Annotated in this window: 44 protein-coding genes, 2 CRISPR repeat arrays and 1 riboswitch (1 of these 47 running past the window's edge); of the genes, 8 read left to right on the forward strand and 36 right to left on the reverse strand. The window is 54.2% G+C overall.

The window, feature by feature from the left end:
- Positions 1 to 25 precede the first annotated feature (25 nt).
- Positions 26 to 1,477, reverse strand: coding sequence for a beta-Ala-His dipeptidase (pepD, locus tag E0L13_RS04550; RefSeq protein ID WP_168060646.1), 1,452 nt, complete (start codon positions 1,475 to 1,477; stop codon positions 26 to 28).
- A 265-nt stretch (positions 1,478 to 1,742) separates the two neighbouring features.
- Between pepD and E0L13_RS04555 the strand changes: the two genes are divergently transcribed.
- A complete protein-coding gene (locus tag E0L13_RS04555; protein ID WP_168060648.1) occupies positions 1,743 to 3,830 on the forward strand; it encodes an oligopeptide transporter, OPT family in 2,088 nt (695 codons plus the stop codon).
- 146 nt (positions 3,831 to 3,976) lie between these two features.
- Here E0L13_RS04555 and E0L13_RS04560 read toward each other — a convergent pair whose 3' ends face one another.
- A complete protein-coding gene (locus E0L13_RS04560) occupies positions 3,977 to 4,567 on the reverse strand; it encodes a phosphatase PAP2 family protein (RefSeq protein ID WP_168060650.1) in 591 nt (196 codons plus the stop codon).
- A 162-nt stretch (positions 4,568 to 4,729) separates the two neighbouring features.
- Between E0L13_RS04560 and E0L13_RS04565 the strand changes: the two genes are divergently transcribed.
- Together E0L13_RS04565 and E0L13_RS04570 are read left to right on the forward strand one after the other, a co-directional pair.
- On the forward strand, positions 4,730 to 6,019 hold the full coding sequence (locus E0L13_RS04565) for a Na+/H+ antiporter NhaC family protein (RefSeq protein ID WP_168060652.1): 1,290 nt from the start codon (positions 4,730 to 4,732) through the stop codon (positions 6,017 to 6,019).
- Between the two features lie 101 nt (positions 6,020 to 6,120).
- Positions 6,121 to 6,519: a YbaN family protein gene (locus E0L13_RS04570; RefSeq protein ID WP_168060654.1), complete on the forward strand. Its 399-nt coding sequence runs from the start codon at positions 6,121 to 6,123 to the stop codon at positions 6,517 to 6,519.
- A gap of 2 nt (positions 6,520 to 6,521) precedes the next feature.
- On the opposite strand, the gene E0L13_RS04575 is transcribed toward E0L13_RS04570, so the two are convergent.
- From E0L13_RS04575 to E0L13_RS04645, 15 genes are all read right to left on the reverse strand, one after another.
- Positions 6,522 to 7,295: an SDR family NAD(P)-dependent oxidoreductase gene (locus E0L13_RS04575; RefSeq protein ID WP_168060656.1), complete on the reverse strand. Its 774-nt coding sequence runs from the start codon at positions 7,293 to 7,295 to the stop codon at positions 6,522 to 6,524.
- 178 nt (positions 7,296 to 7,473) lie between these two features.
- Positions 7,474 to 8,757: an RNA polymerase factor sigma-54 gene (gene rpoN, locus E0L13_RS04580; protein ID WP_168060658.1), complete on the reverse strand. Its 1,284-nt coding sequence runs from the start codon at positions 8,755 to 8,757 to the stop codon at positions 7,474 to 7,476.
- A gap of 50 nt (positions 8,758 to 8,807) precedes the next feature.
- A complete protein-coding gene (locus E0L13_RS04585; RefSeq protein WP_168060660.1) occupies positions 8,808 to 10,397 on the reverse strand; it encodes a bifunctional UDP-sugar hydrolase/5'-nucleotidase in 1,590 nt (529 codons plus the stop codon).
- A 134-nt stretch (positions 10,398 to 10,531) separates the two neighbouring features.
- Positions 10,532 to 11,731, reverse strand: coding sequence for a [FeFe] hydrogenase H-cluster maturation GTPase HydF (gene hydF, locus E0L13_RS04590; protein WP_168060662.1), 1,200 nt, complete (start codon positions 11,729 to 11,731; stop codon positions 10,532 to 10,534).
- Between the two features lie 14 nt (positions 11,732 to 11,745).
- On the reverse strand, positions 11,746 to 12,999 hold the full coding sequence (locus E0L13_RS04595; protein ID WP_168060664.1) for a nitrogenase component 1: 1,254 nt from the start codon (positions 12,997 to 12,999) through the stop codon (positions 11,746 to 11,748).
- Positions 12,990 to 14,321 carry a nitrogenase component 1 gene (locus tag E0L13_RS04600; RefSeq protein WP_168060666.1) on the reverse strand — a complete coding sequence of 444 codons (1,332 nt, stop codon included), beginning with the start codon at positions 14,319 to 14,321 and terminating at the stop codon, positions 12,990 to 12,992. The genes E0L13_RS04595 and E0L13_RS04600 overlap by 10 nt, the downstream gene beginning before the upstream one ends.
- A gap of 4 nt (positions 14,322 to 14,325) precedes the next feature.
- A complete protein-coding gene (locus E0L13_RS04605) occupies positions 14,326 to 15,081 on the reverse strand; it encodes a nitrogenase iron protein NifH (RefSeq protein ID WP_168060669.1) in 756 nt (251 codons plus the stop codon).
- 20 nt (positions 15,082 to 15,101) lie between these two features.
- Positions 15,102 to 16,106, reverse strand: coding sequence for a hydrogenase expression/formation protein HypE (hypE, locus tag E0L13_RS04610; protein ID WP_087478801.1), 1,005 nt, complete (start codon positions 16,104 to 16,106; stop codon positions 15,102 to 15,104).
- A complete protein-coding gene (gene hypD, locus E0L13_RS04615; RefSeq protein WP_168060746.1) occupies positions 16,099 to 17,157 on the reverse strand; it encodes a hydrogenase formation protein HypD in 1,059 nt (352 codons plus the stop codon). The genes hypE and hypD overlap by 8 nt, the downstream gene beginning before the upstream one ends.
- Positions 17,157 to 17,363: a HypC/HybG/HupF family hydrogenase formation chaperone gene (locus tag E0L13_RS04620; RefSeq protein WP_087478799.1), complete on the reverse strand. Its 207-nt coding sequence runs from the start codon at positions 17,361 to 17,363 to the stop codon at positions 17,157 to 17,159. Before E0L13_RS04620 ends, hypD begins: the two co-directional genes overlap by 1 nt.
- An 18-nt stretch (positions 17,364 to 17,381) precedes the next feature.
- Entirely contained in the window at positions 17,382 to 19,673 is a 2,292-nt protein-coding gene (gene hypF / locus E0L13_RS04625) for a carbamoyltransferase HypF (protein ID WP_168060671.1), read from the reverse strand.
- A gap of 3 nt (positions 19,674 to 19,676) precedes the next feature.
- Positions 19,677 to 20,708, reverse strand: a complete 1,032-nt coding sequence (locus tag E0L13_RS04630) for a nitrogenase component 1 (RefSeq protein WP_168060673.1) — start codon at positions 20,706 to 20,708, stop codon at positions 19,677 to 19,679.
- Positions 20,705 to 22,009, reverse strand: coding sequence for a nitrogenase component 1 (locus tag E0L13_RS04635; protein WP_168060675.1), 1,305 nt, complete (start codon positions 22,007 to 22,009; stop codon positions 20,705 to 20,707). Before E0L13_RS04635 ends, E0L13_RS04630 begins: the two co-directional genes overlap by 4 nt.
- Positions 22,006 to 22,770: a nitrogenase iron protein NifH gene (locus E0L13_RS04640; protein ID WP_168060677.1), complete on the reverse strand. Its 765-nt coding sequence runs from the start codon at positions 22,768 to 22,770 to the stop codon at positions 22,006 to 22,008. Before E0L13_RS04640 ends, E0L13_RS04635 begins: the two co-directional genes overlap by 4 nt.
- Positions 22,771 to 22,774: 4 nt before the next feature.
- Entirely contained in the window at positions 22,775 to 23,032 is a 258-nt protein-coding gene (locus E0L13_RS04645) for a TM1266 family iron-only hydrogenase system putative regulator (protein WP_107196068.1), read from the reverse strand.
- A 302-nt stretch (positions 23,033 to 23,334) separates the two neighbouring features.
- Between E0L13_RS04645 and E0L13_RS04650 the strand changes: the two genes are divergently transcribed.
- Positions 23,335 to 23,538, forward strand: a complete 204-nt coding sequence (locus E0L13_RS04650; RefSeq protein WP_087478793.1) for a zinc-ribbon domain-containing protein — start codon at positions 23,335 to 23,337, stop codon at positions 23,536 to 23,538.
- A 140-nt stretch (positions 23,539 to 23,678) separates the two neighbouring features.
- Here E0L13_RS04650 and E0L13_RS04655 read toward each other — a convergent pair whose 3' ends face one another.
- Positions 23,679 to 24,824 (reverse strand): acyl-CoA dehydrogenase, encoded by a 1,146-nt coding sequence (locus E0L13_RS04655; RefSeq protein WP_168060679.1) that lies wholly within the window; start codon positions 24,822 to 24,824, stop codon positions 23,679 to 23,681.
- 110 nt (positions 24,825 to 24,934) lie between these two features.
- Entirely contained in the window at positions 24,935 to 25,717 is a 783-nt protein-coding gene (locus E0L13_RS04660; protein WP_168060681.1) for a short-chain-enoyl-CoA hydratase, read from the reverse strand.
- Positions 25,718 to 26,018: 301 nt separating this feature from the next.
- Between E0L13_RS04660 and E0L13_RS04665 the strand changes: the two genes are divergently transcribed.
- On the forward strand, positions 26,019 to 27,482 hold the full coding sequence (locus tag E0L13_RS04665; RefSeq protein ID WP_168060683.1) for a hypothetical protein: 1,464 nt from the start codon (positions 26,019 to 26,021) through the stop codon (positions 27,480 to 27,482).
- Between the two features lie 69 nt (positions 27,483 to 27,551).
- Here E0L13_RS04665 and E0L13_RS04670 read toward each other — a convergent pair whose 3' ends face one another.
- Both E0L13_RS04670 and E0L13_RS04675 read right to left on the reverse strand, forming a co-directional pair.
- Complete coding sequence (locus E0L13_RS04670; protein ID WP_168060685.1) at positions 27,552 to 28,565, reverse strand: sirohydrochlorin cobaltochelatase; 1,014 nt, start codon at positions 28,563 to 28,565, stop codon at positions 27,552 to 27,554.
- Between the two features lie 148 nt (positions 28,566 to 28,713).
- A riboswitch (cobalamin riboswitch) is annotated at positions 28,714 to 28,894 on the reverse strand.
- Positions 28,895 to 28,937: 43 nt separating this feature from the next.
- Positions 28,938 to 29,837: a PPK2 family polyphosphate kinase gene (locus E0L13_RS04675; protein ID WP_168060687.1), complete on the reverse strand. Its 900-nt coding sequence runs from the start codon at positions 29,835 to 29,837 to the stop codon at positions 28,938 to 28,940.
- A gap of 287 nt (positions 29,838 to 30,124) precedes the next feature.
- Here E0L13_RS04675 and E0L13_RS04680 point away from each other — a divergent pair, with 287 nt between their 5' ends.
- The 3 genes from E0L13_RS04680 to E0L13_RS04690 all read left to right on the forward strand — a co-directional run bounded on the left by E0L13_RS04680 (position 30,125) and on the right by E0L13_RS04690 (position 33,522).
- A complete protein-coding gene (locus tag E0L13_RS04680) occupies positions 30,125 to 30,832 on the forward strand; it encodes a GntR family transcriptional regulator (protein ID WP_168060689.1) in 708 nt (235 codons plus the stop codon).
- Between the two features lie 286 nt (positions 30,833 to 31,118).
- Positions 31,119 to 32,051 (forward strand): bile acid:sodium symporter family protein, encoded by a 933-nt coding sequence (locus E0L13_RS04685; RefSeq protein WP_095629589.1) that lies wholly within the window; start codon positions 31,119 to 31,121, stop codon positions 32,049 to 32,051.
- 58 nt (positions 32,052 to 32,109) lie between these two features.
- Entirely contained in the window at positions 32,110 to 33,522 is a 1,413-nt protein-coding gene (locus E0L13_RS04690; protein ID WP_087478724.1) for an FAD-binding oxidoreductase, read from the forward strand.
- Positions 33,523 to 33,627: 105 nt separating this feature from the next.
- Here the strand turns inward: E0L13_RS04690 and E0L13_RS04695 are convergent, their stop codons facing one another.
- From E0L13_RS04695 to E0L13_RS04760, 15 genes are all read right to left on the reverse strand, one after another.
- Positions 33,628 to 34,560, reverse strand: coding sequence for an AEC family transporter (locus E0L13_RS04695; RefSeq protein WP_168060691.1), 933 nt, complete (start codon positions 34,558 to 34,560; stop codon positions 33,628 to 33,630).
- 344 nt (positions 34,561 to 34,904) lie between these two features.
- Positions 34,905 to 36,212 carry an amidohydrolase gene (locus E0L13_RS04700; RefSeq protein WP_095629592.1) on the reverse strand — a complete coding sequence of 436 codons (1,308 nt, stop codon included), beginning with the start codon at positions 36,210 to 36,212 and terminating at the stop codon, positions 34,905 to 34,907.
- Positions 36,213 to 36,245: 33 nt separating this feature from the next.
- Positions 36,246 to 37,547 (reverse strand): DUF3100 domain-containing protein, encoded by a 1,302-nt coding sequence (locus E0L13_RS04705; RefSeq protein ID WP_087478721.1) that lies wholly within the window; start codon positions 37,545 to 37,547, stop codon positions 36,246 to 36,248.
- A gap of 258 nt (positions 37,548 to 37,805) precedes the next feature.
- Positions 37,806 to 41,293: a CRISPR direct-repeat array (repeat unit 32 nt; unit sequence ATTTCAATCCACACCCTCGCGTAGAGGGTGAC).
- A gap of 184 nt (positions 41,294 to 41,477) precedes the next feature.
- Positions 41,478 to 41,768, reverse strand: a complete 291-nt coding sequence (gene cas2, locus E0L13_RS04710) for a CRISPR-associated endonuclease Cas2 (protein ID WP_168060693.1) — start codon at positions 41,766 to 41,768, stop codon at positions 41,478 to 41,480.
- A 23-nt stretch (positions 41,769 to 41,791) separates the two neighbouring features.
- Complete coding sequence (cas1c, locus tag E0L13_RS04715) at positions 41,792 to 42,823, reverse strand: type I-C CRISPR-associated endonuclease Cas1c (protein WP_168060695.1); 1,032 nt, start codon at positions 42,821 to 42,823, stop codon at positions 41,792 to 41,794.
- Positions 42,820 to 43,491: a CRISPR-associated protein Cas4 gene (cas4, locus tag E0L13_RS04720; protein ID WP_240924658.1), complete on the reverse strand. Its 672-nt coding sequence runs from the start codon at positions 43,489 to 43,491 to the stop codon at positions 42,820 to 42,822. Before cas4 ends, cas1c begins: the two co-directional genes overlap by 4 nt.
- Positions 43,488 to 44,345: a type I-C CRISPR-associated protein Cas7/Csd2 gene (cas7c, locus tag E0L13_RS04725; protein WP_107196254.1), complete on the reverse strand. Its 858-nt coding sequence runs from the start codon at positions 44,343 to 44,345 to the stop codon at positions 43,488 to 43,490. The genes cas4 and cas7c overlap by 4 nt, the downstream gene beginning before the upstream one ends.
- Positions 44,342 to 46,375, reverse strand: coding sequence for a type I-C CRISPR-associated protein Cas8c/Csd1 (cas8c, locus tag E0L13_RS04730; protein WP_157949721.1), 2,034 nt, complete (start codon positions 46,373 to 46,375; stop codon positions 44,342 to 44,344). The genes cas7c and cas8c overlap by 4 nt, the downstream gene beginning before the upstream one ends.
- Positions 46,341 to 47,114, reverse strand: coding sequence for a type I-C CRISPR-associated protein Cas5c (gene cas5c, locus E0L13_RS04735; RefSeq protein ID WP_168060697.1), 774 nt, complete (start codon positions 47,112 to 47,114; stop codon positions 46,341 to 46,343). The genes cas8c and cas5c overlap by 35 nt, the downstream gene beginning before the upstream one ends.
- A 22-nt stretch (positions 47,115 to 47,136) precedes the next feature.
- Entirely contained in the window at positions 47,137 to 49,686 is a 2,550-nt protein-coding gene (locus E0L13_RS04740; RefSeq protein ID WP_107196257.1) for a CRISPR-associated endonuclease Cas3'', read from the reverse strand.
- Positions 49,687 to 49,880: 194 nt separating this feature from the next.
- Positions 49,881 to 53,646: a CRISPR direct-repeat array (repeat unit 32 nt; unit sequence ATTTCAATCCACACCCTCACACGGAGGGTGAC).
- 169 nt (positions 53,647 to 53,815) lie between these two features.
- Complete coding sequence (locus E0L13_RS04745) at positions 53,816 to 54,982, reverse strand: GNAT family N-acetyltransferase (protein ID WP_168060699.1); 1,167 nt, start codon at positions 54,980 to 54,982, stop codon at positions 53,816 to 53,818.
- A complete protein-coding gene (locus tag E0L13_RS11770; protein WP_206081523.1) occupies positions 54,967 to 55,869 on the reverse strand; it encodes a phosphatidylglycerol lysyltransferase domain-containing protein in 903 nt (300 codons plus the stop codon). The genes E0L13_RS04745 and E0L13_RS11770 overlap by 16 nt, the downstream gene beginning before the upstream one ends.
- Before the next feature lie 45 nt (positions 55,870 to 55,914).
- Positions 55,915 to 56,526: a DNA-3-methyladenine glycosylase gene (locus E0L13_RS11775; protein WP_206081524.1), complete on the reverse strand. Its 612-nt coding sequence runs from the start codon at positions 56,524 to 56,526 to the stop codon at positions 55,915 to 55,917.
- Complete coding sequence (locus tag E0L13_RS04755) at positions 56,523 to 57,275, reverse strand: IclR family transcriptional regulator (protein WP_168060701.1); 753 nt, start codon at positions 57,273 to 57,275, stop codon at positions 56,523 to 56,525. Before E0L13_RS04755 ends, E0L13_RS11775 begins: the two co-directional genes overlap by 4 nt.
- Positions 57,276 to 57,301: 26 nt before the next feature.
- Positions 57,302 to 57,671 carry the 3' portion of an efflux RND transporter periplasmic adaptor subunit gene (locus E0L13_RS04760; protein ID WP_168060703.1) on the reverse strand. It continues 737 nt past the right edge of the window, so 370 of the gene's 1,107 nt are visible here — the last part of the coding sequence; its start codon lies off the right edge, out of view; it ends in the stop codon at positions 57,302 to 57,304.

Here is a 57,671-nt window from a genome sequence, read left to right on the forward strand (position 1 = left end):
CGATGCGGCAGTGTAATGGGTTCGTTTATTTCAATTTCGGCAGCGTACCGGCGATGATGCGGACCAATAAGGCTACCGTATCGAGCTCGAGCGATTCGTCGGCGCTGTGGATGGCATGCGTCGTCGGGCCGACCGATACGATGTCGAGCTTAGGATTCATGGCGTAGAAATAGCCCGTTTCCAAGCCGCCGTGCATCGCTTCCACGCGAGGAGCATGGCCTGCTTCGGACGTATATACTTCCGAAATGATGGGCAGAAGCTGGCTGTGGGGATTTTCCGTCCACGCCGGTTCGGGCGAGGCGATGTCGACGGTGCAGCCCGTCAGCTCGCCGTATACGGGCAGTACCTGCATGAACTCGCGCAGGCGGGCGTCGGAGGACGAACGGGGGAAATACTGAATGGCAACGCGTTCTTCTTCCGTCCGAATCGTGCCGACGTTGGCCGATAAGTCCGGCAGCTTAGGCAAGGTCTGATTCATGGCGAATACGCCGCAGTGAAGGATGAGCAGCAGCTGTACGACGGCTTTGGCGTCGTCGGCAGCCAGTACCGTTTCCGGCATGGGCCGGTCTTCCATGACGATGGCCGCCGTCTTTTCTACTTCGCCGTACACCAAATCCAATTCCGCTTTCGCTTCGTCCAGCACGGCCTGTACGGCTGCCGTATCGGCGTTCGGAAGGACGATCAGGGCTTCTGCCGACGACGGGATGGCGTTCGCCGCTACGCCGCCGTCGATGGACGCCAATTCATAGGCGACGCCTGCTTCGGTCAAACGGCGCAGCGTATGGGCCAGCGCTTTGATGGCATTGCTCTTGCCGGCATTGATCGTCTCGCCTGAATGGCCGCCGACAAAATCCTTGGTCATGACGGCGACGGCTTTCGCCCCCTGGGGCTGACGCCGCGTCAAGGTGCGGTAAAAATGCGTATGGACGCTGCCGGCAGAGCCGACGCACAAGACGTCGATGTATTCAGAGTCGCAGTTGAGGACGTATTTGGCGTCCTGCACATATTTCGGGTCTAAATGGGTCGCGCCAGTCATGCCCGTTTCTTCGTCGACTGTAAAGATGAGGCGCAGCGGGCCGTGCTGCACGTCGGGCTGCTGAATGAGATACAACGCAACGGCTACGGCAATGCCGTCATCGGCGCCTAAGCTCGTGCCGTCGGCACGCAGGATATTGCCTTCGCGGACCAGCTTGATTTCACTGGTCAAGGGGTCGTAGTCCACACCGGGCTTGGACACGCAGACCATATCCATGTGTCCTTGTACAATGGTCAATGCCAGATCTTCACAGCCCGGCGTAGCCGGCACGTCGGCGATGACATTGTACACTTCGTCCTGTACGACTTGGGTAATGCCTAACTCTCCCAGGCGCTTTACGATGTAGTCGCTGACTATTTTTTCATGGCGCGACGGCCGGGGGCATTTGGCAAGGCCGGCAAACTCCTTCAGCACGCCTTCGATAATTTCGTTATCCTTCATCACGTAGTTCCTCCTTTAATCGTCTCATAGAGCACGCAAATTCATTACTTTTTATTATACCACGCATGCGCAAGATTTTCGTATGCTTTATCGTTTTACGTTGCATAAAAATCATCGAAAATCGTCTATTTATTCCCACATATAATGAATCATTCCCCTGCCGGGCCGATGTGACGAATCTATAAAAATCTAGTATACTATATGTGAAGAATTGTCATAATATATGGTCAAATCTATCTATACTTTATCGAAGGAGGTTTCCATCATGGATTCAAAACCAAACATGACGGTAAACTACCCCAACCTGCCTGAATTGACCGTCCGCGGCATGCTCCTCGGCGCGCTGATTACGGTCATCTTCACGGCGTCCAACGTCTATCTGGGGTTAAAGGTCGGCCTGACGTTCTCATCGTCCATTCCGGCCGCCGTTATTTCTATGGCAATCCTGCGCATGTTCCAGCATTCCAACATCCTGGAAAACAACATGGTCCAGACGCAGGCTTCCGCTGCCGGCACCTTGTCGGCCATCATCTTCATCCTGCCGGGCCTGCTCATGCTCGGCTACTGGCAGGGCTTTCCCTTCTGGGAAACGCTGCTCCTGTGCGCCTGCGGCGGTTCCTTAGGCGTACTGTTTACCATTCCGCTGCGGCGGGCTATGGTCGTCAACAGCGACCTGCCCTATCCGGAAGGCCGGGCCGCCGCTGAAATCCTGAAGGTCGGCAGCGACATCCGCCAGGCCGAAGCTGCTCACGAAGCTACGAGCAAGAAGGAAACGGGCATGAAGGATATCGTGTCCGGCACGGCCCTGGCCGGCTTGTTCAGCCTCTGCGCCAACGGTTTCCACATCCTGTCGTCCGAATTCAGCTACTGGATCGCCCTCGGCAAGACGGCGACGACGCAGCTGCCCCTGGGCTTCTCCATGGCCCTCCTCGGCGCGGGCTACCTCATCGGCATTGCCAGCGGTATTGCCATCTTAGTCGGCACGCTCCTGGCATGGGTCGTCTTCGTCCCCTATCTGACCAGCGTCATTACGCCGGCTGAAGGCCAGGCTGCGGCCGACTTCGCCAGCCAGATCTGGGCCCAGAAGGTCCGCTTCATCGGCGCCGGCTGCATCGGCATCGCCGCCGTATGGACCCTGATCCGCCTGGCCAAACCGGTTATCGACGGCATTAAAATGTCTATCAGCGCGATCCGCGACAACGACACGGCGGAAAAGAAGGCACTTCACCACACGGATATCGACATGACGCCGAAATCCATCGCCATCGTCTTCATCGCCATCCTCGTCGGCCTGTTCATCACGTTCTACTCCTTCGTAGGCGCAGCAGGTCTTCCCATGTCCGTCACGATTACCTACATCGCCGTCGGCATCATCGTCGCCGTCCTCATGGGCTTCTTCGTCGCTGCCGCCTGCGGCTACATGGCCGGCCTGATCGGTACCTCGGCCAGCCCGATTTCCGGCATCGGTATTCTGGGCATCATCGTATCGTCCCTCGTCGTCTTCGCCCTGAGCACGTCCTTCGGCGTCTTTGAAACGGCAGAAGGCACGAAATTCGCTACGGCCCTGGCGATCTTCATTACCAGCGTCATCGTCAGCATTGCCGCCATTTCCAACGACAACCTGCAGGACCTCAAGACAGGCTATATTGTAGGCGCTACGCCGTGGAAACAGCAGGTAGCCCTCATCTTGGGCTCGGTCATCGGCGCTATCGCCATCGCTCCCGTATTAAACCTGCTCTATCAGGCCTACGGCTTCACCGGCGCACTGCCCCGCGAAAGCATGGACCCGTCCCAGGCCTTGTCTGCTCCGCAGGCAACCCTCATGACGACCATCGCCCAGGGGATTTTCAGCTCCAGCCTCGACTGGGACTACATCCTCTTAGGTATCGGCGTCGGCATCGTCGTCATCATCATCGACCTCTTGCTGACGAAAAATACGAAAGCCCTGGCCCTGCCGCCGCTGGCCGTAGGCATGGGCATTTACCTGCCGCCGACTTTGGAAATTCCTCTGGTCATCGGTTCGGTTATCGGCTACTTCGTACATAAGCATCTCAAGGCCAGAGCGGCTCTTCGCAGCCCGGGCCATGAAGAAGAAGACGTAGAAGCCTGCAGCCACCGCGGCGTCCTCTTCGCTTCAGGCCTCATCGTCGGCGAAAGCCTCATGGGCGTCATCATCGCCCTGCTCATCGTCGTTTCCGTCACCTCCGGCGGCAGCGAAAACCCCTTGGCCCTCGTCGGCAAAGAATTCAAGAGCACGGCTGACATTCTTGGCCTCGTATGCTTCATCGGCGCAATCGCCTTGTTCGTCGGTCATATCCTTTCTACGAAGTTCACACCGGAAAAGAAAGATTAAAATAAGATTAGGCGAAAATTAAAATTAGATTAAAAAAGAAATCCCGTTCCGGCTATGACTCACCATAGCGGAACGGGATTTTTGCATAAAAATTTTCTTTTCTTCCTGTCCGGCGGCGCAGCAATATGGCTGCGCCCAGCCGGCTGCTACCATCTTCTGCGCCAGACAGCCATTGCGCCGGCAATGCCGTCGTACAGCCAAAGAATGTACGTCGCCGCCTCCTTAGCGGCTGCGCTGCGCCGAATACCCCAGGCGCTGACCGCGCCGATGGCAAAGCCGCCCAGCACGTCGCTGACATAATGAAGGCGGCAGACGACGCGAGAAGCGCCTAATACGACGCTGCCAACTAAAAAAGGAAGGCCCATCCAGTTCTTTCTGCTCAGCAGCATGAGGGCTACAGCCATGGAATTCATGGCGTGATTGCTCGGAAAGGACGCGTTTTCCTTGTGAGGAATGAGGGAGGATATCCCTCTATGGCGGACAAAGGGACGAGGACGGCTCCAAATGCGCCCGATGACAAACGATACGGCCGAGCCCAGCCCTACGGAAAACAGGCAGTACAACAAGGTCCGGCGGCGGTACAGGGTATCGGCCATGCGGCCGGGACGGAACCACTCGACAAGGCCGTACAAAGCGTAGGCCAAGTAACCGAAGCGGGCAATCCAGGCAAAAGCCATCAGCACGGCCCGGCGATATATGAATATTTTGCCCAGACAGAAAAATATAAAGCGAATCATGGCGTGCCCCCTTTATCTAATCGTCATTACAGCCTCAGTATATCAAAAATACAAATGTATGCCTAGATTCATCACCAAAGATGCGGTGCGTCGAAATATTGCCATACGTGGCAAAGAATATTACACTATAACCAAGACCTGCAACAAAGGAGGTTCCTGTCAATGGAACTCTGGATACTAGCAGCCTTTTCCGCTGCTCTCATCGCCTGCCTGGCGGCTGGAAAGTCGTTGATTTTCGCCTTGCTGGCCGGCTTCATCCTATTTTTCAGCCATGGCCTGAAAACGGGCCATTCCTTTTCTGAAATGGTTCATCTGGCCTTGTCCGGCATTAAGACGACAAAAAACGTCCTCATCACCCTGTCCCTCGTCGGCATGCTGACAGCAGCCTGGCGCATCAGCGGCACTATCCCATATATCGTATACCATGCCTCACAATGGTGCGACGGCAGCGCCGTCCTCCTGGCGTCGTTTCTGCTGTGCGCCCTCGTATCGGCCCTGACCGGCACGTCCTTCGGCACAGCAGCAACCATAGGCGTTATCTGCATGACCATCGCCAATAGCATGAATATCCCGCCTATGTATTCCGGCGGAGCCATTATGGCCGGTTCGTATTTCGGCGACCGCTGTTCCCCCATGTCGACAAGTGCCCTCCTCGTCGCCGCCATTACGAAGACCGATATCTTTACGAACTGCCGTCTCATGGTTAAAACTGCCGTCGTTCCCAGTATTTTAACATGCGTCATATACGCGTCAATGGGTATATTGTTTCAAGGCAGCAGTACCAGCAGTAATGCCGCTGAACTATTTTGCCGTTCTTTTAACCTATCGTGGATAACGCTTGTACCAGCCGCACTGGTCATTATCTTGTCTGCCCGGAGAATCGACGTAAAAGCCATCATGATTACCAGCACGATAGCTGCGGCAATTATTGCCTCAGAAATACAACACATGCCCCTCAGTGAAATCTTTGCTTCCTGCCTGTTGGGATTTCATCCTTCCGATCCGGATCTGGCCCGCCTGGCCTCCGGCGGCGGCATTGTTTCCATGGCCGACGTCGTCGCCATCATCTGTATTTCATCTAGTTATGCCGGTATGTTTTCTGGCACAGGCTTTCTTGAAGCCATCCAGACGCATATGACGGTCCTGAGTCAGCGCATTACTCCATTCGGCACCATCATTGCAACATCTATCATAACCTCTATGATCTCCTGCAATCAAACCTTAGCCACCATGCTGACGCACCAACTCTGCCAGTCTGTCGAACCCGACCCGCAGCGCCTAGCCATTCATCTGGAAAATACGGTCATCATCATTTCAGCCCTCATTCCCTGGTCAATCGCCTGCTCGGCCTTTTTGGCGATTATCGACGCGCCCCTCGCCTCGGTTCCCCTAGCTTGTTACTTATATTTCATTCCCCTTTGGAACTTCCTAACCTGCCGCCCGAAACAATAACGCCCCCTGTCCAATAGACTATGCTGCTCTCTTGACGGCATGCGCATCTTTCGATATGATAAAATTGATTTTTATTATCTATTGAATGGGGTGATTTTCTCATGCCATCGTTTCATACCGCTCCTTGGCGCCGCATATTCCAAGCCTGCTGGCTGGCCTTAGGCTTCGCGTCTCTGGCAGCAGGAACTATTGGAATATTTCTTCCTATTCTGCCAACAGTTCCCTTTTATATGCTGACGCTCTTTTGTTTTGCCAAAGGGTCAGCTCGTCTGCATCGCTGGTTTCAGCAGTCGGACTTATACAAAAAGCATCTGGCAGATTTCCTAGAAAAGAAGTCCCTGCCGTTAAAAACAAAGGCTGTCATCATGAGTACCGTTACTATTATGATGGCTTTCGCCGTATGGATCATGGATGCTTCATGGCCAGCCAGCCTTGTCGTCGCCATGATTTGGTGCGTACATGTATTGTATTTTCTCTTCGCCATAAAAACAGAAAGCTAAAATCACCCAAATAAGATACGGCTCATCTTCATGACGAGGGCCGCCGGCAGTACCTTCGCGCCGACGCGAATCAGACTGGCAGCCCAGCCCGGCGTCGACACGGTCTTGCCACGCTGTATATCGTCCCAGGCAGCCTTCGCCACGAAGGCCGCTGAAGACGCCAAGGGAAAGCGATTGAAATAAGGCCGATCTTCCGACTGTCTGGCAATGGCGATAAATTCCGTATCCCGAATCCAATAAGGGCATACGACCGTAACGCCGATGCACCGCGGCGCAAGCTCGACGGCCAGGGCCCGGCCGTAGCGGTACAAAAAGGCTTTGGTTCCGGCGTATACGTTCAGATACGGAATCGGCAGAAAGGCCGCGACGGAGCAGACAAAAGCTACGCGGCTTCCTGCAGTCATATACGACAGGCAAACCTCAGTCAGCGTCACGGCTGCCGTATCGTTGACTCCTATCATCTGCCGCAGATCCGACAAGGAAATGCTGCCTGTCGCGCCGATTTTTCCAAATCCGGCGGCATATACATAATAGGCGACAACGGGATTCTCTTCTCTTAGAGCCGACTGAAAGGCTTCTATCGCCGCCTCGCCGCTGATATCCCCGGCAATAATCCGCACCGGCGTGCGCGCCCTTCGGCGCAGGTCTTCCAGGCGCTCGGCTCGCCGGCTGTTTACCCAGATTTCATCGACACCGCTCCGGTCGAGATATGCCGCCAGTTCCCGTCCCAATCCGCTGGATGCGCCTGTGATAATGGCAATCTGCTTCTGTCTCATGTCCTCTGCCTCCCGCTGCTGTCCTACGTCTATTGTAGCGTGCAGGCCCCGTCTCTTCAATCGATTTTTCCCAACAAAATTCCCCCTCCCGACTGACCTTCAGTCTGAGAGGGGGATGTTGTATCATGCCGGCAGTACGGCGGGGAAAAACGGCGGACGACTTCTACAATGCCGCAAGCTATTCCTTCATTCTTCTTCGCATCCGGCTGTTGGGAATATTCATTTTTAAGCGGAACTTCGTAATCGTCCGCCGGGCCACGTGAATAGACTGCTGACCGAAATAATCGGCTAAGTCCTGATCGGACCAGGGACGCCGGCAGTCTTCTTCCGCAATGAGCCGCGCCATTTTCTCCATGATGGCCTTGTCGGAAATGCTGCCGCCGCTCTCCCTGTCGCAGCGGTAATGGTGGGCCAAAAAGGACTGTATCGGATATATGCGGCCGCGGAACAAGGTGTAGCGGTCGCGGCAGACGCGGCTCACCGTCGCCGCGCTGAGTCCCGTCGCAGCGGCGATGTCCTTCTGGGTCAGAGGACGCAGGCTGCCGCCATGGAGAAAATAGTCTCCCTGCTCCTTCAATATGTGCTCTACGACCGTAAAAATCGACTGGCGGCGATAAGACAGGGCCGTCTGCAAGTCCAAAAACTGCCGCTTGGCCTTGCGGATGAAGTCCTGTGTCGCCTTATCGCCGTCCTTGCCGTAGGCCGTATACAAATCGTCGCGAAAAAATACATCCGGCAGATCTTCCAGGGAACGCACCGTCAGATGACCTTCTTCATCGCAGAGGATTTCTATATCGGCCCGCACGAATTCCGTCCGTTCGTCGGCCGGCGCAGCCGGCTGAAGGGCCAGCTTCTTCAAAAAGCGCCGGATTCGCCCCAGCCCTTCCGGCGACAAACCCATCTGTTCCTCCAGCCGCTTCCAATGGCCGCGGATGAAATCGTCGTAATGGTTCATCAGCAGCTCTTCCGCCCCTTCTGGCACGTCCTTCCGGCGGCGCGTCTGAATCAGCAGAGCTTCCTGTATCGTCCGCGCGCCGACACCCGGCGGGTCGAAGGTCTGAACTAAGCGCAGCCCCTCTTCCATGTCGGCGACAGACAGGCCGTAATCGACGCCGATATCTTCCAACGCGGCGGCGAAAAAGCCTTTCTCATCGAGGGACTGGATGACCAGCCCGGCGGCCAGCATCACCTTTTTGGGAACAGACTGGACGCGGAGCTCCTTCATGAGCTTTTCCTCCAGCGAGTCGCCGCTGCTGCGGATATTGTCGATCGGCTTTTCCGTGCCGCCGCCGGATTTGGGCCGCACGTCGGGATAGCGAATATCCAGCAGGGGATTTTCCGTCACCTTTTCGTGAAGAAATTCCACCAAATCCTGTCCCCGCAGGGTCATCATCTGAATGGTCAGGCGCTGCATCTGGGATAATTTAATTTTCTGCTCTAAGGTTAACGCAATTTTTGCCATATTCATCCTCTCGCATTCATACGCCCGCTGCAGGCGCGCCGCAAATCCACCTAAGGCCGCAGCTGAATCCGCCCCTGCGGTGCGGCGTATTCCGTCCCGATTCGCCCCTGTAGCTCATCCTGAATGTAGTTAACCACGGCTTCGGCGTCGGTGTAGCCGACATACTTCGTTTCGGCCCTTCCCGGCTCGGCCAGTGCGCCGTAGGCGTCGCCGCCGCGGCTGATGAATTCATACGTGGCGATCGTATATACCGCATCGGGAGAAAAATCCTTGCCGCCGACGGAATGAATCGTCACGCGCTGCCCGGGCTTTGCCGGCTTGTAGTACTTCCCATTTCCGTAGGCCGGCCCCTTCGCGAAGGGGAGATCCGTACGGACCGTCATTTCGATGCCCGAAACCTGGGGGAAGGCCCCGGCCGGATAGGGAGCCGCCGCCGTCGACGCTTCCATGATTTCCAGCAAGGTTTGGCCGGTCATGGTTACGACGCACACCTGATTTCGGTAGGGCAGCACGCCTTGAACGTCTCCCTGGGTTACAGAACCGGCGGGGATAGACGCGCGCAGGCCGCCGCCGTTGACGACGGCTCCGTCGATAGTCGTCCCCTCTGCAGCCGTCGCCATGCGGGCCTGCCACAAGACGGCGTCGGCGATAAAGTCGCCTAAATTCGTCTCTTCCATCCGCACCTTAGGCCGGCTGCCGTCCAGCATGATATCTGCCGCGCCGATAGGCCTGGACAATTCGGCCTGTACGCCGGCCGCCGCCGCATCGACTAAGGCTTTGACGGCCTCGTCTTCTTTGGCAAAGGCGCCGTAAGGAAGATTCTGTTCCTGCCACTGGCCGTCCGCATAGGAAACGACGCCGATGTTGGCTAAATGGCTGCCTGTCGCCGTCAGCAGCACGCCGTCGACACGGTAATTTTTCACGCGATGGTCGTGGCCGTCGATAAAGAGGTCGATACCCCGCACATGGCGCAGGATGTCGTCGGACCGATGGCCCTCGCTGAACGGCTCGCTGCCCAAATGGCCCAAGGCCACGACGAGGTCGCAGCCGGCGCCGCGCAGATAGTCTACGCTGGACTGCACGGCGTCGTATAAGTCCTGTCCGTCCAAAAAGGTCAGGCCGTATACGTTCTTCGGATTCGTCGCCCCTGCCGTTTCGGGTGTCGTGATGCCGACGATGCCGACGGTCACGCCGCCTTTTTCAACGATCGTATAGGGTCGGACGAAAGTCTTTCCCGTCGCGTCGACGAGGATATTGCAGGAAAGAAAGGGGAAATCCGCTTCCGCAGCCCGTTTGAGAGTCACGTCCTGACCGTAATCGAATTCGTGATTTCCCAGCGTCATGGCGTCGTAGCCCGCAGCGTTCATAAAGGCGATGGCCGTTGCGCCCTGACTCAGATTGACTAAATTATGATCCTGTATGGCGTCGCCGGCATCGACGAGAAGCACGTCCTTGCCTTTCGCCTCGTATTCCTGCTTCAGCGCCGCTACGGCCGCCATGCCGTACACGCCGTCGGCCTTCTGGTCGTAGCCGTGGGTGTCATTGGTATGAATGACGACGAGATTGGAAAAGTCCGCCGCCCCGATGGCCTGGAAGACCGCTATCGACAGGGCCAGGGCCAGCCAAAGAATTTTTCTCATATATACGCTCCATTTCTCAAAATTTGTCTTTATTATAGCATATATGCCGTCATTCCCCTATAGCGGCCGGAGCGAACGATCGGGTATGCAAAAACATCCCGGGAGCTCGCAGAGAACTCTCGGGATGTTTTGCGTTATTTCACCAAAGCCGCCAAATCGGGGAACGGCTCCAGGGATCGTTTTAAGATGCCTTTCATGTAGGCGATGGCGATGCCGTAGTTGGTCATCGGCACGCCTTGCCGGCCGGCGAACTTCATGCGCCACTGCACTTCCCGCTCGTTGAGCATGCAGGCGCCGCAGTGAATGACCATGGCGTACGGCGACAGGTCTTCGGGAAATTCCCGGCCGCTGCAGGTCTGGATGGCAATATCCTTTCCCGTATGTGCCCTGAGCCAGCGGGGAATTTTCACCGTGCCGATGTCGTCGCATTGGCGGTGGTGGGTGCAGCCTTCGGCCACGAGGACCGTATCGCCGGCCTTTAATCCTTCGATGGCCGTCACTCCCCGCACGGCGTCCCGGAGAAAGCCCTTATGGCGGGCCATGAGGATGGAAAAGGACGTCAACGTCATTTCGTCCGGCACGACGGCGGCGACTTCGCCGAAGACCTGGCTGTCCGTCACGACCATGCGGGGGGGCTTGCCCAGTTCTTCCAGCGTCTTCGCCAGGGCGTTTTCCTTGACGACGACGGACGTACAGTTAGCGTCGAGGATTTCCCGGATGGTCTGCTGCTGCGGCAGGATGAGCCGCCCCTTTGGAGCTGCCGTGTCGATCGGCACGACGAGGACGACAAAGTCGCCGGCCGTCAGCAAATCGCCGATTATCGGCGTGTCCTCGCCGACGGGCTTCAGGCGGGCCATCTGTTCTTTTAATTCAAAGATGCCGTCCTTGGTGACGGCGCTGACGTATATGTCATGGTCTCCGGCCGGCGGGCATGCTTCCAGCAGGTCTTTTTTATTGTACACCGTAATATAGGGTATGTTCTTTTCCTTAAATAAGGCCAGCAGCTCTTCGTCACAGCCCTTCAGGCCTTCTGTCCCGTCGACGACGAGGACGGCGATGTCCGTCTTGTTGAGGACCTGCTTCGTCCGCTGAACGCGCATTTCCCCCAGCGCGCCTTCGTCGTCGAAGCCCGGCGTGTCGATGATCATGACCGGCCCCAGGGGCAGCAGCTCCATGGCCTTGTAGACCGGGTCCGTCGTCGTGCCCTTCGTATCGGACACGATGGCCAGATTCTGGCCTGTCACGGCGTTGACTACGCTGGACTTGCCAGCATTGCGGCGGCCGAAAAAACCGATATGAACCCGTTCGCCTGACGGCGTATCATTCATAGACATGGCGATTCCCCCTCTTATACCGTATGAACCAAGGCGGCGAAATCATTGACCTTTTTGACAAAGGATTCGAAATCATCGATCAGATTCGGGATGACCTTTTGGTACAGCCGCCCGGAAAAGGCCGTATGGCCCAAGCCGACGAAATGAGCTTTCTCCGGAACGACAGGCCCGTACAAGGGATCGGCGATGACTGTCCCCGTCCAGCCCGCTAAGCGGCAGCGCAGATCGCCTTCTGAAGAAACAAAGACGTCTTCTTTTCCCAAGACGCCTGGCCACTCGTTCAGCAGGCAGTACACCTTCGCCGCCTGGCCTTCCCGGCCCAGAGCGGCCGCCAGAGACGCCGAATAGACGCTTTCGCCGATGATAATCGTATCGGCTTCGCTGCAATCGGCCCGGCTGTCGGCGCAGACGTAGATATCTTCCTTCGTGTCCGCGGCGCGGCGCAGTCCTTTGGCAATTTCTTCCTGCATATAGGAACCGATGGGAACGCCGACGACATAGGGTATGCCGAAGCGCTTCTTCATGACCTTGGCCCCTTCGACAGCACCTGCCGACACGACGAGGTTGACGTCAGCCAGGCCGGCCATTTCGATTTCTTCCAGCGGGCTGCCCATGGCCCAGACGCTGCACGGGGAAAAGCCGCTGCGGCGCAGGAACCGCTTCATCGACTTTTCGCTGCCGTTATAGGAAAAATCGAGAGGCGTCGCGCCGATGACGTTGACCCGCAGCGGCTTAGCCGATGCTCCCGCGCCGCAGGCTGCAAATTCAGGCTGCCACGAGCAGCACATGGGCCCGGCTGGCGACGGCGCAGGCACGTCCTTTACGATTCGTTCGGCCAGCATTTTCATGGCCCAGGCGATGCCCTTATCGTACAGATTCATGTTGTTCGTCGTCGAGGCCATCGTCAGGATGCCCGTCTGTTCTTCAATCATCGCCGCCAGGGCGTCCATATCGGCTCCCGTCATGAGCGGCACAGGCGTGCACAGGATGACGATGAATTTCGGTGAAAAATCGCGGGCCGCCGACACGACGTCGTGGACGAACTTGTCATCGTTGCCCATGATGGCGTCCATTTCGGTGACGCCGGAGATGAAGATGAGGCTGTCCTGGTCGTACCAGCGCGGCTCGTCGTGGGTCGCATACGTCGAGTTGCAGCCCGACGGGTCGTGAATGACCACCATGCCTCTGAGCTCATACAGGGACGAGCAGACGCCGAAGGTGTCGGCAGAGTACGTCGATATACGGCTTACGGCTTCTTTCATACACATGACCGGCACCCCCATCCTTTCAGGTTAATCGATTCGCGGGCTTCCTTTTCCGTCTGGAAAGCCTCGGTCATCCAGTCCAGCAGCGTCCGAATGCCGCGGAAATCGCGGAGGCCGCCGTTTTCCGCCATATCGACGAAATGGGCCGTCCCCGTAAAATAGGCCGCCTTTTGTCCTATAGCCAGCATAGGCACGTCTGTATGGCGGTCTATGCGGCGCATCTTGGCGTGGCGCATGGAATACAGCTCCAGATCAGGATAGTGCTCCTGTACCCAGAAGAAATCGTCGCCGTCTTCGCCGCTTACGCCGTCCGTATAGACGCGCCGGACGGCAAAGCCGTGCTGCAACAAGGTCTTCGCCAAGCTAAAGGGCCGGAACACAGCGGCGCTGTCAATGGCGACGGGCATAGAGCCGATGATGTCCCTGGCCGCTGCAAAGGCCTGCTCGCACTGCTCCACTTCTCTGTCATAAGACTGCCGCGGCAGCTGAAGGGCGTCGGCGACGGCGTGGAGATTGGCGATGATTTCGTCGTAGCCGAAGCTGTTGGAAAGATACAGCCCTTTTTGTCCTAATTCCCGTTCCATATCTTCCAAGGGGCCGCGGGCGTAGGGCTCCTGACCGATATTCAATATGCTTTCGGCCATTTTTTCATAATCTTCATAGGTCTTGCAGACCGGCAGTTCCCGCAGGATAAAACTGTTCTGCTTCAGCAGCAGCGCCAGCTCGCAGTCCTGGGGCACGGCGAGATTGCTGCCGACGATGTTGACCGATTTAGGATTGATGGGGCCCTTTTCCAGCAGGCTGTACAACTGCCGCCGCGTCCGCATTTCCGCCGTCAAATCGGAATGGCGGCGGATAGGGTCCATCCAGCAGGCGACGAAGCGCGTCTGCGGATAGGCCTCTTCCAGGCGGCGGTATACGTCGTCCATATCGCAGCCCATGAAATGATGAATGCAGGCCGGATAGATAAAGCAGGCCTTCGGTACCTGAGGCAGCAGCCCCTGCAGGATTTCGCCGACGCCGTCGACGATACAGTCTTCCATAGTACCGTCGTATAAATGATGCTCTTCGACGACGATGGAGGAAAACCGTTCCATCGCCCCCATTTCGGCCGCCGTCAGGACGACGCCGCGCAGGCAGCCGAGAGCGCAGATATAGATTTGATGAGAATCGGGAACGAGCATGTTCGTGTGGACGATGTTCCATGTCCCCCGAGCCGGCGGCGTGTACTGAAGGCCGTCGTAAAAGATGCCGGGAAATACGGCGTCCTTTATGGCGATACAGGCTTCCGACGTGTCTTCCCGTCCGTCAATTCGTTTCAGCATCGTATCACCCCTTTGCCGCCGCCAGGACGGCGTCGGCCAAGGCCCGGTACTGGCCGGCCATGAGACTGTCCGGAAAGGCTTCGACGACGGTCTTTCCCAATTCTTCCGCCTGAGCCACGGTCTCGCTTCGGTCGAGCGTCCCGACGACAGCCGAGTGGATGTCGCCGGCCAGTTCCCGTACCTTTTCCTCTTCGTTCGTTACGTTGCGGCGGTTCAGGATGAGGCCGCCCAAGCGGGCGTAACCCCGGCCCTTAAAGGATTCGACGGCCATGGCGATGTTGGCCGCCGCATGGATGGCCATGTTTTCTCCCGACGTGACGATGAACACGGCGTCGGCATAGCCCTTATGCATGGGCATGGCGAATCCGCCGCAGACGACATCACCCAGGACGTCGTAGAAAATGACGTCGGGCTGATATACCTCGTAGGCCCCCTTGGCCTTGAGCAGATCCAGGGCGGCAATGATGCCCCGGCCGGCGCAGCCCCGGCCCGGCGCAGGGCCGCCGGCTTCTACGCAGACGACGCCGCCGTAGCCGGCGACGGTCATCTCGTCTAAGGAAACATCCCGGCCCTTGTCCCTCATGAGGTCGAGAACCGTAGGAATCGCCGCGCCGCCGTGAAGGCCCGCCGTCGAGTCGGCCTTCGGGTCGCAGCCGATCTGCATGACCTTCAGTCCCCGTTCCGCCAGGGCCGCCGCCATGTTGGAGACCGTCGTCGACTTGCCGATGCCGCCCTTTCCATATACAGCAATTTTTATCATAGGTTACATCCTCCGTCTTCTCAGCAAATGCGGGGCAGCAATTCGCCGCCCGGCGGCGGCAGCAGCGTTTCCGCACCGATTTCCGTGCGGACGACGACCCGTCCCGGCCGCTCTGCCGTCACTTCGCCGATAATCGCCGCTTCGCCGGAGTATTTCCCCTGCCGCAGCGTTTCCACGATGGCCGTAGCCTTATCCTTCGGCGCGAAGATGACCAGACGGCCTTCGCAGGCCAGATACAGGGGCTCCAGGCCCAGCATGCCGCAGACGCCGCGGACCGACGGGGCGACGGGGATCGCCGCGCCGTCCAGCCGGATGCCGACGCCGCTCTGGGCGGCAATTTCATGGAGGACCGTACCGACGCCGCCGCGGGTCGCATCGCGGATGACGTGAATGTCCTTCGTCGTTTCCAGCATGGACTGCACGGTTCCCCACAAAGGAGCGCAGTCGCTGGTTACGTCGGCGTCGATGCCGAACTGGCTGCGGGCCAGTAAGATCGTACAGCCATGACGGCCAATATCGCCGCTGACGATGACGGCGTCGCCGGGCCGGGCCTGGGCGCCCGACAAATGGACGCCTTCCGTCGCCAGTCCGATGCCCGTCGTCGTAATGAACAGGCCGTCGACCTGTCCCTTGCCGGCTACCTTCGTATCGCCGGCGACGATGCGCACGCCTGCCTCAGCCGCCGTCTCGGCCATGGCCGCGGCGTATGCTTCCACCTTCGCTAGGGGAAAGCCTTCTTCCAGGACGAAGGCGCAGGTCATGTACAGGGGCTTCGCGCCCATGCAGGCCAGGTCGTTGACTGTGCCGCAGATGCTGAGCTTGCCGATGTTGCCGCCGGGAAACTCAGGAGGCGACACGATGAACCCGTCCGTCGTAAAGGCCAGATTTGCGCCGCCGACGGACAAGAGGGCCGCGTCGTCGGCCGTAAATTCAGGATTAGAAAAATGAGCTTTAAATACCGTATCGATTAATTCCGCCGTCTGTTTGCCGCCGCTTCCATGGGCCAGCGTCACTACGTCATTCATGATTTCCGCCTCCATATTGATAATAGGCCGAGCAGGCTCCTTCGTGCGATACCATGCAGGCCCCTACGGGATGGTCCGGCGTGCAGCCCTTGCTGAATACGGGGCACTGCGGCGGCGTGCAGAGTCCCTGCAGGACGTCGCCGCAGCGGCAGGCCGGATTAGACCGCCCATGCATAGGCGGCACGCCGTATTTCTGCCGCGCGTCATAAGCCGCATACCGCTGCTGCAGCCGCTGGCCCGACATCGGAATCACGCCGAGGCCCCGCCATTCCGAATCACAGGGCTCCATGACCTCCGCCATGAGCCGCTGGCCCGGCAAGCTGCCTTCTGCCGTGACGACGCGGGGATAGCAGTTTTTGAAAAAGGGCTTTCCCTGAGGAAATTTCGCCAAGATGACGGCAAAGGCCGTCAAGAGCTCTTTCGCCGTAAATCCGGCGACGACGCCGGAAATCCCCCGCTCTGCCAGTCCTTCGCAGTGCTTTGTCCCCATGACGGCTTCGACATGGCCCGGATAGAGGAACACGTCGGCGCTGTCCTTGAGGGCTTCGTAGGCCTGGGGCATCGTCTTGTTTGCCGTTAATATCGAAAAATTAGTCAATCCTTGTTCCGCTGCCGCTTTGACGGCCAGACAAGCTGCCGGCGTTGTCGTTTCAAAGCCGACGGACAGGAATACGACCTGTTCATCCCGATGAGCCGCCGCATAGCCGCAGGCGTCGACAGGCGAATAGACGATTTCTACCCTCGCCCCCTGGCTGCGGGCTGTGGCCAGGCTGCCTTCCGAGCCGGGCACGCGGACCAGGTCGCCGAAGGTGCAAATCGTAACGCCTCGTTCCAGCGCCAGCCAGATAGCTTCGTCAATGAAGCTGACCGGCGTCACGCAGACCGGGCAGCCCGGCCCGGAAATGAGCGTGACCTCCTTGGGCAGAATCTGCCGCAGGCCTAAGCGGAATATTTCGTGCGTATGGGTCCCGCAGACCTCCATAATGCGCACCGGCGGCCCGTCATAGCTTTTAATGATGTCCAGAGCCGATTTCTTCTTTCCTTCTGCCATCATAAGTCCTCCAGGATATCGTCCATTTCATGATCGTCCGTATCGGTAATCTTGGCGATAGCCATACCGGCGTGGACCATGACGTAATCACCCGGGTCCAGCTCGTCAATGAGCTCGGCCGACACGGCGCGCCGCGCGCCGGACGCGTCGACTAAGGCCATGCCGTCCTTTATCGTAACTACTCGCGCTGGTAATCCTACACACATCGTAATTCCTCCTTCAATCTATTGCAGATGGTACATGCCGTACAAGGCCTGCCCTAAGGCCAGGCCGCCGTCGTTCGGCGGCACGAGGCGATGACGCAGTACCGTAAATCCATCTCGTTCCAAGGCCCGGCAGCACAGGCGCAGAAGCAGCGTATTCTGAAAGACGCCGCCGCTCAAGGCTGCGGCGTTTCGTCCCGTCTCTTCCCGAGCCTGCCGGGCCGCTGCCAGCACCATGCCGGCTAAGGCCTTATGGAAGGCATAGGCCTCCCTGCCGGCGTCGCCGTGCTTTACATACGACTGGACGCATTCGTCGAAAACGCGCTGCGTCGCCAGGGCGTATCGATCGGAAAGCCGTTCCAACAGGCCGGGGACGACAGCCTCTTCTCCGTGGGTTTGCTCCCACGCTTCAGCGGCAAACTGGAGGGCCATGGCCCCCTGTCCTTCAAAGGTCGACTGCCGGCACAGGCCCAGGGCGGCGCTGAGGCCATCAAAGAGGCGGCCGGCGCTGGTCGACACGACCGTGTTGACACCGTTGTCAGCCAGGAAAAACTGGGCCTGCAATTCTTCCTGGCTGCAGAGACGGAGCTTTTCAGCCAGAGCCGCCGTTTGTTCCTTATTCCGTCCCGTATTGTCGTACAGCAGGCTTACGGCAATACGCCAGCCCTCGCGGGACGCCGCGTCGCCGCCGACATGATGAAAGGGCGCGACGGAGGCAAAGCGGCTGTAGCCCTGCACGTCGGCCAAAAGCACTTCGCCGCCCCAAATCGTGCCGTCGCCGCCATCGCCCGTGCCGTCAAAGGAAACGCCGATGACCGGCTCGAGGTAATTGTTCTCGGCCATGCACGACAAGACGTGGGCGTAATGGTGCTGTACCTTCAGGACCGGCAGTCCCAATTCCTCAGCGACGGCAACGGAATTGTACTGCCGATGGGTATCGCAGACGACGGCCGACGGCGTCGCTTCTAGGAGCGATTCCATGCGCTCCACCGATTCGCGCAGGGCGTCGACGGTCCGCGCATCGCTCAGATCGCCGATGTACGGCGACAGGTAATATAAATTGCCTTTGGCAAGGCAGAATGTATTTTTCAGTTCGCCGCCGACAGCCAGCACCTGCTTTCCCTCGTCGGGGCCGACGAAAAAGGGCAGGGGCGCGTAGCCTCGGGAACGGCGTATCATATAGGGTTCGCCATCGAAAAAGTCCATGACCGAATCGTCGGCCCGCAGGCGTATGCGGCGGTTATGCGACAATACGGCGTCGCACAGGGACGACAATTCCTTGTTCGCGTCGTCGTCGGTCCGGCAAATCGGCGCTCCCGACTCGTTGGCGCTGGTCATGACCAGGCAATCGGGCATGGCGACGCCGTCGTCGTACGTAAACAGCAGGAGCTGCAGGGGCGCATAGGGAAGCATGACGCCGACCTTGGGATTGCCCGGCGCAATAGACGGGCACAGCCGTCCGCCCTCCTTTTTGCGCAGCAGCAGAATCGGCTTCTGGCAGCCGTCCAGTATCTCTTCTTCGCCGGCTTCGACGACGCATTCGCGCCGGACGACGTCCATATCGCGCATCATGACGGCCAGGGGCTTGACGGGGCGGCGCTTCGACTGGCGCAGGCGGCTCACAACGTCTTCGTTCCCGGCGTCGCAGCACAGATGAAAGCCGCCGATGCCCTTGACGGCGACGATGCCGCCGCCGGCGATGATGCGCCGGGCCTCCGTAATGGCCTCCCTGCGCCGCTCCGTCCGGCCCAGCAGATACACTTCGGGGCCACAGTCGTTGCAGCACACCGGCTGGGCGTCGTAGCGCCGCGTCTCAGCGTGGGTATATTCGTATTCGCAGGCCGGACACATGGGAAAGGCGCCCATGCTGGTCCGTTCCCGGTCATAGGGCATGGCGTCGAGAATCGTCAGGCGCGGCCCGCAGGCCGTGCAGTTGATGAAGGGATGGAGATAGCGCCGATCCGACGGGTCGAAGAGCTCGGCCTTGCAGGCGTCGCAGACGGCGATATCGGGAGAGACGAAGATATGGCCTTCTTCCCTGGCGCTTTCTACGATGTCAAAGGACGAATAGGGCTTCGGCTCTGCCGCCGACCGGTCGATGTTCAAGATAGCCGACCGCTCCGGAGCCAGCTCCGGCAGGTCGCGGCAGAAGGCCTCTACGGCGTCGTCCGCTCCTTGGGCGATGATTTCCACGTACGAGCCCTTATTGCAGACCGTGCCGCCCAAGCCGTGCTTCGCCGCCAGACGGCTCACGAAGGGCCGGAAGCCTACGCCCTGGACGATGCCGAACACGCAGATCCGTTCCGTCTTCATGGCTTATTCCCTCCCCGATACGGCAAAATGAGGAAAATCTATATAGATGCCCTGGAAATGAGGCAGGGCTTTCTTAAAATACAGGTCGCCCATGACGATATCAAAGGCGTCGTTATCGGCCAGGCTGCGGAAATCGTCTTCTTCTTTCAGCAGGATGTCCCCTTCGCGGCGGCATTCCTGGGGTTCCATGAACCACGACGCGACGGTGACAGCCTTCGCACCTCTCCGTTCCGCCAGCTCCCGCATGGCGTTGGCCGCCGTCTGCTGGTGAACGATGAGAACCGACGCGCCGGAAAGGTCGAGCCCCTCCGGCAGCACCGATTCCAAGCCGAAATAACGGAATTCGTAGGGCGTGCCGAAGGTTTCTTTCAAGTACTTTGCGCTCCGAAGGCCCGACGGCGACACGACGATGTTGCGGCTGACCTTGCCGGCCTGGGCAAATTCGCCGAAGGTATCGTACAGCCATACCTGCCGCCAGCCCTCTTCCCGAAGGGCGCCGACGATGCCTTCCCTGTCGCAGGGATGCATGAGGTCCAAGGGGACGGCGCCGATGACGCCGACGATGCCGTCTTCAGCCTGCATAGACAAGTCGGCAAAGGCCCTGAACAGCGTATCATACGCTTTTTCAATGCCTGCGTCGTACAGCTCCATGCCCGTCGTATCCAGCGTGACGACTGGGATAGACAGTTCCTTCTCAGCCATGCGCTTCAAAGCCCGGTAATCCGTGCCGATGACCGACGGCACGGGCGTACCGACGATGGCGGCGAAGGAGGCGTCGATTTGCCGGGCCGCGTCGGCCAATTTCGCCACCAGGCGGTCGTCCCGGCCCAGGATGGCGTCCATATCGCGCAGGCCGGCGCTGAATACGGCGCTCTTGCCGCCGCTGAACCAGCGCGGCTCGTCAAAGCCGCAGATATTGCCGGCGCAGCCGCCGGCATCGCAGATGACGACGATGCCGTTTAATCCGTACATCACCGCCGCCGCTCCGGACTGGTCCGGCGCAAAGGGCGATATATATTTCCAAAGACCTTTCATCGGGCCGTCCTCCCTTCCAATGCCGCCGAAATCTGGCGCAGCAGCTCCCGCAGCCCGTCGTATCCGAAGGGCTGAATCTCTTCGTCCCAAAAGACATGGGCCGCATCGTCGTGATAATAAGCCGCGTCCTTGCCGATTGTCAGCTCGACGGGATGGTCCCCGCCTTCGTAATACAGCATCGACGGCGACAAATTAGAGTATACCTCCGTGTCGGGGCTTAGCGCTTCCAAGCGGCGGATATAGGCGAAATCATAGGGCGACACGCTGGCGTAAATCTCCTTGACCACAAAGCCGTACTGCGTCAGAGCCAGAGCCATTTCAAAGGCGTTGCCGTTCTGCATTTCCCCGACAGCGATAGTCGTACCGCCGTACCGCTTCGCCGCTTCCGCCGCGTCGGCCGCCGCTTCGTCATACCATACCGTATCGTCTGCGGCCCCGCCTAAGGCGCCGGCAAAAGCCTGGTACTGGCTGCGAATCTTGTCGATCTGGTACAGCCGCGTCAGCTCGATGCTGGGAATGCCCAGCCGCTTTTCCATATCCTGGGCGGCCAGCCGCGCCTCGGGATGGAGGATGACGTTGAAATTGGCCTTGGACATGGCCTTATATTCGGCGAAATCGCGGCAGCGGGAAATCTCGTTTATCTGGCGAATGCCCAGCTGGCGCAGGACGCCATAGAGCTCGCACGTATCGCGGAGCGGCGCAAAATGCCCCAATATATTGACGGTGCGGCTGTCGCGGTCGTCCCTTTCGAGAAGGGAGTAAATGGCCCGGCGCACGTCGACCATAGGAGGCTTGCGGCCTTCGCGGGTCAGGGCGTACATATAGCAGGGCACGACGGGCAGGCCCACCTTAGCCTCGGCCTTGCGGCACACCCGTTCCATGTCGGTGCCCAGCAGGGCGTCGACGCAGGTCATGCAGATCATGACGACAGTCGGCTCCTGGGGCAGGGCTTCGACGACCTCCGCCACAGCCTGGGGAATTTTCCGCAGATGGCGTCCCGTCACGATATCCGTTTCATCCATGATATAGTAGAAAAATCTGTCGCTGTAGCCGCCCATTTCGCTCAATATCGTCGTGTTGCGGCCGCAGCATCCCGGGCCGACGAGCAGCATGACCGAGCCGGGAATGGCCAGGCCGGCCCGCTTGACGCCGAAGCCCTGGGCTCCAGGAGAGTTAAAGGCCAGTGCCGCCGGCGAATTGTAAATGAGGTGAGCCGACGACACGAGGTCCGACGGAATATCGCCGCGGCCCCGCCGGGCCAGCTCCCTGACAGTAATCGCATAGGGTTTTCGTTGTGTCATATCGCAGTATCCTTGTCTTTCCATAATGTCTGCGCCAGCTGGATAAACACCTGGCTGATGGGCAGCTCCGGATTGCCCTCGACGACGGTCTTGCCTTCTTCCTCAAAGCGGTTGATGTCGTCGCTGCGGGGAATATCGCCGACGATGGCCAGCCCCCGTTCCGCCGCGAAAGCCCGGACCTTTTCTTCTTCTCCCGGTACGTTGCGGCGGTTCAGGATGATGCCCTTGACCTTCGCATAGCTGCGGTCGGCGAAATTCTTGACGGCCGTGTTGATGTTGTTCGCCGCATAGAGAGCCATCTTTTCGCCCGACGTGACGATGAGGACCTGATCGGCGTAGCCCTCGCGGATCGGCGCGGCGAAGCCGCCGCAGACGACGTCGCCCAGCACGTCGTATAATACGACGTCAGGCTCGTACTGTTCAAACAATCCCATGTCTTCCAATAAGTCAAAGGTCGCGATGATGCCCCGGCCGGCACAGCCCAGGCCCGGCGTCGGGCCTCCCGTTTCGATGCACAGGACGCCGCCGTAGCCGACGCGAGAAATCTCTTCGATAGCCTGCGGGTCGTCGTCGTGCTCGCGCAGGTAATTCATGACCGGCTCGAGCAGCTCGCCGCCCAGCAGGTTCAGCGTCGAATCGGCCTTGGGGTCGCAGCCGATTTGTATGACTTTCTTTCCCAAATAGGCGAAGGCCGCCGCCAGGTTGCTGGTCATAGTCGACTTGCCGATGCCGCCCTTTCCGTAAATCGCAAGTTTCAGCATGGTCTCACCTCTGCTGCGGCAGCGGCGGATAGATCGTCTTCGTGCTCACGTCGGGAAGCATGCCGAGCTTTCCCGACAAGGCGCTGATCGTATCCTGCGGCGCGTCGATAATAATGCTGATGACGTTGATATCCTTATCCTTATACGGAATGCCCATGCGGCCGACGATATACTGGCCGTATTCGTGAAGGAGCTCGTTGAGCTTCGTCGTCTCGTCCCGCTTGCCTACGATGATTCCGATAAGGGCTAATCTTGTTTCCATAGTCTTCCTCCTTTTGTATGGACAAAAAGGCTCTGTGCGAAAACACAGAGCCTCGTAGCTTTCCACTATACGTGCTTTCGCCTCGCCTGCGCAGAATTTCTTCTTTGCAGATAAGTACGGCTGCATGCCTATGACGTTTTCCATCAGAAGTCCTTCTGGAGCACGTGTTTTATTTATTATAGCAAAAAACGAGGGAAATGTATATCAATTTAGGGGAGAATACATTCCGCCGGCCCGCCTCTTGACAGCCCCCGCCTATCCCCCTATAGTAATAGTGATATATAGAAATAGGAGATGATACCGTGATTTGTCCTACCTGCGGCACAGAGCTGCGCGACGGCGTCCTCATGTGCCCCATCTGCGGCACGAAGCAAATCGTCCCGCCGCCGGCGCCGCCGAAAAACATGCAGAACAATCCGAAAATTTTCTCCAAGACCCGGGTCGTCAGCTTTATCATCGTCATGATATTCTTGATCATCGGCCTTTGGAGAGTCTTTCTGCAATAGCCTATCCGCCACAATTCCCCGTATATGATAAAAGGAGCCGCAGCAAGCGAAACTGCGGCTCCTTTTTTACAAGCGATTTTTCTATAAGCGTTTTCGTACTCTACTATGTGAATGCGTATTTCTAAAGAGGTCCTGCCGAATTATTTCAGGATAGCGCCGGAAATAATCATCTGCTGTACCTGGTTCGTGCCTTCGTAGATCTGAGTGATCTTAGCGTCGCGCATGTACCGTTCTACCGGGTATTCGCGGGTGAAACCGTAGCCGCCGAAGACCTGTACAGCGTCCGTCGTAACCTGCATCGCGATGTCGGAAGCGTATTTCTTAGCAATAGCCGCGTCCATGGAGTAGGACTTCACGTCGGGCTGGCCCATCTTCCAGGCTGCTTTGTATACGGCGAGGCGAGCCGTTTCGATCTTGAGCTTCATGTCAGCGAGCATGAAGGCGATAGCCTGCTTCGTAGCGATGGGTTTGCCGAACTGAACGCGTTCTTTCGCGTATTTAACAGCTTCGTTGTATGCGCCTTCGGCGATGCCGAGAGCCTGTGCGCCGACGCCTACGCGGCCGCCGTCGAGGGTCATCATCGCAATCTTGAAGCCTTCGCCTTCTTTGCCGAGGAGGTTGGCTGCCGGAACTTTAACGTTCTGGAATACGAGTTCGCGCTGTACGGAAGCGCGGATACCCATTTTGACTTCCTGTTTGCCGTAGGTGAAGCCTTCCATGCCTTTTTCAACGATGAACGCGCTCATGCCCTTCGCGCCCTTGGATTTATCCGTAGCTGCAAATACGATGGTTACGTCGGCTTCGCCGCCGTTGGTGTTGAAGACCTTGGATCCGTTGAGGATGTAGTAGTCGCCTTCCTTAACAGCCGTGGAGGAACCGTTGAGGGCGTCCGTGCCGGCGTTGGGTTCCGTCAAGCCGAAAGCGCCGAGCTTCGTGCCTTCTGCCAACGGTTTCAAGTATTTTTCTTTCTGTTCTGCCGTGCCGAACTTCCAGATAGGCCAGGAGCAGAGCATGGTGTGAACTTCGAAGCTCAAAGCGATGGAGGGGTCGACTTTAGCGACTTCTTCGCAGGCAACGGCCAGGCTGAGGAAGTCGGCGCCAACGCCGCCGTTTTCTTCTTCCCAGGGAATGCCGAGGAGGCCGAGGGTGCCCATTTCATCGAGGATAGCGCGGTCGAAAACTTCTTTTTCGTCGCGTTCTTTTACGGTCGGAGCCAGGCGTTTTGTAGCAAAATCTTTAGCGAGATTGGCAATGTCTTGCTGCATTTCTGTGAGTTTGAAATCCATGAGTAATATTCCTCCTAAAAATATTTCCTAATACATACTATGCTTTATTAAGAAAGGCGTCACAATACATGACGCCTTTTTTAACCGATGCAGGTCAGGCAGACAGTCTATTATTTGTCTGTGAAGTTTGCTTTGCGTTTTTCAACGAAAGCGGCCATGCCTTCTTTCTGGTCTTCCGTAGCGAAGCAGAGGCCGAATACTTCGGCTTCGTATGCGATGCCGGTGATAACGTCGCAGTTGATGCCGCGGTTAACGGCAGCTTTTGCGAGCTGTACGGCGATTTTAGCGTTGGAAGCGATCTTCTTAGCCGTTTTCTTTACTTCGTCCATGAGCTGTTCCTGAGGAACGACTTTGTTTACGAGGCCGATGCGGTATGCTTCCTGAGCGTCGATCATCTGAGCCGTGAAGATCAGTTCTTTGCCGTAGCCGCGGCCAACGACACGGGGAAGACGCTGCGTGCCGCCGAAGCCAGGAGTAATGCCGAGGCCGACTTCGGGCTGACCGAATTTAGCGTTTTCGGAAGCATAGCGGAAATCGCAAGCGCAGGCGAGTTCGCAGCCGCCGCCGAGAGCATAGCCGTTTACAGCAGCGATAACCGGCTGGGGAAGGTTTTCGATGCGAGTGAAGACGTCCTGAGCGAGAATGCCGAAGGTACGGCCCTGTACGGCGTTCTTCGTGGACATTTCGACGATATCTGCGCCGGCTACGAAGGATTTAGCGCCGCCGCCGGTAACGATGAGGACTTTAACTTCCGGGTCGTTGGCGATTTTGTCAACGCAGTCGCCCAGTTCCGTAACCGTTTCTGTATTCAAGGCGTTGAGAGCCTTCGGACGATTAATCGTCAAGATACCAATGCCGTCTTCTTTTGTAAATTCAATATTCTGATAAGCCATTTTGAATAAACCTCCTTGGGAGAAATAATAAATTGGCCGAGCAGCGTTTTGCTTCCGCTTGACTTTGTGCCTTAAGTATACAAACTTTCCCGGCGAAATGAAACAGGACGGTTTTGCATAATTTAGCACGCATTTCCAGTCTATAACATTCCTTTGCCTTCTTTTTGACTTTTTTTCTTCCTTTATGAAATCCTTTTGCCACCTAATATATGCTGTGCTATAATGATGATACATTATTCAGACGGGCATCGGCCATTTTTTGCATTTTTGGGCAAATAGACGAAAGAGGAGGGATTCCACGATGATTTCAGACGGCTACGCATCTACGTTAAAAAGGCTGATTACGTTTACGCAGGCAAAGTTTATTTCCCTCGCCGACATCGTAGGCTACGACGTATCGTACGTCAATAAGTGGAGCAACGGCACAAAGTTGCCTTCGTCCCGGTATGTAGAACGCATCAACGAAGAAATGGGCAATTATTTTGCCGAGTTAATCGTAAAACAGAAAAAAGAAGAAAAATTTTATAAAACATTTCCCATTTCCTGTGAAGTTAAGGATTTGGGATTTGAAATCAGTCAATATCTCTGCGCCGCCTACCGTTCGACGCTGCACCAGAACCACGCGACAAAGGTAAAGGAAAACCGTCCGTCCATTCAGGTCATTACGGGCCATCACGACACGTCGGCCTTTCTGGCCGACCTGCTGCAAAAGGGCGTCCAGAACCTCGAAAACGACGGCGAGCTCCTCATCCTCGGCGAATTCTGCACCTTGTACCAGGCCGGTTTTTGGAAATACTTCGATTCGATTCAGCTGGACTCGGTGAAGCTAACCATCCGCGTGGGACTGGACATGGACAAGCTGGAGCAGAACCCTGAATACGTGCAGCAGCTGTATAAGATGATCAACCGCTTTTTGGACTTCGATTTCGTCTTCTACGACTTCTGCGACATTCAAAACGCCAACCTCATCATCCTGCGCGGCGCCTTCGCCGTCCAGTACGCCATGTCCAACAATCCGCCCCGGTTCACCATGTGCACGTACATCTTCGACGAATCGACGGTTTGGGACATTTATGAAAAATTCAGCTTTACAGGCACGGAAAAGGAGCCTCTCATTTCCGTCAGCAGCTCTCTCGGCATGGACGAAATGGGTTACCGCACGGCATTCTACGCAGCGAACAGCTTTTTCTTCTTCCTGACGAACGGCTTCGAATTCCTGCTGCCTCACGAAGTCTTTGAAAGTATTATCCGCCAAGTGTCGCCGGAGCAGGCCTTCTCGGTCCAGCGCCTCTGCGTCACGTGGGAAGAAATCGTAAACGCCGCGGAAATCGAATTCATTACGACGACGTCGTCCCTCATGCGGTATTTAGAAACGGGGTACATCTACCTGACCGACGTGGAATACTCCCTGACGGCGGAAGAACGGAAGGAACACATTCAGACCGTACTGGAAACGATGCAGGTCAACCCGCACATCGTCATCGGCGTGCTGCCCTCCTTCGGCGGCGATTCGACGTACAAGGGTGAAAACGTGTCCTTCTACTCCAACTATAAGACGGGCTTCCTGAAAAAGAATAAGAAATACATCCACAATCAGGCCAGCCCCTTTTACCTCATCGTCAACCGCCGGCTCCACTCTATCTTCCTCAAGTATTTCCAGGGCTTAAAGGACCTGAATGTATACCATCAGTATACGCTGGAGCAGCTGAACCAAAAATACGACCAGTACAAGCCCCTCATCGAGCGGACCTTATCCTTGAAATAACGATATATACATGCAAATACGGCATTGGGATACAGACCCAATGCCGTATTTGCATATATAAATGAATCTTTATTTTGTATTTCTTTCCAGCACAGCCCAGGCTTCATTTGCCCGCTCCACGAACAACTGCCGGACGGCTTCGTTTTCGCCCAGACCGTGAATATACGGCGTGACGGCAAAGCCGGCTCTTTCCAAGATGCTCTTGTGGGAATCTTCCTCACTGCCGGCCATGTCGTTGTTGGCGTGGTCGCCGGCGACGACCATCATGGGCATGATGGTCACATGCTCGATTCCCTTAGCCTTCAGCATCGGAATGACCGTATCGAGGTGGGGCCAGCCTTCGACGGAATAGACGAAGACCTTCCCCAGGCAGGCCGCGTCAAAGCGGCTCTGCAGGACGGAATAATAGGCGTTGGCCGGATGCGGCGTGCCGTGGGCCATGACCAGGACGGCGTCGGTCTCGCCTAACGGCGGGAACTGCGTCGCTATGGCCTGCACGAATTCGGCCACGTCGTCGCGCTGGTTTTCCTGGCCCATCCAGTACAGGACGGGCGTGCCCAAGGTCATCTTTTTAAACTGACCCTTGTACATATCGAACAAGGCGGCGTTGTAATCGTACTCTATGCCGGGAATGACGTTGAGCGTCGTCACGGCGACGCGCGTATAGCCTTCGGCCTTCAGCTGTTCCAGAGCCTGCTCCGGCGTAGGAATCCGCAGGCCTTCGTTTTTTTGAATGCGGTCGATAATGATGTGGGACGTAAAGGCCAAGACGACCTTCGTATCGGGATGGGCGGCCTGAATTTCCGCTACGGTCTTATCGATCGTCGCCGCCCTGTTTTCCGCGTACGTCGTGCCGAAGCTCAATACGAGGATAGCGTCTTTATTTTCCGCCTCCTTCATGGCCGGGTTGTCGTACGACCGGACGCCGATTTCCGCCGCCCGCTTCAGGGCCGGCGTCGCGCTCTTTACTTCCGGATTCAGCGTATATCCTCCTGCCGCACCCGCCGGAAAAGCTCCTGCCGCGCCGATTGAAATCCCAAGTACTGCCATTGTCAAAACCTTCTTCCATCGTTCCTTCTTCATACTATCACTCCTATGTCCGTTAATGATTACATACTGCCGTCACCACCTAACGCATAGGCATATATAAAATGCCGCACGAATCCCGTGCGGCACAGCTATAGCGCAACTATCTGCGCAGTCAATCTCCATCCCCATCGCTCGCAGGTCTGTCGGTGATTATCAGTCAGGCAGTTCTTCTGGCTCGGATTCATCGCTCCGCTGCGCCTTCCCATGCCTATAGGGCACAGTGACATCATGCAGCATAGCTCATCCTTACAGCGGCGGGACCGCGCCGGCATTGCACCGGTCTTCTCTATTAAGTCTGCGACACCTGACCTGCAATATGTAATTTCATTTACTATAGCATGACATATATCCCTATGTCAAAGACTTCTATTTCATGCTTTCCTTGATGGATTTCAAGTCTTCAATGTCGATGTTTTTCAAAATCTTGCGGAACTGCTCCAGCTGGCTTTCTACCTCCGCCGACAGCTTGGGGAAATCAGGATTGATCTCCCGCAGCGATTTCAGGACGATCTGGGCCACGACGTACCGCGTGTACCACTTGTTGTCCGCCGGCACGACGTACCACGGCGCGTAGCTCTTCGTCGTCGCCGAGATGACCTCGCTGTACACCTTCTGATAGCGGTTCCAGTACTGCCGTTCCTCGATGTCGGACATGGAAAACTTCCAGTTCTTCTGCTTAGTCACGATGCGGTCGATGAGGCGCTTTTTCTGCTCGGCCTTCGACACGTGGAGAAAAATCTTGATGACCGGGAACCCATTTTCCGTCAGGTATTTTTCCCAGTCGCAAATCTGGCGGTACCGCTTCTTCCAGATGCCGTCGCTGATCAGCTCTTCCGGCAGGCCGTCGCTTTCAATCAAGTTGTGAATGCGTGCTATGACGACGTCCTCGTAGTGAGAGCGGTTGAATATGCCGATTTCGCCGCGGCTGGGCAGGGCCTTGTTGACGCGCCACATGTAGTCGTGTTCCTTTTCTTCCGTGCTGGGCTGCTTGAAGCTGTGAACGTGGACCGCCGCCGGGTTCAGGCGGGCGAACACGTGCTTGATCGTGCCGTCCTTGCCGGCCGCATCCATGGCCTGCAGCACGATCAAAATGCCGTACTGGCCTTCGGCAAACAGCTTTTCCTGCCACTGCTTCATTTCTTCAATGGCCTGGGGCATGAGCTCCGTCTTGACCTTTTCCTTATCTATGTCGACGTCGCAGACTGTAGAAAACTTGCTCAAATCAATTTTTTCGCCTTCCCTGGCTAAATATCTCTTGATGTCCATACTTAACCTGCCTTCCCCTCTCCCGAAGGAGCTATATCATTTATTTATATTGTACATCGTATCATGAATTTTATAAATAATAAAAAAACATATTTACCATTACAAATTCACATTAAAAATCTTCATCTATCCCGAAACTGCCGGCCATAAGCCGTCTGCCGCGCCGTGTCTCCCCGTCCGGGCCGGCGCGGCGCTCCTTGCAGATTTTGAAAGTCCCCGTCCCTACACATTGCCGGAAGTCCTGCTATAATAAAGCTGTACAATGGCTCTGGACAGGAGGTACCCGGATGGACAAGATGTCGATAGAATTACTCCAGCAACAAAACCCGTTCATGTCGCTGAACGACATTACCTACACGATTTTGCTTCAGGAAATCGTATGCTTCCGCATCCCTCCCGGCAGCTGGATTAACGAAAACGCCGTGGCCAAACAGCTGGGCATCAGCCGTTCGCCCATGAAATACGCCCTGAGCCGTTTGGAAAAGGAGGGCTACGTCAAAAAATCCCATAAGTACAGCGTGACGGGCTTCTCCATCAAGGAATACACCGATTTAAAGGAGCTGTGTTTCCTTTTGGAATCGTACGCCGCCGGCCGGGCCGCCGTCGCCGCGACGGATAGGCAGTTGGAAGAACTGCGCGGCTTGGCCCGCCAAATGAACGACATATGCTGCCGCGTAGACGAAACGCCCCGGGACGTCCTGTCGCGGACGATCATGGATTTGGAATACCAATTCCACTTAAAGCTCGTCATGCTCGCCGATTCGCCTTTATTATCCGACCTGTACGAGCAAATCAAGTTCAAGCTGTTCCGCTACCGCAGCTATATGATTTACAATCCGCCCGAAGGGTATTACGACATCATCGAAACGGATCACCTGGTCATCTGCGACGTCCTAGCCCTGCACGACCGCCAGCTGGCCGAATCCATCCTGCGCCGTCACCTGAGCTTCTTCAACACCCACTTCCTTAAATTATTTCATATAAACAGTTTATAAATATCATATTTCAAAAGTCAAAAGCATTGTCTGTAATTAAATTTACGGCAATGCTTTTATTTTTTGTTTAACATTCCAGTCATTTTATGGCCTTAAGCTGAATAATTTCACCCTTTTCCCAGCCGTTTGTACAAATTTTGACACATTCGGAAGGATAGGATATTCTACAATTAACTAAAACGCATTTATAATATGCATTTAAAACATGTTATAAATGGAACGTGTTCCGTTTTATCAAAGCCAATTACACAAAGCAGATTCTTTTACAAGCGGAGGTGTTTAGGTCATGGCTGGTTTATTAAAATTTGTTTCCTTTTTTACCAAATACGTCACGTTGTGGGTCATCCTCTGCGCCGTATTTGCCTATTTCTTTCCCGAGCCGCTGAAGCCTTACGGCAGCTGGATTTCCTATTTTTTAGGCATTATCATGCTCAGCATGGGCCTGTCCATGTCACCCAACGACTTTAAGCTCATCTTCTCCCGACCGAAGGACGTCATCATCGGCGTCGTCACCTTGTACGTCTTTATGCCCCTCGTCGGGCTCGGCATCGGCACCTTCCTCAACCTCTCGCCGATGCTCCTCGTCGGCTTCGTCCTCCTCGGCTGCTGTCCTACGGGTACGTCATCCAACGTCATGACCTTCCTGGCAAAGGGCGATAAGGCCTTGTCCGTCACCATTTCCAGCATCAGCACCATCGTAGCGCCATTTATCATGCCCGTGCTGCTCCTGTTTTACGTAAAGCAGTACGTAGACATCGACGCCGTGGGATTATTCATCAGCATTATTCAGATTATCATCATTCCCATCGTCTTAGGGCTTATCGTCAATAAGGTCTGCAAAAAGCAGATGCCGGTCATTCAAAAGATCGTCCCCTTATTTACAGTGCTGGCCCTGCTGGGCATCATCCTCGTCGTCGTGGCCCTGAACGTCGAACGGCTGCAGACCGTGGCCCTGATGGCCGCCGTCGCCATGATCCTCTACACCGTCATCGGCCTGATCGTCGGCTTTTCCGTATCCCGCATCCTGCGCATGCCCCAGGCTAAGGGCAAAGCCATGACCTTCGTCATCGGCGTGCAGAACACGGCGTTGGCCGTAACGCTGGGCATTACGTACTTCGATCCCCTGGCCGCCATTCCCGGAGCCATCGGCGTCGTCTTTACGACGGTATTCTGCTCGTTTATCGCCTCTCTCTGGGGCAATCGGACTGCCGAAGAATAAGGCAATATCAGAATATCCTGTTTATTTTTAATCACTTGCAGAAGGAGCGTGTCATCGTATGTCAACATTCAACAAAGTAACGGACGAATTAGTACAGGAACTGAAAAGCGTATTAGGCGAAAAGGGCGTCACTGTCGACCCGGAAAAATTAGACGTCTACAAAACGGACGAAGAAGGTAACTCCTATTGGTTCCACACGCCGGAAGTCGTCGTCTTCCCCGAAACGACGGAACAAGTAGCGGAAGTCGTAAAGCTCGCCAATAAATACCTCGTGCCGATTACGCCCCGCGCAGCTGGCTCCGGCGTCGCCTGCGGCGCTATCCCCGTCCACGGCGGCATGGTCATGGAACTGGACCGCATGGACAAAATCCTGAAAATTGATACGGACAACATGTACGCCGTCGTCCAGACCGGCGTCCGCACCAGCGTCATCCAAAAGACGGTCAACGAATACGGCCTGCTCTACGCCGGCGACCCCTGCAGCGCCGACAGCTGCCAGATCGGCGGCAACGTCGCGACCAACGCCGGCGGCAACAAGGCCGTCAAATACGGCACGACGCGCAACCAGATTTACGGCATGAAGGTCGTCACGCCGACAGGCGACATCGTCGACGTCGGCGCGCGCCTGCAGAAATGCTCCACAGGCTACTGCCTGGAACAGCTCATCTGCGGCTCCGAAGGCACCCTGGGCATCGTAACGGAAGTCACGCTGAAGCTCCGTCCTCTGCCGCCGTATAAATTCGACCTCGTCGCCATCTTCAAGGAAGATGAAAAGGGGTTCGCCCTGCCCAACAAGATCCTCAAGGCCGGCATCGAACCGACGAGCATCGAATACATGGACAACAAAGCCCTGTCCATGTGCAGCAAGTTCTGCAAGGTGTCCCTGCCCCACGTCGACGAAGGCTGCTGCTACGTCATCATTACGGTAGAAACGTTCGACGAAGACGAACTGGATAAGAAGATGGAAAAACTGAGCGATTTGTGCGACGCCATGGGCGCCGTCGACGTCATCCAGGCTGACGACCGCATCTGGGGATGCCGCCGTCAATTCGCCGAAGCGGCCCGCGACATCGACATCATGTTCGTCGCCGAAGACTTCGTCGTTCCTCTCGAACACATCGCCGAAATCACCTCCAAGATTCCGGGGCTGGAAGAAAAACACGGCATTTACAGCGTAACGTCGGCCCATATCGGCGACGGCAACATCCACGTCCTGCCGCTGAACGTCGACAAGCTGTCTCCTATCGAATGGATGGAAAAGATGGAAGGCTTCCATAAAGACCTGTTCGACGAAGTATACGCCTTAGGCGGCAAGATGTCCGGCGAACACGGCATCGGCTACAAGAAGCTCCACGACTTCAAGCGCTGCACGCCTCCCGGCGAATACAAGATGATCTGCGCCATCAAGAAGGCCCTCGACCCCAACAACATCCTCAACCCGTCGAAGATCATCAACGTCGACGACCAATAACTTCGCATTCTCTCCTATGATTCCCATATTCAACTAAATCACCTTAATGAACGAAAGGCCCCCCGTCTTCATGGACGGAGGGCCTTTCGCCGCGATGGCAAGTCTTTATATCAATTTGTCAAATACGAATAAGAGGGCCGGCATCGTAAGGATAGACAATATCGTCGATAAGACGCACAGCTCGGCCGAATACACCGGGTCCTTGTCGTATAAGGAGGCCATAGACGTGACGATGGCCGCCGTCGGCGTAATAGACGCTAAAAATATCGTCATGAGAATATTCTTTCCGTCATCGATGAAGGACGCCGCACCCAAAAGAGCCAGGACGCCGGCCAGGACGACAGGATATACGACCAGCCGAAGGCCTACGGGCAGATAGGCACGAAGCTTGCCGAAGATTTCCTTTAAATCGCAGTCGGCAATGGCCATGCCCGTAATGAGCATACCGACGGGGCCGATCATGGAGCCGACGCTGCCCATAGTCTGGTCTATGAGGGGAGGCAGGGAAATATGCAGCAGAAAGAGGGCTGCACCGAAGCATATGGCCAAGATATTGATGTTGCAGACGATGCTGCGGATATGGATTTCCCCTCGCCCGCAGAGAAGGCAGGAGCCGTGCGTCCATAGCAGTATCAGCTGGACTACGGCGTAGGCACAGGGATAAATGAGATACTCCGTCCCCAGCAGAGCCGTAACCAGGGGAAATACCAGTATGCCCGCATTGGTATAAATCAAGGCCATTTGCTCGACAGCCTTCAGGCTGAAAAGGGGACGGAAGGCCGCCGTGAGGAGGATGAACAAGGCGTGAACGGCGACGGCGGCACAAAAGGCGAAGAGCAGCCCCCTGCGCACGGCCTCGCTCGGCTCTACCTGAAAGGAATGAATGATGACGCACGGCAAAATGAGATAGACCAGCAGGACGGACAAGGCCTTGCCGTCGGAGCTGCGCAGCTTGCCCGTCCGTATCAGGGCGAAGCCCATGAGCATGATGAGAAACAGCTTTACCGTTTCCTTTAGTAATATCAGACTGATTTCCACTGAAACTTCCTTCTTTCTCCATAGACAACGAAGCCAAGGAAGACGATATCCCCTATTTCATGGCGCCGTCGTTCGTCCTGTTCCATTATATGAACACTTTTATTTTTGTATAAGTTTATACTATTTTCCTTTCTTGTCAATGGAGTCTGATAACTTTACCGTATCATTTTTATATGACCAGTATGCTCATGATTTATATGTCATACAGGTACCAGCATCGATTTCCTGCAGCAAAAAACAGGCCGCCTTGCCGCGCGCATTTGTACCGCGGCCATCGACGGCCTGTTTCGTCAGACAATTCCGTATATCGTTACGGCCCGATTACCTTTCGTTTAAAAACGCCGTTATTTTATGGACGCCATGTACTCCAGATATTCTTCCTTCGTCATGAGGGGCTTGTAGCCGTCCAGCAGGTCTTCGATGCCCTGGGCGTCGCCGTAAAGCAAGTCGATGAGGACGCAGGCCAGCGCCTGGGGCGTCTTCGTGTACGCCGTCTTTTCTTCAAAGAGGGTGAAATCCACGCTGTGCAGCGCGCCGTGGACGCAGCCGACCCAGGGATGGATAATCGGCATGAGGTGCGATACGTCGCCCATATCGGTGCTGCCCGTATCCTGAGGCGTATAGCGGATGTGCTCTGCGCCGAAGATGGACTGGCAGTTTTCTTCCAGCAGCTTCGTCAGTTTTTTATCCTGACGCATGGGCAGGTAGCCCGGCAGATTCTGGATTTCACAGGTCGCGCCGACGGCCAGCGCCCCGGCCTGCAGGGCCCGGTCGACGCTGGCGTTATATTCCTTAATGGCCTCGACAGAGGCGGCGCGGACGTAGCTTTCCATCCGCACGTGATCGGGAACGACGTTTACCAAGTCGCCGCCGCTGGTGATGATGGGATGGAAGCGGACGTAATCTTCTTCGCGGAAGGTCTCGCGCAGGGCGTTGACGCCCATGAGGCCCAACATGGCCGCGTTCAGGGCGTTGATGCCGTCGTGAGGAGCCGCCGCGGCGTGCGCTGCCTTGCCATGGTATTCGACGAGCTTGCTGATAAAGCCGTCGCAGGGACTTCCAAGCTGTATTTCGCCTTGCGGGTCGTCCGTCGTCGTGACGTGCATCTGCATCGCCGCGTCGATATCGTCGAAGCCGCCTTGGTAAATAATTTCTTCCTTGCCGCCGAGGAAATGAATTTTTCCCTTATTCCGCAGGGAATTCCTGTATTCGATTTCAATGCATTCTTCAGCAGGCACGGCGAATAAAACGACGTCGCCGCCCAAATATTTCATGGCGTCCGTATCGTGCAGGGCCATGGCGACGGCCATCAGGTTGGCCATCTGCACGTAGTGGCCGCAGCAGTGCGCCGCTCCCGTCGTTTCGTCGGCGCCGGGATGATTGCGGCAGACTAGGGCGTCCAGCTCGCCGAAGACGGCGACGGTACGGTCCGATTTCGTCCCCTTCATGCGGCCTTTTACGCCGTTGATGCCCCAGCCGTCCGTATAGGAAATGCCCAATTTATCGAAGGCTTCCTTTACCTTGGCCGACGTCTTATATTCCTTATATCCCAATTCCGGTTCGGCGAAGATAGATTCGCCGAAGGCCTTTATGTCGTCGAAACGCTTTTCAATGGCTTCGCACACTGCTTTCTTTAATTCTTCTTTTGTCATTTATACACACCTTTTTTCATAAGATTTGCTTGCTTAGAATATGCCTTCCAGATGAAGGACGATTTCCGCCATAATCGTCGCGCCGAGGAACGAGCCGGTCGCGACCATAAGCGCTACGGGAACGATACGCCAGGACAGGCGCTTAAAGGCCGGAATATCCTTGCCCAGCGACAAGCCGGCATAGGCCAGGATCGGCGTCGTCGCAGCCAGTACGCTGAACTTGCCCGTCGTCTGGGTAATCCAGGCTTCGCCGGGGAATCCGGGAATCGACACGATGACGGCGATGATAGAGGCCCAGAACACGATAGGCAGCTTATTCAGGCCGGGAACATGGGCCAGCAGCACGCCGATGAGGGACAGGACGACAAAGACGATAGAGCTGATAGCCGAATCGGCAAGAGTGCCGCCGAAGCCGACGCAGTTGCCGACGGTGCAGAAAATACCAGTTAATACTAAAATGATGATCGTGTCGCGCATCATGTCGCCAAAGCTCTGCTTTTCCGCAGCCTTGGGAACGGCGTCGGCGACGACGTTTTCTTCCTGAACCGCTTCGACAGGAGCATTTTTAGACCGTTTATCGCCCGTAACCAGCTCGTATACCTTAACCGTAACGGGCAGGGAAATGAACAGGGCGAAGTAAATGCCCAAAATGGTCGTCATGAGGTTTGCCGCGCCGGCATAGGCCTGGATGCGCTGCGCTTCTTCCGGGAATACGGCGACCAGAGAGCCGATAGACGCGGCCATCATGCTGGCGCTGCCGATGCCGCCGCCCATCGCCAGGGCATAGGGATGGAAAAATCCCGTCCGGGCGATAATGCCGCTCAGAATAGAAATCCACAGCGCGCCGAACAAGGTGCCGCAGATGTACATGCCCATAACGCCGCGGCCTTCAGGAGAAAAGATACCGTATTTTTCAGCAATAATCGCTACGTTCGGTTCGCGGTCAATAGAATAGCAGGCGCCGATAGCTTCGCGGCCCATCTTTAAGGCCAGGGCCATGGGAAGACCGAAGACAATCGTGCCGAAGAAGTGACCTAATTCCTGCATGATCAATGCCCAGCCGGAATTCAGCAGCATGTGCAGGTTCGGCCCGATGCCGAGACCAATCTTTACGATCAGCACCAGCATGGCAATCGGCATGACCTTGCCGGCTACATCCATCATTTTTTCATTCATGACTCCAAGAGACGGATAACTGAGGATGCCGCCCATTACCAGTGCATACAGCAGCGGTAAAAATACGACGAGACCGAAAGAATGAACGCCTATCAGTTCAGCAATAATGATGATAATGAACGCAAATAGGTGCACCTTCCAATTCCTAAGCAATTCCATAAAAAATCCCTCCTATAAATACATTTGTATGATTTTAATAATACCATACTTTCTCTTATTACCATAGGCTTTTTTTGTATTTATACAGGAAATATTTTCCTGACCCAATCGCATATATTCCCTTGTATACGTAACAAGTATATATTTTGTATACTATAAAATATACAAATCGCAGTTATGATACATACGAAAATACAGGAACTATCTTCGTACGAAGGGCGATACCAAAAAAAGGCCGTATAACCGCCAGTACCATAACTTTCAATCCACACCCTCACACGGAGGGTGACGGAGATGTTTTGCACCAGCCGGGCCGATTCATACATTTCAATCCACACCCTCGCGTGGAGGGTGACGGAGATGTTTTGCACCAGCCGGGCCGATTCATACATTTCAATCCACACCCTCGCGTGGAGGGTGACTGCCGGCGATTATCACGGCCTCTGTCGCCTCCGGCATTTCAATCCACACCCTCGCGTAGAGGGTGACCTAAAACTAATGTCTTGTACCAATGGGTATATTTCGATTTCAATCCACACCCTCGCGTAGAGGGTGACGGAAACGTCAATACTTCTTTAGTCCGTTCTTTGCGATTTCAATCCACACCCTCGCGTAGAGGGTGACCTAAAATTCGACGCAATCTGATACACCAGATTAATATTTCAATCCACACCCTCGCGTAGAGGGTGACACAAAGACAGGTGTGTTCACATCTGATGATGTGTTATTTCAATCCACACCCTCGCGTAGAGGGTGACACTGGCTGGAAATCCAAAACCTTAGTATGCAGCTGATTTCAATCCACACCCTCGCGTAGAGGGTGACAGTGGCAGCAACCAGATTCGACCAATCCTTACATATTTCAATCCACACCCTCGCGTAGAGGGTGACTCTTCTCTCCTTTGGGTTTGTTTTGAAATGTGAAATTTCAATCCACACCCTCGCGTAGAGGGTGACACAGGTCATGAGAAATGGTTCGATTCCTGATATGATTTCAATCCACACCCTCGCGTAGAGGGTGACAAAAAATGTAAACGTGTTTATCCCAGATATGGATATTTCAATCCACACCCTCGCGTAGAGGGTGACTGCCGAGGTCGACCCACATAGTATAAGCGGTATCATTTCAATCCACACCCTCGCGTAGAGGGTGACTCAAATTATTGTGCAGGGAATGAACTGCTTAAAATTTCAATCCACACCCTCGCGTAGAGGGTGACCTTTCCTCTACTTTCTTCTACTTTACTTTGTTTCATTTCAATCCACACCCTCGCGTAGAGGGTGACATACTTTGCGGATCTTATCGGCCGTGCCCGCAGGATTTCAATCCACACCCTCGCGTAGAGGGTGACGTAAATTCATCTTGTTCATATACTTCATGAGCCTATTTCAATCCACACCCTCGCGTAGAGGGTGACTCGCTTTCTTTCGTAGCGGTGATTACCATTTTACATTTCAATCCACACCCTCGCGTAGAGGGTGACTCGTTTCGTCGTACTTATATTTCCACATGGCCATGATTTCAATCCACACCCTCGCGTAGAGGGTGACATCGGGTATCGACGGGGCTATCAAACCGTTGTTTATTTCAATCCACACCCTCGCGTAGAGGGTGACGCTTAACGCCGCCTATACGGACCAGCAGGCCAAAATTTCAATCCACACCCTCGCGTAGAGGGTGACGTTCCTGCGGATTAAAATTGATAACGGGTATTTTAATTTCAATCCACACCCTCGCGTAGAGGGTGACCCCCAACTCAGGCCGTCGACGTAGCGGTACAGCAATTTCAATCCACACCCTCGCGTAGAGGGTGACAAAATAGCTTCGGTTTTTAGTCCAGGACTATTAATAATTTCAATCCACACCCTCGCGTAGAGGGTGACACCCGTTAAAGCCGCGATAATCGGCAATCCACCACATTTCAATCCACACCCTCGCGTAGAGGGTGACGCATAGGAAGCATACATAATAAATTAAGTAATGGCATTTCAATCCACACCCTCGCGTAGAGGGTGACTAATTCCATCCGTGTTTTATGGGCTTCTGCGTAGATTTCAATCCACACCCTCGCGTAGAGGGTGACCCGCAATCTGCTAGACTTTTCGCAAATGTACGTCATTTCAATCCACACCCTCGCGTAGAGGGTGACTCCCGGTATCATCAATAATACTTTAGAAATTCTGATTTCAATCCACACCCTCGCGTAGAGGGTGACAATTTCTGCTGACCCAGGTAAATGTGAGGTCGTCATTTCAATCCACACCCTCGCGTAGAGGGTGACACTGTCGCACCATTTGCTTTGATGTAGCCCGCAGATTTCAATCCACACCCTCGCGTAGAGGGTGACGCCGGCATGAATCAAGGCGTTGAGCACCGTGCTCATTTCAATCCACACCCTCGCGTAGAGGGTGACCATGCTGTTCTGGATTGTCTTGCCGACAATCTTTATTTCAATCCACACCCTCGCGTAGAGGGTGACGCAGTAACATATAATGTAACTATAATGTTACAAAATTTCAATCCACACCCTCGCGTAGAGGGTGACTTGACAACAAAGGCAAGGTAACATCGCAGACGGATATTTCAATCCACACCCTCGCGTAGAGGGTGACTTCTATCGCTGAATACGTAGAATCTGTTTCTGGAAATTTCAATCCACACCCTCGCGTAGAGGGTGACTCGGATTGTGAGGGTGTTTCCTGAACAGTTAGCTAATTTCAATCCACACCCTCGCGTAGAGGGTGACATAGGACGTTCAAAGACGGATGACAGCGCACTAGTATTTCAATCCACACCCTCGCGTAGAGGGTGACCGGCTCGGATATGGGCCTGTTTACGGTGCAAAACGATTTCAATCCACACCCTCGCGTAGAGGGTGACGAAAGCCTATGGACGAATATACAAAAGCCGGTTGATTTCAATCCACACCCTCGCGTAGAGGGTGACTGACAATAAAGGCAAGGTAACATCGCAGACGGATATTTCAATCCACACCCTCGCGTAGAGGGTGACGTTGCGGCCCGCGTCGTTTCAGCGGTTTCCATGCCATTTCAATCCACACCCTCGCGTAGAGGGTGACCTAGACAAGTAACGGCTGTTGTACAGACTGACCCATTTCAATCCACACCCTCGCGTAGAGGGTGACAGAACGTGCGGAGGAATATGATAACGCCATAGGCATTTCAATCCACACCCTCGCGTAGAGGGTGACTCTGGATTAGGGGCGATAAGGTGATTCACTGTATAATTTCAATCCACACCCTCGCGTAGAGGGTGACTCATTCTGTCCTTGTCCATTTCAGAAAGCATCTGATTTCAATCCACACCCTCGCGTAGAGGGTGACGAGCTGGCCGCGGGATGATGACGGCCATCTTCAAGATTTCAATCCACACCCTCGCGTAGAGGGTGACCGACTTGCCGGACCGATTACCCTTTTCAATGATAATTTCAATCCACACCCTCGCGTAGAGGGTGACTTGACGGGCAGATTCAATGTCAGCGGCATACTGGCATTTCAATCCACACCCTCGCGTAGAGGGTGACGCCTGCACGGCGAACAAGAAGCCCGCAAAACGGCGATTTCAATCCACACCCTCGCGTAGAGGGTGACAATGATAACCGGAAAGACCCAGGCAGCGGATATAATTTCAATCCACACCCTCGCGTAGAGGGTGACCACCGTCCCAGCTGCCCTGATGTATAACGTATACCAATTTCAATCCACACCCTCGCGTAGAGGGTGACAGCTACATTTGGTATCTCTTACTCCGAAACGTAGCATATATAGAATCCTATACAACTTTATTCAGCTGATTTGCTAAAAATCGCTGTCTATTTCGACAAACTATTGCTCTTTTGAGTGCGAATCTCCCTGGTATATATCCGATGCTTATGATTCGCACAGCCTATTTCCATTGCCGGAAAGCCGCTACAGAATCAACGGGCCTTCTATGTCATATCCTTTGTCGACGCCAATGGATTCTACGGTCTTTTTATAGTTTTTCCCGAGGCGATAGAAACGTAAGTTATCGACAGATTCGTCAATCACCTCATGTAATTGGTGTTTCAGCTGCAAGTATTGTCCTTCGTCTACTTCGCACTCAAATACAGAGTTCTGAACGCGCTGCCCATAGTTTAAACAGATTTTAGCAGCCGTCCGCAGACGGCGTTTTCCTGCCGCTGAATTTGTACTGATATCGTACGAAACTAAAATATACATTTCGTCTGCCACCTCGCTTCCTGCTATTTCCAAAGAAAGGGCGGATAGGCATCCAAATCGTTTCGCAAAAACCGGGCTAATAACGAAGCCTGTATAAACGGAACTAATCCCCAGGAAATCTTTTCCTTTATATAGGGATGAGTCAATTCTTCTTTTTTGCGTTCCTGCCATTTGGCAATCACTTTCTTGCGCCCCGATTCATTCAGCATGACTGCCCCGTTGCTCTCGGCGTCGAAGTCTCCGGCATCGACGACCTTTTTATTGATCAGGGACAGGACAAAGCGGTCTGCAACGGGAGCCCGCAATTCTTCCACCACATCCAGAGCCAGCGAAACGCGGCCCGGCCGGTCGGCGTGCATAAATCCGGCGTAAGCATCTAAGCCAACCATCTCCAACGCACTGGCTACGTCGTTGGACAATACGGCGTACATAAAAGACAGAAGGGCATTGACGCGGTTTAATGGCGGCCGGCGCGAGCGTATGCCAAAGGTAAAATCGTCTTTCTGATTTAAAATCATGTCGTCAAAACAGGAAAAATACAAAGCCTGAGCGCTGCCTTCAAAGCCTCTCAGCGTATCCAAAGCAGACGCGCCCCAAACCTTTTCCAGCATATCCGTCAGCTGCAGAGAACAAGCCTGCAGACGCCTGCCGTCCAGCCGATGCTCATACTGCCGAATATATCGTTCCATGACCCATTTTTCGTTGTATACTTTAGCCGCAATGATGTTGCGGACAATATCCAATGATTGGGCCGGATCATCAGCTACGCGGTACTGCGTCCGCCGCAGCAGGATATTTCCCTTGCTGCTTCCCTGAATCCGGGCAATAAGGCGTCCCTGCGGCGACATGTAGGCAATGCCGATGCCGTATTCCATGCACCGTTCCATAAGCTGCGGGCTCATTCCCAAATACGTAAACAGTACAATGTCCTGCAAATTATGAAGGGGATAACGGGCCAGTGTTTTCTGCTGTTCCCGGACGACGATATTCGCTCCCTGCGTCGCTAAATACACGTCGGGCTTCGTGATATACAATGTATTTAGTAGCTTTCTCATTCTCCCAACGTCCTCTCTACGTACGAGCGGGCCGATTCTAATTTCTGCAGTCCCGGAAGGCAGATATCCTGCAGCGAACAAGCCCGGCACTTTGCGCTTTTCCGCACCTTCGGCGTATAGCCCTGCCGGTAGTACTTATTCATTTCGGCAGTCATATTCCTGACCGTTTCCCGCAGCTCGTCCGTAAATTCGACTTTCTCCCGCCGGCGCGTTTCAAAGTAAAATACCGCACCTTGGGAGACGCGGACTTCCATCATTTCTTCCAGGCACATAGCCTGAGCCGTAAGCTGCAGTATGTCGCTTTCTATCGTCTTCGGCTTCCCGCGCTTGTATTCCACGGGGTATACGATAAAGCGGGCATCGTATTTGCTGAAGTAAGCTCCGCCCTCGTCTTCTATCAGCTCTACAGCGTCGCACACGCCTTGTATTCCCAACTCGTGAGACACGACAGGCAAGGAGCGCAGCACGCGCTTCTTGCCCATCTTTTCATCGCTCAGCCCTTCATCTACCAATGTATGCTTAATCGCTCCGTCGACGGTAAAGTAGTTTTCCGCCCATTGCTGCTCGATGTGGATGAGGGCCCATTGCCGGCGGCAGAAAGAAAAATGCTGCAGGCCAGCAAGCTGCAAATATTCAGTTTCGTTTCGTTGTCCTACGTTTTTCATCATATACCGTCTTCAATTTCTAATGTCAGACCCTTTTGCCGATACAGGTTGAACCGGTCTTCATCTACAGACACGGCGTAATCAGAGAAATCATGGACTTTTTCATCGGCCGGAGCCTGCGCCTGCACGAGTTGATGAATCTTCGCCGACGAGGCAATCCCTAAGGCATTGGGATGAACAAACCAATACAATTTCTCTACGGTCATGCTGCCTTCGGGACGGGCCGACGACATATCATTTTCAAACAAGGACAACAGGGCCTGCCGAATCAGCTGGGCGTCCTCGTCGGAAAAGCCTGTCCGCTGTGCAAAATAGCAGTTCATGCTGCCTGTAATCTTATATACGCCGAAATCCACAAAATGCTTCGTTCCCATCGTATCGGCCGACCGCTTTCCACTTTCCGAGGCCATACCGTTTGTGCTTCTCGTAATCTGCATGGTAATCACATCGACAGGGGACAGGCTTTTCCCCAGGCTGACAGACACGGGACCCCGGATGCCCAACGACTGCTTTTTTTGGAAGGTCATAACCTGTCCGAAGCTTCGCACGTCGATCCACCGCCGGCATGCCTCCGCAGCAACGTCTTCAACAGTCTCTTTTGACGTAAAATGAGCCTTGTACCGTTCTTCCAATGACTTGCAGGCATCATCTACCCGATCGTTGGCCTGTACGAAAATTTCCTGTCCCATGTCCTGAAGCCTGTTGCGTATTTTTCGTTTGATGCAGACATCGGATATTTCCCCATAGCCTTCATAATCGGTACGAGGCATGTTTCCCAACAAGGGGTCGCCGTTAGGATTTGCCTGCCGTACCGATACAAACAACACAAAATCTATTTTCTTCGTCAAGCTGCTCATACCGCCGTTCCTCCTTCTTGCCGCCGCGCGTCGGCCCCTTCGTCTTTTTTCTTATAAAATTGCTGCTGCTGATAATAATAGCCTAATATGAAATCGGAATTGGCCGTCTTCTCATGATGCTGCCCGTCCCCTTCATATTCCATAATTTCAGTATACAGCTCAGCCAATATCTTCTCAAAATAGACCTTGTATCCTGGCTTCTGCTTGCTCAGGATGGCCTTACAATACTGGGTCCGCTCTTCTAAAATAGAAATCGTCCGATACGGGCGGTGTATCATGGAGGACCACAAGCGCGCCGCGTTGGTAACGCGCAGATTGGAGTTTTCTTTTTTCTTTTCTTCGCCGCCGCTCTTACTTTCCAAGGCCGCCGTTTCCATTTTTTCATACACGGACAACAATCGCCCGTAAGCAAAGCTTCGCTTGTCCATACGCAGTATCGCTCCTTTATCGTTCAATATGGGAATCTTCTGATTCCACATCTCATGATCCCAATAATATTTCTTGACGATGCCGCAGCCCATCAGCAACGCCTGGGGCCAGTATTGCCTATAGGACTGACGGTTCGTAAGGCGGAAAAACGCCGTTCGCATCATATCGGCCGGCAAGGGCTTTCTTTCCAGGATACAGGGCAGCAGCCGTTCAATAGCCGCCCGCCGTACCTTATCGTTCGCGCAGATAATCCCCTTCTCCGTTTCCTGGCCGTACAGGAAATGGACGACAGAGTACACCGACGGTGTTTTTAACACGAAGGCTTTCTTTTTTGCCGACCATCCGGGCCATTTCATGCTTTCGTACCAGGCCTCGGCCCGCTGCTTTATGTCGGCTTTGGGAAACGCGCGGAAATACTTTACGGCCATCCTGCCGTTATTGACCTTTTCCAGTACGAGAACGCAGAAGTAGTTATCGAAAATCTCATCTCCGGCGTCTTTCTTGCCGGCAAAATACTGGGCGATGGTCTTGCTATCTTTCCCGTGCAGTACCTCTTCTTCCGTACGCCGTATGGGAACAGGCTCTACGGCGATTTCTCCCATGACGACGCTTTCGAGGATATCATCCCGCTCCTCTTCTTCCATGTCCTTCATGATCGGAGCGCCGCCTAAGGGCAAATCTCCGGTCATCCACGAAACGACGTTGGCTCCGCCGCCGATATACTCGCTGTACCGCTTCGTATCCAATAAGTATTTCAGCATATTATGAATCCGCTGCGACGTTTCGTAGCCCAAGTGAAAGACTTGCTCCCCCTTGGTAAAACGCCCTATGTACGCTTCCTTATGATTGCTGATGCCTATCAGCTTCGCCGTGCCGACGACGCCGCGATGGGACGACACGCAGTACATGGGAAGGCCGGAAACGTCGCATGGTTCTACAGGCTTATCGCGGTTTGTATACTGCACGTAGTCTATAAAAAATCGATGGAGTTCCCGATTCTGCGAAACCGATACGGCTCCGTCGCTGCGTTCTACGGCAAAGGTAATGAACAAATCTTCCAAAGAAATTTGCCGTGTTTTACCTTTCCCTTTTTCTTCTTCCTGCCAGGAGACGACGTCTCCCTCAACGTCGTAGGCCTGCTCGCCGCAGCAGATTTGGACCGTACGCAGCACGTCCCGTCGGATAGTCCCCGACATGAGGTAGGTACATATGCTTTGGAAATCTTCATTGCGATGGCATTTCTCATACTCCCCTAGGTCCTGAAGCTGTTTCATATATAAGCTGTGGCGGGCGCCCTTCTTTTTTTCTACAGGCGCAAGATAGGAAAACTCGTCGCACAGAAAATGGGGGCAGTCGTTGGCCGTGCGGATGAGAGAGCCTTCCGACACGGGAAAGACCGTATATTCACCTTTTGTCAAAAAACGGCCCTGCAAAAACATCCCGTCCCGGCTGATAGTCAGCTGCACGATATCTTCGCCCCGGCTCTGGCGGCTCGAGTGGTACAGCGGCAGCAGCATAGGCTCTGATTCTTTCCACACGTCGACTAATCCCGCCGCTTCAGCAGCGTTATACGTCTGAAGCAGCGCCTGAAGCAGATTCATCGGCCATTCCTCCCTCCTCGTCATATAGGTTCCATTGTTCGTCAACGGACATATACATGTCTTCCGTAAATTCTTTTACATGATAATCGCGGAGTTCATGGCGAATGAAGCATTCTTCCGGCCGTATAAATGTAATGACGCCGTCATTCATGACGATCGGCGCAAACTGCGAATACAGCGTGCCGGCAAGGCCTCCTTTTTTCATTCGCTCCTGATAGGAAAAGGAATGGAACATGATGCCGAAGGACATCTTTCCAGAAAATGGCGTCGTCAGCCCTTCGTATTCGCTGGCCCGCAGCCGTTCTACTTCGCCGATGCATTCCCTCGTCCCCAGGAAGATATCGTGCCGTCCGCCGCGTTTCATCGATCGCAGCAATATTTGCTCGTGTTTCTTTTCATTCCGATCCTTTGCCATATCCGGCCGGTCGGCCCACTCAAAATGAAATTTCACGGCGTAGGCCACGTCTTTTAAATACGTGTAATAACTCAAATCTTTATCCCCATTCATCATGGGTACAAGTATGTTTTTCGTCTCCGTCTGAATCGGTTTCAATACTTTGACTTCGTCGACTACATACCGCAGCGTCGGCTTCCAATACACGGCTTCGACGATGCCCTGCAGCGCTTGGGCCGTCGGGACTTGGTAGGTAAATTTTTCCCCATTCGCCTTGCTCATCGGGTCGGTGAACAACGCATAGGGGCCGCTTATCTTCATGTAAAATGGGTTGGATTGAAACATAGATCTTTTCTCCTTATGCAAGTTAAAAAATGAGTTCGCTCCATTCTCCCTTCGTCAAGCCAAACTCTTCGTCGTATCCTTCTGGATCCAGCAGGTATATTCCCAGCTCCGGTATGACCTGCACGTATTCTTTCATATCGTACATGCCGACGGTATATCGCTGCAGCTTCTGCAGCACAGGCTTCAGCGCGGCAAAGTCCGGATGGCCGTCGTCGCCGACTAATGCAAAGACTTCATCTATCAGCTCCTCGTTCTTGTACGGAACGATGACAGTCTTCTCCTTGTTATCGATAAGCTGAAAGGCGTCCGCCGCCGTTTTAAACCGCTGCCTCAGAAGATACGGAACAGAGGAGCGATGTCCTATGCGGTATTGCGCCGCCATATCCCGATTTTCAGACAACATCTGCAGCAGCGTCTGGGAAAACGGGCCGTCCTGCACCGGATAGTCCAACGCTTGCCGATTCTTATGATATAAACGCCGAAAATATTCGTCTAAGCATGCCCCTATATCTAACGCTTCCTCTTCACGCTTCGATCCATATACCTTACGCAGCGCTTCCAGCGAAGCCTCCCGTTCTTTTTGCAAAACAGGCATCTTTTCCAGCGTTTCATCCATATACATAAACAAATAGACCCGTCCGGGAATCTTCCGTTTTCCATCGCGGTTGCACCGGCCGCCGGCCTGCAGCACGCCGTCCAGGCTGGTCAATGAACGATATACGACGTCAAAATCAATGTTAACGCCTGCGGCAATTAAATTGGTACTCACGCAAATCAACGGCGTCTGCCTCGAGCCTTCCCGCAGCTTCTGCAATTCCTCTTTCATGCGCGTAATGCGCTCCAGCCGATGGGCCGCGCATAAATTCGTCGTCAAATACCAGCATTCCCCAGGCCGGTCATGCGCATCGAGCCAATCGGCTATCGCGTCGTATACTTTGCGTACGGCCTTTTTCGTATTGACAATAATCAAGGCGCTTTTTTCCTGCTCCAGCTGCATCATGACATGGGCGACGAGCTGTTCCGTAGATAAAAACTGTGTAAATCGCTCGCCCAAAAGAGAATAAAACTGAGCCCGCGCAAAAACCGGCGCTGCCATGAGACTCCCGTCGACTAACGCGACGGGACTTCCCTTTTCGTCCTTTTCATATATGCAGGGATAGTTCAGAGCCCCTTCATCGTCCAAGCCCGGCGGAGTCGCCGTACAGTGAATAATCGTCGCGCCCATCATATGGGTCAGGAAATTCATCATTAAGTTATACACATGTACGCACGTCACTGGGAGAGACTGTATTTCATCGATGATGATGACGGAGCGTATCAGCTTGGAAAACCGCCTCAAGCACGCCGACTGCCCTTTGAACAGCGTATTGCTGAGCTGTACCAGCGTCGTCAGTATAACCGGCGATTCCCAGCTTTCCCGCAGATATTCGGCGCCTTCGTATTCGTCCTCTTCTCCCGCGCAGTCATCGGCAACGACGCTGCTGTGATGCTCCAGCACATGTTCCTTTCCGATGATATCCTGAATATCCTTGGCGTTTTGCTCCAACACGGACAAAAACGCCGTCGCATATATGATTCTTCGGTCGTGAAACGTACGGGCGTGATGCAGGGCATAGCGAAGAGAGGCGTTCGTCTTGCCCGCCCCTACCGGCATAGGAAGCCTATAACAGCCATCCTTCGTTACCGCTGCCGCCGCATATGCGTCGTCGGCCATGGCCGTACGTACCTGATTCAGCAAGGACGGATTCTCAGCCTTATGAAACAGGTCGTACAAACGCTCCACGTTATCGCCCATTTGCTGCCAAACAGCGTCTAATTCTTCGTCTTTGTATACCTGCTGCCTTTCTTCCAAAGCCCAATTTGCCGAATCATACACGTCAGCTTCTTTTAAGATGCCTGTCAATAGCCGTACAGTAGCGCCGAAATAAAACAAGCTGGCCTGACGCCGACTGTCTGCGTCCTGCATAACGGCTTTCCCCGATTTCCCAATCATGTGCTGGATGGCTTTATGCCAATCCATCCATTCAGCAAACCCCTTCTGATACAGCTGAAAAAGGGATGTCTTAAACCATTTTCCAGCCCAACCGTCCAATACATGGATAAAGGATGTCAGCTCTTCATGCGCCAAGATAAGGCGCTCATTTTCTTTCAGCCTCTTTTCTGTCCAGCAGCAGACAGAACCGTCTTCCATTTCCTTGAGCACATCATACAATCCATGGTGAGCCAGAATAGGATATATGAGAAATTCATTATATATGCCGTACCATCGATACGTATCGGCAGGTACGGAATTATTTACATATTTATACAACACATGCTGGACATACCAAGCTCCGACGCCAGCGTGATCCCCGCCCGACGCCGCTTCGCCGCGGATATATTTCTGCCAATCACGATTCACCTTTCCTGCGTCATGAAGAAGGCCGATAAGAATACAGATAGATTCCAGCCCAAGAGACTTACCTATACGAGCCATATACTCAGCCGTATTCCTCACATGGTCTTTGATATACTGCCCTTTCTTCAGTTCTGCATCCCAATGCGCCAGCAGCAAATCCCATTCAATATCCATAGCGTCCCAATCCTAAAAAATAATTAGCTATACCTATATATTCCGTTTCACTTCTATATGATTGATTATACCATACCTTCAAGATAGATACCTAATAAAAAATATCTACATATGGTATTTTGATTTATTATGTATAATATTTTGATAGCCTTGAACTGGCAAAAAACTGACAATATATCTAATGATGCCGCATGACTTCAATCCACATCCTCACACGGAGGGTGACAAAATATCGTCCGTATCGTCGATGTCGTCATCGTCATTTCAATCCACACCCTCACACGGAGGGTGACAACAGCCAGGGAACTGGCAAATGAAATCGTCTATATTTCAATCCACACCCTCACACGGAGGGTGACTAAAAAGATAAGCAACTTAGGCATGTGCGAGCGGATTTCAATCCACACCCTCACACGGAGGGTGACTTGCATTGCAAAGCTATAAAGCGATCTACAATACCATTTCAATCCACACCCTCACACGGAGGGTGACTTGTATGCCGTCCCCTTGCGGATTGAGTTCTGTCGATTTCAATCCACACCCTCACACGGAGGGTGACGCTTTATCCGCCGCACAAATTCTGGATTGTACGGAATTTCAATCCACACCCTCACACGGAGGGTGACGAGGTATATTCCGCCCCCAATGACCACGACGGTGAATTTCAATCCACACCCTCACACGGAGGGTGACGCATTACCTTTTTGGAGAGCTGCCAGCTTCTTGAGATTTCAATCCACACCCTCACACGGAGGGTGACGGCGATACGGTTATCACGCCAGGTAAGTGCAATCCATTTCAATCCACACCCTCACACGGAGGGTGACTTTCTGCCATTCTTGCGGCCCGTCCATTCCTTCCAATTTCAATCCACACCCTCACACGGAGGGTGACGGTTCAGGGAAAAGGCCGCGTCTCATACAGATAGAATTTCAATCCACACCCTCACACGGAGGGTGACTGTAATATTAATCTGAGGCATCAGATTTTCGTCGCATTTCAATCCACACCCTCACACGGAGGGTGACCGGCGGCGACAACCGCATCCCAGTCAAGGCCTTCTTATTTCAATCCACACCCTCACACGGAGGGTGACACCCGTCTTGATTATGCGCTGCGGTGTCATACCGGATTTCAATCCACACCCTCACACGGAGGGTGACGTCTCCATGTCATGTCGTTGTACAAAAAGGGCTCGATTTCAATCCACACCCTCACACGGAGGGTGACGCCTGGCCCCCTTACTCAAACAAATCATCAATGCTATTTCAATCCACACCCTCACACGGAGGGTGACCAACTACCACGGCGAATTATTGGAGCTGATAGAGATTTCAATCCACACCCTCACACGGAGGGTGACGCTTTTGCACCAATGCTGAGCGTCCACATGTTGTCATTTCAATCCACACCCTCACACGGAGGGTGACGATGGCGTATTTGGAACGGCGGCCATGTTTGTACAGATTTCAATCCACACCCTCACACGGAGGGTGACCGTTCATGGTACTACGTCCTTTCTTGTGATATAATATTTCAATCCACACCCTCACACGGAGGGTGACACCGATGGCAAAGGAACTGGGGGTGGTGCCAGATATTTCAATCCACACCCTCACACGGAGGGTGACGAGAGATTCGGCGCGAACTGGATAAGCAATACCAATTTCAATCCACACCCTCACACGGAGGGTGACTCAGGAGCGTTCCCCAGAGAGCATTGTTTTTCTGGATTTCAATCCACACCCTCACACGGAGGGTGACGTCAACGGAAAGACCCGTGCAGTCAGCCGTCAAGCATTTCAATCCACACCCTCACACGGAGGGTGACCGCATTTAGACGGGTGTTATGTTATCTGTTCATGATTTCAATCCACACCCTCACACGGAGGGTGACAGAAGACTTGAACGCTAATGTAAGCGCAACAACTATTTCAATCCACACCCTCACACGGAGGGTGACGATATATGCGAAGCAGCCAACGGCGGAACCGGCGATTTCAATCCACACCCTCACACGGAGGGTGACGGCGGCGACAACCGCATCCCAGTCAAGGCCTTCTTATTTCAATCCACACCCTCACACGGAGGGTGACCGGCCGAGCGGAAGCGGTCGGCATGGTCCTGCACATTTCAATCCACACCCTCACACGGAGGGTGACTGTTCGTGCCTACTGCTGAAAATAGCTTGCCAGCAATTTCAATCCACACCCTCACACGGAGGGTGACCATGAACAGGTTATACAGCTTCGGTGCCGTATCGATTTCAATCCACACCCTCACACGGAGGGTGACCGTGGCGTCCTCCTAAATGTTCAGCGAGTCTTCCAATTTCAATCCACACCCTCACACGGAGGGTGACCCTTCTAACGTGGTAATTAATAGCCCTTCACTTCTGATTTCAATCCACACCCTCACACGGAGGGTGACACGACAGCGCCGTAAAACTAGACCTGATTGTACGATTTCAATCCACACCCTCACACGGAGGGTGACTATAATCCGGCGGCATATCAGTCGTACCTGTTTGATTTCAATCCACACCCTCACACGGAGGGTGACCACATGACGGCGGCCTGCATTGAATATATCACGAATTTCAATCCACACCCTCACACGGAGGGTGACTATCTTTAGATTTTTCATTTTGCAGTTGTAATTTATTTCAATCCACACCCTCACACGGAGGGTGACATGCCAAATACAATTAACGAAACAGTAACAGATGATTTCAATCCACACCCTCACACGGAGGGTGACTTGCTTGCCAATAATCTAATACGGATGACCAGAAAATTTCAATCCACACCCTCACACGGAGGGTGACGCCAGTAGATGTAACAGAACCACTGGCAGTATGTATTTCAATCCACACCCTCACACGGAGGGTGACATGGTCTTTTTCCTCGCTTACTTGACATTTTGCCATTTCAATCCACACCCTCACACGGAGGGTGACCTCCCTTTGTTGAACCATCGGCCCACCGTAACAGGATTTCAATCCACACCCTCACACGGAGGGTGACTCTACACGCAGACGTTGATTCCGCAGTTGATTCAAATTTCAATCCACACCCTCACACGGAGGGTGACATATTCAGATTACGCGGTCAGGAAATATCACGACAATTTCAATCCACACCCTCACACGGAGGGTGACTTGTCGTTCAGGGTCATATCCGCCAAGGTATAGCGATTTCAATCCACACCCTCACACGGAGGGTGACGATAACATCCGCTTGCACCTTAACAGCCGTCGGACATTTCAATCCACACCCTCACACGGAGGGTGACTCTGGATTAGGGGCGATAAGGTGATTCACTGTATAATTTCAATCCACACCCTCACACGGAGGGTGACCAAGAAGTGCATGAACTTCTTGAGCTTGGGATAGAGATTTCAATCCACACCCTCACACGGAGGGTGACTGACGATACCATGGAAAACTACATCGCATATGACATTTCAATCCACACCCTCACACGGAGGGTGACGCAAAATGGTAAGTGCGTATAAATCAAAAAATGGCGATTTCAATCCACACCCTCACACGGAGGGTGACCCCTGATCCACGCCGGATACCAGTGGCGCATGGGATTTCAATCCACACCCTCACACGGAGGGTGACCGTTTTCGTAGAGGTTTCTTCATGGAAACTAAGGATTTCAATCCACACCCTCACACGGAGGGTGACTCAAACATCGGCGTTCCAGGCCGTTGTCATAAAAATTTCAATCCACACCCTCACACGGAGGGTGACTTCCTGCGGATTAAAATTGATAACGGGTATTTTAATTTCAATCCACACCCTCACACGGAGGGTGACATACGCTGAACGGTCTGATAAAACGGCTGGAAAAAATTTCAATCCACACCCTCACACGGAGGGTGACCGACCTCGGCCAGTCTTACCGGGACGCCCTCAAAATTTCAATCCACACCCTCACACGGAGGGTGACAGCTACATTTGGTATATATTACTCCAAAACGCAGCATATATAGAATCTGACACGACTTTATCCAGCTGATTTGCTGAAAATCGCGATCTATTTTGACAATATATTGCTCTTTTGAGTGCGAATCTCCCTGGTATCTATCCGATGCTTGCCATTCGCACGTACTTATCGTTTAATACCATTCGTTAATGTAGCATTTTTCTGTCGGGAAAAACGTTCCTAAGGTTTGCAAGGCTTTGTCGCTGCCGGATAGTTTTTCATTGAATGCTAGGTCCGCTGGGTCCATCGCGCCGAAGACCAGCAGCGCTAGGGTACCGACAGGCATGACGGCGTCCGGCTTCTCCTGCTCCGTCCGTTCTACGGAGCCGCGTCCCTGCCGAACGGTCAGACGGAACGTGCCGGTATTCCAGTCGGCCAAGGGATCCTCTGTTTGGATGACAAGGCTGCCTTCAGCCTGTTCCGGATAGGGAATTTGCTCCAGCGCGCCTTTGACGTCGACAATACGGCAAGTCATGAAGGGCATCGTTTCATGGCCCTGCTTGCCGTCGGGATAGAACCGGTAGGACTGATCGTGAATTCCTTCGTTCCATTGAAATTCTTTGCCTTGAGAGCGGTGGTTGTAGACGTATTCTAATAAGCCCCGCTTTCCCTGCAGGGTAGCGTAGACAAATTCACCGCTCGTAATCGTTCCCTCGCCGATTTGATAAAACATATAAGCAATCGGCGTATCATCATGGAATACGACGGCAATATATCCTTCGGCCAGCTGGGCCTCAATGTGGCTGCGCCACGACGCTTCATTGCGGACGGCGTAGCCAGACAGGTGTTTCGTATAAGCCTCGTATACAGAAGCCAAATAGGGCCACTGGTCGGCGCTGTTGACGAAGGCAAAACGAACCGTCCGATCTGTCAGCGGCCGCAGCGATTCCAGCGGCATCGTTTCCTTCCACTGGTGGCAGTACAATTCATAGCCATAGGGCTGGTAAAATCCCGCCTTCGACGGCATGAGGATGTGGACGTAATGGCCGCGGCGCTTCATTTCCTTCAGGGCGGCCGTCAGCAGCATCCGTCCTACGCCGCTTCTCCTGGCAGCCGGATGGGTCGCCAGGCCGACAATATACGACGTCGGCACGTCTCGTCCCCGCAGGCGCAGCGTATAGGGATTTAAATGGGTAAGACAGGCCATTTCGCCGTCCTTAAATCCCATGAGCACCTGTTCCGGCCGATAAAACTTCGAAAAATACCACTGAAAAAAGGGATGTTCCCGCGGCTCGAAGCAATAGGCCCATAAGCTTTCTACAAGATCTCTGTCTTCTTCTTTCGCTAATCGGAAGTCCATTTTCCCGGCTCCTTCAAGGTAACTTCAAATTTTTCAATATACCGCACAGGATTATACGATTCTTTGGATTGGCGCAGTCCCGGCAGGCCCATATCTTCCTCCCGGTTGATATACGTCGTATGGCTCCAGGCGTGGACTACAAATTCATGGTTAATAGCCTGGTACAAGCCGCGAATCGTCGGATCGCTCTTTTCGTAGTGGATGATAGCCGTGTCGTCGTTCAGCATTTCGCCGATAGAAAAGGCTACGATTTTGTTGTACATGCGGATAGCGCCGCCTGTCGGCTGGAGAATGCCCCAGTTGTTGAACACCGTTTCAATGGCCTGGCGTTCGCCCTGGAGCTCTTCGTCGTCTTCAAAGCCTTCGTGCTTATCGTACCAATTTTCTTCTGCCGCGAGGCATTCGTCGAAGATTTCTTCCGTAATGGGAACGTATTCCCAGTTGCCGATATACTGATTGCGGAAATGGTTGAGGTTATTCTTTTTCTGCCGGTATTTTTTGCCGGACAGATTGATGAGGTTCTGCGTCAAGTAGACGTATTCGTAATTGTCCCGGTCCGGCGTGAAGTTGTAGCAGTCCGGACAAAGAGCACGGATGCGTTCCGCCGCTTCCGGCGTAACGCCCTTCATGAGGAAGGGATAGCCGTGCTGGTCGAACCATTCGTGCATGCGCAGGATACCCTTCGTAAAGCTACCGTCATGGCGGGTAAAGGGAGGCAGCCAGAACTGCTTCTTGCCGCGGCCGGAGCGGATGTACAATACGTTGTCTTCCTCCGCCCACTGGATTTCATACGGGTACTGCCAGGCAAAGAGGTTCATAAAGGACGCGTCAGCCTGCTCATATCTTTGTTGACGAAAATAGTCATCAATAATTTGCTTGTCTTCCAATCGGAATTCTCTGAACGAAATAATAGTAATTCCCCCTATCTATTCTTATCGTATAGAAACGTATGGATTATCTTTTATATAAAAACGCCAGGGAAATTGTTTTCCCTTGACGGCGTAGTCGATGTTGATCCGCGTCGTGCGCACGATGGCAAACCGCGGCTGCTCTGCAGGACGGGCGATATACAGCTCGGAGCCGCACAAATCCAATCGGTTTTGAGCCAGCGTAATATCCATGGCTCGGCACAGCTTGCCCGGACCGTTGCTGACAGCCGGCTTTACGGTCTGCATGCGGCGGTTTTCCAACATATGTTCTATACCGGCTACAGGCTCGACGGCCCGTATGAGGACGGCCTGTCCCGAGCCTTCCGGTCCGGTAACAATATTCACGCAGTGATACATCCCGTAGATGAGATATACGTAAGAAACGCCGCCGGCGCAAAACATGGGCTCGGTCCGCTTCGTCAGCCCGCGGAAGCTGTGGGCTCCGTCGTCAGCCATGCGGCGGTACGAACCGCCGTAGGCCTCCGTTTCCACGATGCGGCCGATATAGGTCGTATCTGCCGTGCAGTGAATTAAATACTGGCCCAGCAGCTTCGGCGCTACGACGCTGGCCCGCTCCTGATATTCTTCTTTAGTCCAAATCGTATAGGCCGTCATTTTTTCCTGTATCCTAAGGAATACGAAATTTCATAGGCGTACTGGCTCATGGTAAAGAGCATTTTCTGCCGGATAGAATCGTAAAACCGCATCGTCGGCCCGGCAATAGTCAGCGAGGCGATGACCTGTTCTTCGAAATTAAAGATCGGCACCGACAAGGCAAAGAGGCCGTGCTCGCTTTCATCCTGCGTAATGGCGTAGCCGTTGTGCCGGATAGAGGCAAACTCCTCTTCAGACAAATGGCCGTACTGGACGATCATGCGGTTTCGTTCTTCCTTGGGAGCCCAGGCCAGCAGCACCTTGCCGGCAGCGCCTTTATACAGCGGAAGAGACTCGCCTATGGGAATGACCCGGCGCAGCGAATGGGTGCTTTCCACGTGATCCAGACAAATGCGGCTGTCCCCTTCGGCGATGTATACGCTGGCCGTTTCGTTGAACATCTGCTGGAGCCGCCGCAGATAGGGCTTAACCAGCGTCATGACGTTTTCCGTCCAGTGGGAAGAGTATCCCAAGGCCAGCGCTCTCGGTCCCAGCCGGTACTGCTTCGACACGTCGTCGCGAGTCAAATACTGACGGCGTTCCAGCGTGTTGACGATACGAAAAGCCGTGGACGTGTTCAAATTTGTGCGGGCGGCGATATCCTTCAAATTCATCCCCGTATTGCACTCGACAAAGATATCGAGAACGTCTAAACTTTTTTCGAGCGACTTCAATAAGCTATTGTGTCGTTCCATTCCTTCTTCCTTCATTGCGCCTCACCTGCTCCCCCTTAGGCTTACGAATTCACTTTCATGCCGATTTCCAACGAATCGGGCGGATCGACGATGATTTTGTCCCCTTCTTTCAGTCCGTCTAAAATGACGACGCGGCCTTCTTCTTCGTCGCCGGTCAAAACAGACCGGGCGTCGGCCAGTCCGCTTTCATTGACGATATAAACGAAATCGCCGCTGTCCTTGGTCCGCACAGCCGTCTTCGGCACGGTAATCTGCGACACCTCCTGCGGCGTAGATATGCGGATATGATAAAATTCGCCGGGTACAAACAAATCCTTGTCATTGTTAAAGGTTATTTTCGCCGTATACGCCCCTGTAGACGGGTCTTTCTCCGTCGCCAGGTAGGTCAGCTCGCCGGCCTGCGATTCGCCC

Origin of the sequence: Megasphaera sp. SW808 (genome assembly GCF_012027795.1) — a bacterium.
GTDB classification, from domain to species: Bacteria; Bacillota; Negativicutes; order Veillonellales; family Megasphaeraceae; genus Megasphaera; species Megasphaera stantonii.

What these genes read in the sequence shown, in the direction of transcription:
- E0L13_RS04620 (WP_087478799.1), bottom strand. Translation starts at nt 17,363, where the DNA reads ATGTGTGTAGGATTACCAGCGCGAGTAGTTACGATAAAGGACGGCATG.
- E0L13_RS04660 (WP_168060681.1), bottom strand. Translation starts at nt 25,717, where the DNA reads ATGGCTTATCAGAATATTGAATTTACAAAAGAAGACGGCATTGGTATC.
- E0L13_RS04655 (WP_168060679.1), bottom strand. Translation starts at nt 24,824, where the DNA reads ATGGATTTCAAACTCACAGAAATGCAGCAAGACATTGCCAATCTCGCT.
- E0L13_RS04560 (WP_168060650.1), bottom strand. Translation starts at nt 4,567, where the DNA reads ATGATTCGCTTTATATTTTTCTGTCTGGGCAAAATATTCATATATCGC.
- cas1c (WP_168060695.1), bottom strand. Translation starts at nt 42,823, where the DNA reads ATGAGAAAGCTACTAAATACATTGTATATCACGAAGCCCGACGTGTAT.
- E0L13_RS04740 (WP_107196257.1), bottom strand. Translation starts at nt 49,686, where the DNA reads ATGGATATTGAATGGGATTTGCTGCTGGCGCATTGGGATGCAGAACTG.
- E0L13_RS04700 (WP_095629592.1), bottom strand. Translation starts at nt 36,212, where the DNA reads ATGACAAAAGAAGAATTAAAGAAAGCAGTGTGCGAAGCCATTGAAAAG.
- hypE (WP_087478801.1), bottom strand. Translation starts at nt 16,106, where the DNA reads ATGAATGACGTAGTGACGCTGGCCCATGGAAGCGGCGGCAAACAGACG.
- rpoN (WP_168060658.1), bottom strand. Translation starts at nt 8,757, where the DNA reads ATGGCAAAAATTGCGTTAACCTTAGAGCAGAAAATTAAATTATCCCAG.
- E0L13_RS04555 (WP_168060648.1), top strand. Translation starts at nt 1,743, where the DNA reads ATGGATTCAAAACCAAACATGACGGTAAACTACCCCAACCTGCCTGAA.
- E0L13_RS04595 (WP_168060664.1), bottom strand. Translation starts at nt 12,999, where the DNA reads ATGTGTATGAAAGAAGCCGTAAGCCGTATATCGACGTACTCTGCCGAC.
- E0L13_RS04585 (WP_168060660.1), bottom strand. Translation starts at nt 10,397, where the DNA reads ATGAGAAAAATTCTTTGGCTGGCCCTGGCCCTGTCGATAGCGGTCTTC.
- E0L13_RS04605 (WP_168060669.1), bottom strand. Translation starts at nt 15,081, where the DNA reads ATGATAAAAATTGCTGTATATGGAAAGGGCGGCATCGGCAAGTCGACG.
- E0L13_RS04665 (WP_168060683.1), top strand. Translation starts at nt 26,019, where the DNA reads ATGATTTCAGACGGCTACGCATCTACGTTAAAAAGGCTGATTACGTTT.
- E0L13_RS04680 (WP_168060689.1), top strand. Translation starts at nt 30,125, where the DNA reads ATGGACAAGATGTCGATAGAATTACTCCAGCAACAAAACCCGTTCATG.
- E0L13_RS04690 (WP_087478724.1), top strand. Translation starts at nt 32,110, where the DNA reads ATGTCAACATTCAACAAAGTAACGGACGAATTAGTACAGGAACTGAAA.
- E0L13_RS04755 (WP_168060701.1), bottom strand. Translation starts at nt 57,275, where the DNA reads ATGAAGGAAGAAGGAATGGAACGACACAATAGCTTATTGAAGTCGCTC.
- E0L13_RS04635 (WP_168060675.1), bottom strand. Translation starts at nt 22,009, where the DNA reads ATGACACAACGAAAACCCTATGCGATTACTGTCAGGGAGCTGGCCCGG.
- E0L13_RS11775 (WP_206081524.1), bottom strand. Translation starts at nt 56,526, where the DNA reads ATGACGGCCTATACGATTTGGACTAAAGAAGAATATCAGGAGCGGGCC.
- hypD (WP_168060746.1), bottom strand. Translation starts at nt 17,157, where the DNA reads ATGGCAGAAGGAAAGAAGAAATCGGCTCTGGACATCATTAAAAGCTAT.
- E0L13_RS04675 (WP_168060687.1), bottom strand. Translation starts at nt 29,837, where the DNA reads ATGGACATCAAGAGATATTTAGCCAGGGAAGGCGAAAAAATTGATTTG.
- E0L13_RS04640 (WP_168060677.1), bottom strand. Translation starts at nt 22,770, where the DNA reads ATGCTGAAACTTGCGATTTACGGAAAGGGCGGCATCGGCAAGTCGACT.
- cas2 (WP_168060693.1), bottom strand. Translation starts at nt 41,768, where the DNA reads ATGTATATTTTAGTTTCGTACGATATCAGTACAAATTCAGCGGCAGGA.
- hydF (WP_168060662.1), bottom strand. Translation starts at nt 11,731, where the DNA reads ATGTCTATGAATGATACGCCGTCAGGCGAACGGGTTCATATCGGTTTT.
- E0L13_RS04705 (WP_087478721.1), bottom strand. Translation starts at nt 37,547, where the DNA reads ATGGAATTGCTTAGGAATTGGAAGGTGCACCTATTTGCGTTCATTATC.
- cas8c (WP_157949721.1), bottom strand. Translation starts at nt 46,375, where the DNA reads ATGAATCTGCTTCAGGCGCTGCTTCAGACGTATAACGCTGCTGAAGCG.
- E0L13_RS04575 (WP_168060656.1), bottom strand. Translation starts at nt 7,295, where the DNA reads ATGAGACAGAAGCAGATTGCCATTATCACAGGCGCATCCAGCGGATTG.
- pepD (WP_168060646.1), bottom strand. Translation starts at nt 1,477, where the DNA reads ATGAAGGATAACGAAATTATCGAAGGCGTGCTGAAGGAGTTTGCCGGC.
- E0L13_RS04600 (WP_168060666.1), bottom strand. Translation starts at nt 14,321, where the DNA reads ATGCTGAAACGAATTGACGGACGGGAAGACACGTCGGAAGCCTGTATC.
- E0L13_RS04645 (WP_107196068.1), bottom strand. Translation starts at nt 23,032, where the DNA reads ATGGAAACAAGATTAGCCCTTATCGGAATCATCGTAGGCAAGCGGGAC.
- cas7c (WP_107196254.1), bottom strand. Translation starts at nt 44,345, where the DNA reads ATGAGCAGCTTGACGAAGAAAATAGATTTTGTGTTGTTTGTATCGGTA.
- hypF (WP_168060671.1), bottom strand. Translation starts at nt 19,673, where the DNA reads ATGAAGACGGAACGGATCTGCGTGTTCGGCATCGTCCAGGGCGTAGGC.
- E0L13_RS04670 (WP_168060685.1), bottom strand. Translation starts at nt 28,565, where the DNA reads ATGAAGAAGGAACGATGGAAGAAGGTTTTGACAATGGCAGTACTTGGG.
- E0L13_RS04565 (WP_168060652.1), top strand. Translation starts at nt 4,730, where the DNA reads ATGGAACTCTGGATACTAGCAGCCTTTTCCGCTGCTCTCATCGCCTGC.
- E0L13_RS04745 (WP_168060699.1), bottom strand. Translation starts at nt 54,982, where the DNA reads ATGGACTTCCGATTAGCGAAAGAAGAAGACAGAGATCTTGTAGAAAGC.
- cas4 (WP_240924658.1), bottom strand. Translation starts at nt 43,491, where the DNA reads ATGATGAAAAACGTAGGACAACGAAACGAAACTGAATATTTGCAGCTT.
- E0L13_RS04570 (WP_168060654.1), top strand. Translation starts at nt 6,121, where the DNA reads ATGCCATCGTTTCATACCGCTCCTTGGCGCCGCATATTCCAAGCCTGC.
- cas5c (WP_168060697.1), bottom strand. Translation starts at nt 47,114, where the DNA reads ATGTTTCAATCCAACCCATTTTACATGAAGATAAGCGGCCCCTATGCG.
- E0L13_RS04630 (WP_168060673.1), bottom strand. Translation starts at nt 20,708, where the DNA reads ATGAAAGGTCTTTGGAAATATATATCGCCCTTTGCGCCGGACCAGTCC.
- E0L13_RS04685 (WP_095629589.1), top strand. Translation starts at nt 31,119, where the DNA reads ATGGCTGGTTTATTAAAATTTGTTTCCTTTTTTACCAAATACGTCACG.